General features: G+C 45.1%; 61 protein-coding genes. 44 read left to right on the plus strand and 17 right to left on the minus strand.

Annotated features, from left to right (window positions below; all coding sequences use genetic code 11):
• The first annotated feature begins 563 nt into the window (after positions 1-563).
• Entirely contained in the window at positions 564-2,777 is a 2,214-nt protein-coding gene (locus DXT99_RS23350) for an AAA family ATPase (RefSeq protein ID WP_115568015.1), read from the plus strand.
• Positions 2,778-2,866: 89 nt separating this feature from the next.
• Here the strand turns inward: DXT99_RS23350 and DXT99_RS23355 are convergent, their stop codons facing one another.
• Positions 2,867-3,982, minus strand: a complete 1,116-nt coding sequence (locus DXT99_RS23355; RefSeq protein WP_115568016.1) for a Fic family protein — start codon at positions 3,980-3,982, stop codon at positions 2,867-2,869.
• A 371-nt stretch (positions 3,983-4,353) separates the two neighbouring features.
• Between DXT99_RS23355 and DXT99_RS23360 the strand changes: the two genes are divergently transcribed.
• The 3 genes from DXT99_RS23360 to DXT99_RS26890 are packed head-to-tail and all read left to right on the plus strand — an operon-like array spanning position 4,354 to position 6,488.
• Complete coding sequence (locus tag DXT99_RS23360) at positions 4,354-5,553, plus strand: ImmA/IrrE family metallo-endopeptidase (protein WP_115568017.1); 1,200 nt, start codon at positions 4,354-4,356, stop codon at positions 5,551-5,553.
• Between the two features lie 5 nt (positions 5,554-5,558).
• Positions 5,559-6,191, plus strand: a complete 633-nt coding sequence (locus DXT99_RS23365; RefSeq protein ID WP_115568018.1) for a P63C domain-containing protein — start codon at positions 5,559-5,561, stop codon at positions 6,189-6,191.
• 51 nt (positions 6,192-6,242) lie between these two features.
• A complete protein-coding gene (locus DXT99_RS26890; RefSeq protein ID WP_147294290.1) occupies positions 6,243-6,488 on the plus strand; it encodes a hypothetical protein in 246 nt (81 codons plus the stop codon).
• Here the strand turns inward: DXT99_RS26890 and DXT99_RS23370 are convergent.
• Entirely contained in the window at positions 6,485-6,676 is a 192-nt protein-coding gene (locus tag DXT99_RS23370; RefSeq protein ID WP_115568019.1) for a hypothetical protein, read from the minus strand. The genes DXT99_RS26890 and DXT99_RS23370 overlap by 4 nt on opposite strands.
• 189 nt (positions 6,677-6,865) lie before the next feature.
• On the opposite strand from DXT99_RS23370, the gene DXT99_RS27190 reads away from it, so the two are divergent.
• Entirely contained in the window at positions 6,866-7,036 is a 171-nt protein-coding gene (locus DXT99_RS27190) for a hypothetical protein (protein WP_181885235.1), read from the plus strand.
• A gap of 359 nt (positions 7,037-7,395) precedes the next feature.
• Here the strand turns inward: DXT99_RS27190 and DXT99_RS23380 are convergent, their stop codons facing one another.
• Positions 7,396-10,632, minus strand: a complete 3,237-nt coding sequence (locus DXT99_RS23380; RefSeq protein WP_115568021.1) for an Eco57I restriction-modification methylase domain-containing protein — start codon at positions 10,630-10,632, stop codon at positions 7,396-7,398.
• Between the two features lie 1,537 nt (positions 10,633-12,169).
• Here DXT99_RS23380 and DXT99_RS23385 point away from each other — a divergent pair.
• From DXT99_RS23385 to DXT99_RS23415, 7 genes are all read left to right on the plus strand, one after another.
• Entirely contained in the window at positions 12,170-12,739 is a 570-nt protein-coding gene (locus tag DXT99_RS23385; protein WP_115568022.1) for a recombinase family protein, read from the plus strand.
• Entirely contained in the window at positions 12,726-12,977 is a 252-nt protein-coding gene (locus tag DXT99_RS23390; RefSeq protein ID WP_115568023.1) for a WGR domain-containing protein, read from the plus strand. The genes DXT99_RS23385 and DXT99_RS23390 overlap by 14 nt, the downstream gene beginning before the upstream one ends.
• Positions 12,978-13,782: 805 nt before the next feature.
• Complete coding sequence (locus DXT99_RS23395; RefSeq protein WP_115568024.1) at positions 13,783-14,238, plus strand: hypothetical protein; 456 nt, start codon at positions 13,783-13,785, stop codon at positions 14,236-14,238.
• Between the two features lie 81 nt (positions 14,239-14,319).
• Entirely contained in the window at positions 14,320-15,048 is a 729-nt protein-coding gene (locus DXT99_RS23400; protein WP_115568025.1) for a hypothetical protein, read from the plus strand.
• 101 nt (positions 15,049-15,149) lie between these two features.
• Complete coding sequence (locus DXT99_RS23405) at positions 15,150-15,728, plus strand: Crp/Fnr family transcriptional regulator (RefSeq protein ID WP_115568026.1); 579 nt, start codon at positions 15,150-15,152, stop codon at positions 15,726-15,728.
• Between the two features lie 65 nt (positions 15,729-15,793).
• The gene (locus DXT99_RS23410; RefSeq protein ID WP_115568077.1) at positions 15,794-16,228 is read left to right on the plus strand and encodes an SRPBCC family protein; all 435 of its coding nucleotides are present in this window, start codon (positions 15,794-15,796) and stop codon (positions 16,226-16,228) included.
• Positions 16,229-16,411: 183 nt separating this feature from the next.
• Positions 16,412-17,128: a CTP synthase C-terminal region-related (seleno)protein gene (locus DXT99_RS23415; RefSeq protein ID WP_115568027.1), complete on the plus strand. Its 717-nt coding sequence runs from the start codon at positions 16,412-16,414 to the stop codon at positions 17,126-17,128.
• Positions 17,129-17,420: 292 nt separating this feature from the next.
• On the opposite strand, the gene DXT99_RS23420 is transcribed toward DXT99_RS23415, so the two are convergent.
• The 3 genes from DXT99_RS23420 to DXT99_RS23430 form a co-directional block, all read right to left on the minus strand.
• Positions 17,421-18,155, minus strand: a complete 735-nt coding sequence (locus tag DXT99_RS23420; protein ID WP_115568028.1) for a CPBP family glutamic-type intramembrane protease — start codon at positions 18,153-18,155, stop codon at positions 17,421-17,423.
• Between the two features lie 292 nt (positions 18,156-18,447).
• A complete protein-coding gene (locus DXT99_RS23425) occupies positions 18,448-20,442 on the minus strand; it encodes an ATP-binding protein (RefSeq protein ID WP_115568029.1) in 1,995 nt (664 codons plus the stop codon).
• A 509-nt stretch (positions 20,443-20,951) separates the two neighbouring features.
• Positions 20,952-21,806: a DNA/RNA non-specific endonuclease gene (locus DXT99_RS23430; RefSeq protein ID WP_115568030.1), complete on the minus strand. Its 855-nt coding sequence runs from the start codon at positions 21,804-21,806 to the stop codon at positions 20,952-20,954.
• Between the two features lie 891 nt (positions 21,807-22,697).
• On the opposite strand from DXT99_RS23430, the gene DXT99_RS23435 reads away from it, so the two are divergent.
• On the plus strand, positions 22,698-22,889 hold the full coding sequence (locus DXT99_RS23435; protein ID WP_147294291.1) for a hypothetical protein: 192 nt from the start codon (positions 22,698-22,700) through the stop codon (positions 22,887-22,889).
• A gap of 29 nt (positions 22,890-22,918) precedes the next feature.
• Here the strand turns inward: DXT99_RS23435 and DXT99_RS23440 are convergent, their stop codons facing one another.
• The gene (locus DXT99_RS23440) at positions 22,919-23,173 is read right to left on the minus strand and encodes a hypothetical protein (RefSeq protein ID WP_115568032.1); all 255 of its coding nucleotides are present in this window, start codon (positions 23,171-23,173) and stop codon (positions 22,919-22,921) included.
• A 419-nt stretch (positions 23,174-23,592) separates the two neighbouring features.
• On the opposite strand from DXT99_RS23440, the gene DXT99_RS23445 reads away from it, so the two are divergent.
• Positions 23,593-24,066, plus strand: coding sequence for a hypothetical protein (locus DXT99_RS23445; RefSeq protein ID WP_115568033.1), 474 nt, complete (start codon positions 23,593-23,595; stop codon positions 24,064-24,066).
• A 375-nt stretch (positions 24,067-24,441) separates the two neighbouring features.
• Here the strand turns inward: DXT99_RS23445 and DXT99_RS23450 are convergent, their stop codons facing one another.
• From DXT99_RS23450 to DXT99_RS23475, 6 genes are all read right to left on the minus strand, one after another.
• A complete protein-coding gene (locus tag DXT99_RS23450) occupies positions 24,442-24,738 on the minus strand; it encodes a hypothetical protein (protein ID WP_115568034.1) in 297 nt (98 codons plus the stop codon).
• Between the two features lie 10 nt (positions 24,739-24,748).
• The gene (locus DXT99_RS23455) at positions 24,749-25,078 is read right to left on the minus strand and encodes a hypothetical protein (protein ID WP_115568035.1); all 330 of its coding nucleotides are present in this window, start codon (positions 25,076-25,078) and stop codon (positions 24,749-24,751) included.
• Complete coding sequence (locus DXT99_RS23460) at positions 25,078-25,839, minus strand: ParA family protein (RefSeq protein WP_115568036.1); 762 nt, start codon at positions 25,837-25,839, stop codon at positions 25,078-25,080. Before DXT99_RS23460 ends, DXT99_RS23455 begins: the two co-directional genes overlap by 1 nt.
• A gap of 174 nt (positions 25,840-26,013) precedes the next feature.
• Positions 26,014-26,304, minus strand: coding sequence for a HigA family addiction module antitoxin (locus tag DXT99_RS23465; RefSeq protein WP_115568037.1), 291 nt, complete (start codon positions 26,302-26,304; stop codon positions 26,014-26,016).
• Between the two features lie 68 nt (positions 26,305-26,372).
• On the minus strand, positions 26,373-26,657 hold the full coding sequence (locus tag DXT99_RS23470) for a type II toxin-antitoxin system RelE/ParE family toxin (protein WP_115568038.1): 285 nt from the start codon (positions 26,655-26,657) through the stop codon (positions 26,373-26,375).
• A gap of 299 nt (positions 26,658-26,956) precedes the next feature.
• Entirely contained in the window at positions 26,957-27,877 is a 921-nt protein-coding gene (locus DXT99_RS23475) for a replication initiation protein (RefSeq protein ID WP_115568039.1), read from the minus strand.
• Positions 27,878-29,251: 1,374 nt separating this feature from the next.
• On the opposite strand from DXT99_RS23475, the gene DXT99_RS23480 reads away from it, so the two are divergent.
• From DXT99_RS23480 to DXT99_RS23625, 30 genes are all read left to right on the plus strand, one after another.
• On the plus strand, positions 29,252-29,704 hold the full coding sequence (locus DXT99_RS23480; protein ID WP_115568040.1) for a hypothetical protein: 453 nt from the start codon (positions 29,252-29,254) through the stop codon (positions 29,702-29,704).
• An 87-nt stretch (positions 29,705-29,791) separates the two neighbouring features.
• On the plus strand, positions 29,792-30,475 hold the full coding sequence (locus DXT99_RS23485; protein ID WP_181885236.1) for an energy transducer TonB: 684 nt from the start codon (positions 29,792-29,794) through the stop codon (positions 30,473-30,475).
• 76 nt (positions 30,476-30,551) lie between these two features.
• On the plus strand, positions 30,552-30,977 hold the full coding sequence (locus DXT99_RS23490; protein WP_147294292.1) for a hypothetical protein: 426 nt from the start codon (positions 30,552-30,554) through the stop codon (positions 30,975-30,977).
• A 109-nt stretch (positions 30,978-31,086) separates the two neighbouring features.
• Positions 31,087-31,698 carry a DUF4304 domain-containing protein gene (locus tag DXT99_RS23495; RefSeq protein ID WP_115568043.1) on the plus strand — a complete coding sequence of 204 codons (612 nt, stop codon included), beginning with the start codon at positions 31,087-31,089 and terminating at the stop codon, positions 31,696-31,698.
• A 90-nt stretch (positions 31,699-31,788) separates the two neighbouring features.
• Complete coding sequence (locus DXT99_RS23500) at positions 31,789-32,439, plus strand: alpha/beta hydrolase (RefSeq protein WP_115568044.1); 651 nt, start codon at positions 31,789-31,791, stop codon at positions 32,437-32,439.
• 149 nt (positions 32,440-32,588) lie between these two features.
• On the plus strand, positions 32,589-33,386 hold the full coding sequence (locus tag DXT99_RS23505) for a class D beta-lactamase (protein WP_115568045.1): 798 nt from the start codon (positions 32,589-32,591) through the stop codon (positions 33,384-33,386).
• 675 nt (positions 33,387-34,061) lie between these two features.
• On the plus strand, positions 34,062-34,493 hold the full coding sequence (locus DXT99_RS23510; RefSeq protein ID WP_115568046.1) for a plasmid mobilization protein: 432 nt from the start codon (positions 34,062-34,064) through the stop codon (positions 34,491-34,493).
• A gap of 71 nt (positions 34,494-34,564) precedes the next feature.
• Positions 34,565-35,956 carry a relaxase/mobilization nuclease domain-containing protein gene (locus DXT99_RS23515; protein WP_115568047.1) on the plus strand — a complete coding sequence of 464 codons (1,392 nt, stop codon included), beginning with the start codon at positions 34,565-34,567 and terminating at the stop codon, positions 35,954-35,956.
• A 10-nt stretch (positions 35,957-35,966) separates the two neighbouring features.
• Entirely contained in the window at positions 35,967-36,593 is a 627-nt protein-coding gene (locus DXT99_RS23520; RefSeq protein ID WP_115568048.1) for a ParA family protein, read from the plus strand.
• Positions 36,594-36,728: 135 nt separating this feature from the next.
• Positions 36,729-37,157, plus strand: coding sequence for a hypothetical protein (locus DXT99_RS23525; protein WP_115568049.1), 429 nt, complete (start codon positions 36,729-36,731; stop codon positions 37,155-37,157).
• 70 nt (positions 37,158-37,227) lie between these two features.
• Positions 37,228-37,545: a hypothetical protein gene (locus DXT99_RS23530; RefSeq protein WP_115568050.1), complete on the plus strand. Its 318-nt coding sequence runs from the start codon at positions 37,228-37,230 to the stop codon at positions 37,543-37,545.
• A gap of 21 nt (positions 37,546-37,566) precedes the next feature.
• Positions 37,567-37,923, plus strand: coding sequence for a DUF4134 family protein (locus DXT99_RS23535; RefSeq protein ID WP_246000983.1), 357 nt, complete (start codon positions 37,567-37,569; stop codon positions 37,921-37,923).
• Positions 37,924-37,926: 3 nt separating this feature from the next.
• On the plus strand, positions 37,927-38,223 hold the full coding sequence (locus tag DXT99_RS23540) for a DUF4133 domain-containing protein (RefSeq protein ID WP_115568051.1): 297 nt from the start codon (positions 37,927-37,929) through the stop codon (positions 38,221-38,223).
• A 30-nt stretch (positions 38,224-38,253) separates the two neighbouring features.
• Positions 38,254-40,698 (plus strand): TraG family conjugative transposon ATPase, encoded by a 2,445-nt coding sequence (locus DXT99_RS23545; RefSeq protein WP_115568052.1) that lies wholly within the window; start codon positions 38,254-38,256, stop codon positions 40,696-40,698.
• Positions 40,673-41,344 (plus strand): plasmid transfer protein, encoded by a 672-nt coding sequence (locus DXT99_RS23550; protein WP_115568053.1) that lies wholly within the window; start codon positions 40,673-40,675, stop codon positions 41,342-41,344. Before DXT99_RS23545 ends, DXT99_RS23550 begins: the two co-directional genes overlap by 26 nt.
• 4 nt (positions 41,345-41,348) lie before the next feature.
• A complete protein-coding gene (locus DXT99_RS23555; RefSeq protein ID WP_115568054.1) occupies positions 41,349-41,972 on the plus strand; it encodes a hypothetical protein in 624 nt (207 codons plus the stop codon).
• Complete coding sequence (locus tag DXT99_RS23560; protein WP_115568055.1) at positions 41,973-42,968, plus strand: plasmid transfer protein; 996 nt, start codon at positions 41,973-41,975, stop codon at positions 42,966-42,968.
• A gap of 62 nt (positions 42,969-43,030) precedes the next feature.
• Positions 43,031-43,639, plus strand: coding sequence for a conjugative transposon protein TraK (traK, locus tag DXT99_RS23565; RefSeq protein WP_115568056.1), 609 nt, complete (start codon positions 43,031-43,033; stop codon positions 43,637-43,639).
• A complete protein-coding gene (locus tag DXT99_RS23570) occupies positions 43,617-43,937 on the plus strand; it encodes a hypothetical protein (protein ID WP_115568057.1) in 321 nt (106 codons plus the stop codon). Before traK ends, DXT99_RS23570 begins: the two co-directional genes overlap by 23 nt.
• Positions 43,930-45,096: a conjugative transposon protein TraM gene (locus DXT99_RS23575; RefSeq protein WP_115568058.1), complete on the plus strand. Its 1,167-nt coding sequence runs from the start codon at positions 43,930-43,932 to the stop codon at positions 45,094-45,096. Before DXT99_RS23570 ends, DXT99_RS23575 begins: the two co-directional genes overlap by 8 nt.
• Position 45,097: 1 nt before the next feature.
• The gene (gene traN / locus DXT99_RS23580) at positions 45,098-45,892 is read left to right on the plus strand and encodes a conjugative transposon protein TraN (RefSeq protein ID WP_115568059.1); all 795 of its coding nucleotides are present in this window, start codon (positions 45,098-45,100) and stop codon (positions 45,890-45,892) included.
• Positions 45,893-45,959: 67 nt separating this feature from the next.
• Positions 45,960-47,927: a type IV secretory system conjugative DNA transfer family protein gene (locus DXT99_RS23585; RefSeq protein WP_115568060.1), complete on the plus strand. Its 1,968-nt coding sequence runs from the start codon at positions 45,960-45,962 to the stop codon at positions 47,925-47,927.
• A complete protein-coding gene (locus DXT99_RS23590; protein WP_115568061.1) occupies positions 47,924-48,280 on the plus strand; it encodes a helix-turn-helix domain-containing protein in 357 nt (118 codons plus the stop codon). Before DXT99_RS23585 ends, DXT99_RS23590 begins: the two co-directional genes overlap by 4 nt.
• 50 nt (positions 48,281-48,330) lie before the next feature.
• The gene (locus tag DXT99_RS23595; RefSeq protein WP_115568062.1) at positions 48,331-48,966 is read left to right on the plus strand and encodes a DUF4099 domain-containing protein; all 636 of its coding nucleotides are present in this window, start codon (positions 48,331-48,333) and stop codon (positions 48,964-48,966) included.
• Positions 48,967-48,979: 13 nt separating this feature from the next.
• Positions 48,980-50,077, plus strand: coding sequence for a DUF3991 domain-containing protein (locus DXT99_RS23600; RefSeq protein WP_115568063.1), 1,098 nt, complete (start codon positions 48,980-48,982; stop codon positions 50,075-50,077).
• 27 nt (positions 50,078-50,104) lie between these two features.
• Entirely contained in the window at positions 50,105-50,548 is a 444-nt protein-coding gene (locus tag DXT99_RS23605) for a beta-barrel fold lipoprotein (RefSeq protein WP_115568064.1), read from the plus strand.
• Between the two features lie 7 nt (positions 50,549-50,555).
• Positions 50,556-50,885 (plus strand): hypothetical protein, encoded by a 330-nt coding sequence (locus DXT99_RS23610; protein WP_115568065.1) that lies wholly within the window; start codon positions 50,556-50,558, stop codon positions 50,883-50,885.
• Between the two features lie 219 nt (positions 50,886-51,104).
• Positions 51,105-51,413, plus strand: coding sequence for a hypothetical protein (locus DXT99_RS23615; protein WP_115568066.1), 309 nt, complete (start codon positions 51,105-51,107; stop codon positions 51,411-51,413).
• A 405-nt stretch (positions 51,414-51,818) separates the two neighbouring features.
• Positions 51,819-53,087, plus strand: a complete 1,269-nt coding sequence (locus tag DXT99_RS23620; protein WP_115568067.1) for a Y-family DNA polymerase — start codon at positions 51,819-51,821, stop codon at positions 53,085-53,087.
• Between the two features lie 98 nt (positions 53,088-53,185).
• A complete protein-coding gene (locus DXT99_RS23625; RefSeq protein WP_115568068.1) occupies positions 53,186-53,845 on the plus strand; it encodes an SOS response-associated peptidase in 660 nt (219 codons plus the stop codon).
• Between the two features lie 55 nt (positions 53,846-53,900).
• On the opposite strand, the gene DXT99_RS23630 is transcribed toward DXT99_RS23625, so the two are convergent.
• From DXT99_RS23630 to DXT99_RS23640, 4 genes are all read right to left on the minus strand, one after another.
• Positions 53,901-54,449 (minus strand): heme NO-binding domain-containing protein, encoded by a 549-nt coding sequence (locus tag DXT99_RS23630; RefSeq protein ID WP_181885237.1) that lies wholly within the window; start codon positions 54,447-54,449, stop codon positions 53,901-53,903.
• A 91-nt stretch (positions 54,450-54,540) separates the two neighbouring features.
• Complete coding sequence (locus DXT99_RS23635; protein WP_115568070.1) at positions 54,541-54,951, minus strand: hypothetical protein; 411 nt, start codon at positions 54,949-54,951, stop codon at positions 54,541-54,543.
• Positions 54,952-55,076: 125 nt separating this feature from the next.
• Positions 55,077-55,232 (minus strand): hypothetical protein, encoded by a 156-nt coding sequence (locus DXT99_RS27195; protein WP_181885238.1) that lies wholly within the window; start codon positions 55,230-55,232, stop codon positions 55,077-55,079.
• Between the two features lie 49 nt (positions 55,233-55,281).
• Entirely contained in the window at positions 55,282-55,653 is a 372-nt protein-coding gene (locus DXT99_RS23640) for a hypothetical protein (protein WP_115568071.1), read from the minus strand.
• Between the last annotated feature and the right edge of the window lie 15 nt (positions 55,654-55,668).

Genomic DNA, 55,668 nt, shown 5'->3' on the forward strand with positions numbered 1-55,668 from the left:
CCTTACCCAGTTTTCTTGTCTACAGCTTAGGTACTTGCTTTATCTGTTTTAGATATTATTTTCTCTGATCAACAAAAGGGAAAAAAGAGTAGCTAAAACACTGAGAACAAACATAGGATGTAAAGTAAGGGGTACTTTACAATTGCACAAAGGAAGGCGCTATCCTTAAGCTTAGCAAGCAGCCACTTGCTCTGTGGTTGTATGTGCACCGGTGAAGAGAGCTCTTGCTACCCCAATTAAGATCCTTCGTTTCGCTGTCCTATAATGCCATTAAGAGATAGCTCCAGTTGTGGTTTGGAATAGCCGTTTTAAAGAACTTCTGAGCCTTACCAGTTTAAACCACACTGTTAAGTATGCAAAAAAAATATATTTTAATTGCTAAAGTCTGCTTAACCACCTGTGATATATTTCTATATTAGCCATTAAATATATCATTAGATTGTTTAGACGAAGAGAAATGCTTTGGAAAAGGGGGATTTAAGATATGGTTATAGTTAGCAAGATAAACTTTGATTCATTTCCTCTATAGCAATAGGCTTAATATCACCACATATGCGTAGAATATGATTGAACACATTTCTATTAAGGAAGTTGCAACCTGTGATGAATATGGCATTCAAATCACAGGATTAAAGAAAGTGAACTTTATATACGGTGCTAACGGTAGCGGCAAGACAACTATCACTAAGTACCTCTACAACCCTAATGATGCTATATTCCAAAAATGCGCCTTAGGCTGGTTAGATGGCATGCCTATAAAAGCATTAGTCTACAACAAGGATTTTAAAGACAGGAACTTCGGCAAGGGGAATATTGATGGAGTTTTCACCCTTGGGCAAGCCACAAAAGAGCAAACAGAAGCAATTGAAAAAAAGAGCAAGCAGCGCCAGGAAATCAAAGAGGAGGGAAGGAAACAAAAAAAGTCTCTTGAATACTTAAATAATAAGCTTCTGGAACTTGAAAATGACTTTAAGGAGGAGGCATGGACTGAGATTTATAAGAAGTACGAGACTGACTATAAAGAGGCTTTCCGAGGAGTAATGCAAAAAGAGCTGTTTAAAAACAAGCTCCTTGATGAATTCGAAACTAATACTTCTGTACTCTTATCCCACGATGAGTTAAGAGAAAAGGCCAATACTGTCTTTGGGGAAGCACCTGCACCAATGCCTCCAATTAAGAGCATTGATTTTGTCCGAGTTGTAGAAATTGGCGAAGACAGTATCTGGAAAAAGAAACTTGTAGGGAAAGCTGATGTTGAGATTGGCAGCTTGATACAAAGGTTGAACTTAAATGACTGGGTAAACGAAGGTCGAGAGCATTTGCAAGGAGATGCAACTTGTCCCTTTTGCCAACAAAAGACGATAACGGAAAACTTCCGGAAACAACTTGAAGGCTATTTTGACGAAACTTTCTTAAAAGATACAAGACTTATCAAGTCTTATTCTGAGGAGCTTAGTGTCTGTACAGAAAACGTTCTAAATGTTCTGCAACAAATCGAGTCGGCAGAAAGAGCGAATAAAAATACAAAGCTCGACATAGAGACTTTTTCTGCTTACTTAAAAACTTTATCAAGTCAGTTCGTCTCTAATAAGGAGTTGTCTCACAGCAAAGTAAAGGAGCCGAGCAGAAGCATAGAATTGGTGTCAGTAAACGAGCAGCTGGTCAACATTAGGGAATTAATACTTATAGCTAATTCAGAAATTGGAAAGCACAATGCTATTGTAGCAAACTATACTGTTGAAAGAGCTGAGTTAATTAAGTCAATTTGGAAGTGTATAGTAGAAGAAAGCAGGTTGCGCATCCAGCACTTCTTAAAGCATCAAACGGGGCAACAAAAAGGCATTGCTGCGCTTACAAAGCGTATTGACGATCGACGATTAAAGTTTAAGGCGCTTGATGATGAGATTAGAATGCTTAATAAAAATGTAACAAGCATCCAGCCTTCAGTAGATGAAATAAACAAATTACTTAGTTCGTACGGCTTTCAGAATTTCCGCATCGTCCCTTGCAAAACGATGAAGAACCAATACCAAGTTCAGAGAGAGGATGGAACTTTGGCAGAGTCCACCTTAAGTGAGGGCGAAGTCACATTTATTACTTTCCTCTACTTTTTACAGTTGGCGAAGGGAAGTACTTCGGAGGAGAGCATTACCGAGGAAAGAATATTAGTTATAGATGATCCGATCTGCAGTTTAGACAGCAATATTCTGTTTGTAGTGAGCTCCTTACTAAAGGAAATCATAAAGAAGATTAAGAGGTGTGAAGGCAATATAAAACAACTCATCCTGTTGACTCACAATGTATACTTTCATAAGGAGGTGTCTTTTATTGACGGGCGCACGAAGGAATGCAACGAAACAGCCTTTTGGATACTTAGAAAAATTAACAATGTTTCCTCTATCCAAAGTTTTGAAATGAAGAACCCGATTCAGAACTCTTATGAACTCCTTTGGATGGAATTAAAGAATAAAAATCATAATTCGGGTCTTACCATTCAAAACACAATGCGCAGGATTATAGAGAACTACTTTAAGATTCTCGGCAAGTACGGGGATGATGAATTAATTCAAAAGTTCACTAACCACCAAGAGCAAGAAATATGCAGATCAATGATAAGCTGGATAAATGATGGCTCTCATAGTATACCTGACGATCTGTTCATTGAGCGCCAATCAGCAACTGTAGATAAATATTTTGAAGTCTTCAAGAATATCTTTGTTCACACCAAGCACGTTGAGCATTATAATATGATGATGGGAGCACAAAGTCTTAATTAAAGCATAGGATGTTGTGAAGGATGTTTCTGTAGGTCGTATACGCTAGAATTGGAGAGATTTCTGGAGCGGTTCAATACCATCAGGGCTTTCTATGTTGATGCGCTCTCGACCAGCACATAGCTGGTGCTCCTGCCTCCGGCCGCTTCTTTTTCCAAGATTCCCTTCCGAATCAGGTCCTGTATGTCCCGCCCGGCCGTATCCTGTGAGCACTTAGCGACCTTGGCCCACTTGGAGGAGGTAAGCTTGCCCAAAAACCCGTCTTGGAGCCTGGTGATGAGCAGCCGCTGCCGCTCGTTGAGCGGCGTTGCAGCGTGCCGGTCCCAGAAACGCGCCCTCTGCAGCACGGCCTCCAGCTTCTCGTCCGCCAGGCTTAGGGAACCGTGCAGGCAGGAGAGGAACCACTCCAGCCACGGCGTGATGTCCAGCGTGCCTTTCTGGGTTTTCTCCAGGATGGCGTAGTAGGCGCTCCGCTCCTGTCTTATCTGGGCTGACATGCTGTAGTAGCGCTGCCCGCCCCTGTCGGCGCGCGCCAGTTGCATGTCGGCTATCGCCCGGGCCACGCGCCCGTTCCCGTCGTCAAAGGGGTGTATGGTGACAAACCAGAGGTGGGCGACACCGGCCTTCAGCACCGGGTCCAGCTCCGCCTTATTGTTAAACCAATCCAGGAATCTGTTCATCTCGCTCTCTATCTGGGAGGCGGCAGGTGCCTGGAAATGCACCTTCTCCCGGCCCAACGGCCCGGACACCACCTGCATGGGCTCCTCGTCACCGGCTCTCCAGGCACCGGTGATGACCTTGTACATGCCGCTCCTGCCTGTCGGGAAAAGGGAGGCCTGCCAGCCAAACAGGCGCTCTTCAGTGAGGGGCTCTCGGTAGTTCTGGGTAGCGTCCAGCATCATCTCCACCACCCCCTCCACATGACGGTCTGAGGGAATAAGGCCGGCTATGTCCAAGCCCAAACGCCTGGCTATGGAGGACCGCACCTGCTCCGGGTTCAGCAGCTCCCCCTCTATCTCAGTGGACTTGAGCACGTCCTGCGTCAGGGTCTGCAGCATGGCCTCGGACCTGATGGAGAGGCCCAGCGCCTCCATGCGCCCCACCACACGCCCCTGCACGTACCGTACCTCCCCCAGCAGCTTGGAGAGGCTTCCTTCATCCCAGGTAAAGCGGGGCCAGTTTGGGTGCTGATGGATATAGAAGCTCATGATCGTTGGCTTGTGCGGTAAATATATGCCTTAATCTCCGCAAAAATACTGAAATTATATATAATATTCTCCGCAAAGCCTGATGCAAGGGAATACTGTGATGATTTTCCACGCGTATCTCCATAACTTATCTTAAAAAGAGTCTTCATGATCTTTTATAAGTGGCGGTTTGTGTGCGTTTCAGTAACTGCACCCCTTATTGGAACTTAGGATGCGCAATTAATCCATTACTGGAGAGCTCTATAACAGAATGAGTATGGCTAAAATAAATTGATGTAACCATGCAATTTTTTTGTTATTTCGCGAGGTTATTTAATATAAAGCTATATATTTGTTGATGTAACAATACATTTTTTTTGTTATAGCAAATCATGGACGATAAATTTAAAGATATAGATGCCCTTTTGAATGGTATCGTAGCGCCTGATAAGCTGACCCTTAAGGATCTCTTTGAAAGGAAAGTGGATGAGCTGAAGCTTGCTCCTACTGTCGCTTATAAAATTATTGGTATACAATCCCGCACCATAAAAGGAATACTTAATGGCTCACAGAAGGTAGTAGACATAACTAACCTTACTAAGATTGCCAACTTTATTCAACTCCCTAAGGAAAAGGTAGTTGCTTTGTTTCTAGAGGCTGTAGAGGAGAACTTCCCAACTTACAATATTTCGCCCGAGAAAATAGAATTTATTAAATCAAACTTTGACTTAGCTGTCTTAAGAAAGTCAGGCTTAATCAATAATATAACTGACTTTGAGCATATAGAGAAGAGAATTATCTCCCGGTTGGGCCTAAGGTCCCTTTTCGAATACAGGAAGCCTCCAATCGATGTAGCCTTTAGCTCGGGCCTGTTCAAGCCTGAGAACGACTTGACCAGAAGCTTTTGGATCCAATCCGCTTTGGCATGCTTCAATGAGATAGACAATCCCTATCCATATGACCGGGAGGAACTAATTAAGGTGTTCCCGAGAATCCGTTGGCACACAATGAATGTTGAACGTGGGCTATTAGAAATTATCAAAGTTCTTTATAGAATCGGTATTACCGTGATTTATCAACCACCTCTGCAAAAGCTGCAGCTCCGAGGTGCAACATTTAGCCACAACAACAAGCCTTGTATTGTTCTGACGAACTACGTAGGCTTCTATGCCACGTTATGGTTTGCGTTGATCCATGAGCTCTACCACGTGCTTTTCGACTGGGAAGAGATCAAGGCAAATAAATACCATCTGACCGACGATTCTAACGAACAGCTCTCAGTTCGTGAGAGGGAGGAAGATGCGGATGACTTTGCCCGCGAATACTTGTTTTCAAAACAGAAAGCCGCAACTATAAGGCCTTATATCCATGACTCTGCCTATGTCGCGGAATTTGCGACTAATAACCATATCCATTCAAGCCTGATATATGTGTTCAATGCTTTTGATGCGCCTAAGAGTAACCGAATGGCCTGGGCGATAGCCAGGAAGAATTCCCCAGATATTGAGGAGTGCATTAAGTCTTTAGACATACCTTGGCAAAGGCCTGTTGAGGAAGCAGTACAAAATCTTAAACCAGAAGTTTACTTTTAGATTCGATGAAAGAACAAGAGGAAAAACAGGTTGCTTCGGCTCAGAATCCCACCCCTTCCGTTCCCTACAAGGAAAGAGTAGAGATAAGTGAAGAGGCAAAACAAGAAAGGCTGCTCCTTAGAGGCATGCTTCTTCAGCAACCTGATGATTTAGTCAAGGAGAGCCTACTAAGGAAGCAAAAGAGGGAAGAGGAGGTAATTGAGCTGCTGGGAGGCCATAAAATTTCCATCAGCGAGATAAATGCTGCCATTACCGCCACTTTGCAGCCATATGTCCCTATGTTTCCTAATAGCGTTCCTTTCTTTAGCGAGATCTACAGATTGAATGGCTGGAAGGGAAAAAATCCTAACGACTATATGAAGCCAACAGTGGTGGCCTCCTGGATAAACGAAGTTATTTACGGCAGATTCACTAAGGATGTATTACCGGCTCTTAGGATTCTTAACCCAGCCTCTCCGTTCGGCATCAGAGTGCATAAACATTTCCAGTATCTAACTGAAGAAGGGCAAGAGAAATTAATCCAATATAGAGACGAAGCAATAGCAGTGATGCAGACCTGTTCCACATGGTACGAATTTCGAAAGAAGCTTTTCTCAGTACACGGGGTACCTTATCAGATTAGTCTATTTGAGAAATAACTAATATAAAAATACCCGCATATGCTTGAGCCTCTTTAAATAAGAGGCAATATGGATAGCCATTTGAGCAGAATACCTGAAAACTTTGTTCGCAGTTCTTCACAAAATTTCTCACTCTTTACTTTATCGAGTTCATTAATTCTAAAAAAAAGCATTATGGAAGAAATTCAAGCTATTAAGCCAGGCCCAAAACCAAGAAAAGATGATGGGTCATTAGATAAAAGAAGACGTGTTACGCCAGAAAAAAAGGAAAAGTATCCTCCTCTTAAACCTCACAAGCATAAGCCCAACGATTAGCGATTTTTGATGCCCTTGTCTTGTGCTGAAATCAGCCGTCCCTTAAAACGGCGGAATTTCAATACAGAATCAAGCACCGAATGAGGCAGTTTGCAAACGCCGGTTTTCTGCCGGTTTTCTGCCGGTTTTCTGCCGGTTTTCTGCCGGTTTTCTGCCGGTTTTCTGCCGGTTTTCTGCCGGTTTTCCAACTGCCCAGGTGCAGTTGGAAAACATCACTACAACGTCACAGTGGCGGGGTGTGCTGCGTGAAAATGCATGGTGCCGAGCGTGGTTTGTGCCTACCTTTAGTTTGCAGCAGGTTTGCAGACTAAGGGCTATGTCGGTTGCTGTCCCAGAAAACGTGGGAACTCTAATACAGCAGGAGCAGCTTTACTGGCATGTTGGGAAGTATTGCTTTCTGTTGCCATCAGATGTTGCCGGAGCTGTTGATTGCCGTTGCCAGGTCCTACTCAGAACTTAAAAGCACAGCAGCTACCATGGGTGGCTTTTGCCATTCCCTGGACAGCTTCTTGCCGGTTTTTGGCCGGCTGGGGCTGGTTGTCGGTTAGCTGCCGGTCCGGATAGAACGCTTGACGATCTGCGACAGGACTGAAACGCTGCATGATCAGTAGCGTGCCTAATTGCGTGGTCCTGCATGATTTATGTTTGGTTTCGGTTTGCAAACCAGGTGCAACCGCGGGGTACGTCTCAGTGTTCCTCGGTTGCATGGGCAATAGCAACGCATCCAGCAATCAAAAACAACAGCTGTTGCCAAAGGAGTGGCAACAAATAGCAACGGGCCCTGTCGACCCATAAGCCACCTTATGATAAACAGGGAATCAAATTTAAAGAGGAGAATAGAAAGGCGGCCCCTGTCAGTTAGCACTGGCAAAGGCCGCCTTTAGATTGTAATACGAAGTTTTATTTTTTACATGTTACTGCATAAAGCCAAGTAATTCGTTTCCAGATTAGAAAGTATTTCATTGGTAGGACCTGATTTGGTAGCTACTTTAGCCAACTCCATGATGTTCTTTTGATATTCATTATTACCATCATATAGAGGCATTTTAATATTAAAGTTTATACTGAAAGACCTCGTGCTATACGTAAACTTAAAGTACTGTTGTACAATAGGGGTATTTAATATGCCACACAAATAGTAAGCTTCATCTTCGGTTATGTCTCTTCCATCAACGTCCTTACTTATATAAGGGCAGTGCTTTGCACATATTGGCATAACTTCTACACCCCATGGTGTTTTCACTCTTTCTACGACAGCAGCACTTAGTTTCGTATTATCTCTAAAAGTAACCTGGTAAGGAGAGTATGTGTAACCACCCACTTTAGACAACGAATAAAATGCAGAACCTCTAGAGATCGTTAAACTTCTCTTTGACTGTTTTCCAATGATACTTTTGTTATTAGAGAAGTACTTTAACAAATTAGGGCTCTTTTTGGAAAGAGTGGCTGGGTTTACAGAAGTAGAAATTCCATTCTCGTAAGGGAAAATACAGTAGTTAAAATTAGGTTTAAATCCAAAAGGAATGATTTCAGGAGCTTTTATTACAGGCCTAATAAATTCAGTTTCTAACTGTACAGGTAGTTTAGTTAGTGATTTGTGCGTTGAATTTGTAAACTCTTCAGGTTTGAATAAATAGGCATCTTTTGAGGAAACGGATTTAACCGGTTTTATGAAGTAGACCTCTGCTGGAGTAAATTCAACGCCACTTCTAGCTTTGTATTTACACTCACCAATGATGAGATTAAACAGGTCTTTTTTAGCAATAAACTCCTCATCGAAAGTCGTGTATCCTGTTCTTTCAAGATCCATTTGGAAGGCTCTAGGATACGATTTATCGAAATAATCCTGAACTTCCCTAAATGATTGTTTTTCATTAATCGTTAAGATGTTTGTACCTTTCTTCTTTGTGAATGCTTTGATCGGTATGCCATTTTTAAAATAATCTACTTTGTTATATCTATAGTAATAAGTCATAAACTTCTCCTGAGTGTCAATGAAGGGGTTTCCAGACTTAGTCCAGTCATCTAGCTTTTGGAGATACATTCGTTTACCACTCTTCACATCTGTATAAAAATTTCTAAAGCCTGCATATGAGTCCTGAGTTAACAGGGTTTGAGGCATTAAAAAGGCAAGAACTCCATCTTTATTTAACCAAGTTGAAGCCGTAACATTTGCGATTAATGCACAAATGTTCAAACTAATTGCTCCCATGTAGGTCTGTCCTGAAAAAAGATGTCTATCTAAACATAATTTCTTTATTTTTTCAGCATAAGCCTGTGGTAAAAACTCCCACTTAATCCAAGGTGGATTCCCAACAACTATATCGATATTCCTAATCCTGGCAACTAGCATAAAGTTAGACACAATTCTAATCCATATTCCATCCCAATTACTTTTGTGTAAACGCACTAGTTGTTCAGATAAAGATCTAATCCTATCTACTATATCTTCATTAAGGTTTTTATTATCAATAGTTTGAATAAAGCTTTGAAAAACTAAGTCGGCATCCTCAGCTTTTACAATTGCTTGAACTTTGCTCATTTGAGAGAAGAATGAGTCACTTTCAACAAAAGAACTAGGCAAAACGACATCTATATTTTCTTGCTTTGTACTTACTGTATACTGATAGCAGCGAATGCCTTGTATTTCAAGGTTTGCAGGTATGTTTGCTGAGTCTCCAAGATATATAGGGATTTCAATATCATCTCCATTGATTAAGGGCTTGATGGATAGATAGAAGCATACTTTTGCAGTTAAAACAGATAAAGGATTAATATCTACCCCTTTAACCCTTTTCAATATTGAGTTTAGCAGCTGTTTTTTCTCTGTGTCTGTTAAACTTACAATATCAGTGTCTCCAATTATGTTCTTTATAATTGACATTACAAACACACCACTACCGCAACAAGGATCGATGGCTTGATAATGTTCTTTATTTACTATGGATACACTTTCTTTAATAACATAGTCAGCTAACCATGCTGGTGTAAAATACTCCCCAAGGCTATGCCTAACTTCTGGAGGCATAATTTCCATGTAGAGGTCTATAAAAATATCTATTGTAGTGTACCCATGTTTATAGAAGCTTATCGTGTACCCCTCTAAAACATGAACAATATCAAGGATTAATGAAGACAGCTTATCAGTCCATATCTCTTCACTGCAATACCATGAAAAGAAATCTCCCTCTAGTAAATTCCGCACTCCTCCAGTTTGAAAAACATAACCATCTTCTATGTATTCAATAAATCGTCGAAGAGTTGGCGAATCAATTTTTGACAAATCCGAAAAGTACTCTATGTCTTCATTGAATTCAATTTTGGTAACTACTTTACAAGCAATCAATTTTACTATGACTGCATATGTTGTTTGGAGTGCGAATAATGCTTTGTAATCTGTTTCACTATCTGTTATTTTTATTCCAAACAAATTGCTTAATGCAAGTCTTCTCTTTTTGATATCTTCATTTTGCCCTTTATCTGTCTCTGAGAGATGAAACAGAACTTCCCATTCTTGGAACAACATTAGAGCTTTTCCTGAAGGGGTATTTAATAGGCTATCAAAAAGGCACCTAGCAAGATTTAAAGTAGTTTGATTCCTCGTATTGATTTTAAAATCATTGACGATATTTAGAGGTACAAATTTCTTGTTTTTTACGTCAATCAGGGATAGTATAAGCTTTTCAAGGTCACTCTTATCAATGGTTTTATATGCTGTAGAATGTAGATGACCATCTTGATAGTAGATATATTTTATCTTAACACCATCTGTTAAAACGCCATGGTATTGGTTTCTTTCTGCCTCAAGAAGCTGGTCTAGATAATCTGATAATTGTTTTTCAGCTTTTTCTTTGTCTTTATCACTATCTAGCTTCCCTTTATTTTTGTATTCTATCACAAGGTTATTACAAACAGCATCCATTCTTCCGCTAAAAGTGTGTCTCAATGTAGACTGAGATACCTCTTTTTGGAAATTCAGATCGATGCCGAATACTCTCCTCACGAATATGTAAATCTCTGACTCAAAGGCAAAAGCGACATCAGCCTCTGTACTAGCAGATTTGGTTCTTCTTAGTAATTGTGTTAGATGTTCACTGAGCTTACATTCGTATTCTCTGCTGTTAAGTATGCTATCTATTTTCATTTAAAGTATTTAGCTCTTATAAGTTTTATGATGGCTATGCAAGGCACGCCTTAGTACTGGTGTGGTGATATAAATGTAGTTTGATTAACAAATATACTATATATAACGGTCAATATAAGGTAGCCTTCCGGCAGTCTCTGTTTCCCTAAAGTACCAAAACCCCTGCCCCTAATTCCAGGCTCTGGGGGCGGTTTGCTTTATAACCGATGTTATGTTAAGGGAATATTCCGGGAGGTAGAGCCTGCAGGGCCCTGACGTGATTTCATGTGGCTCCGGCTGCTGTGTCTCATGTAAGAAAAATACGAATTATGGACTGCAAAAGAACTGCTTTTTCTTTCGGGCTATGGATGTTCGCTGCCTTCTATCTTGCTGGCAAGGCTACCATGGATTGCCATAGCGTTTTCTTCCTATAAACTGCTTCACTTTAATTAGAAGGCTGGAATAATGGCACTATTGCCGGTAACAGCCAAGCAATTTCCCACCCTGTGAAGTAGTTTAGAACGAATGTTATAATCAAAACTGCTATCAAACAAAGCACCCTCTGCACTATAGGGTTCTTTGAAAACCTTTTGAAAAAGCTACTTCCTTCGTTACCGCTGTGCTTTTCTTTGTTGTATCGTTTACGAGACATCTGGCTACTATTATAAACATGTTGAACAGTTATTGATAGTTGACAGCGCCTTAAAAGAAGAAGGCACTGCCTCAGCTCGTTAGCTATGGCAGTGCCTTTTATGTCGCTTTAGAAATAACCCCAAAACATAACAATAGGACAACTGTCAAGCTTTTTGAGCTTGGTTTTACAGTCATCTCCAGTCCAATTAATTATGCTCTTCGGTTCGGTAACTTTTTATGCTCTTTCAAACGGTGATTCTACAACCTGGAGATTGCATTAATATACGGTACTCTGATCAAAGTGATTCAATTTAGTAATATTTTGTGTCTTACATTTCATCCCATAAAACGGCCGAATCCTGGGACTCGGTAAACATCCGTCGTAACCACATGATGGGACCTTCTTTGCGTCCCGCTTTGACGTCTCAGAAATGAAACCAGTGTTGCAGTAAATGAGACGGGTTGAGGAGACAGTGATGTTTCCGAACTGATTTGAGGAAAGCCCAGGGGTGTAGGCTTTCCAGAGGCCCCTGGATACGAAAGGGAGAAGAAAACACTGCAAAGTTCTCACGCCAGCCCAGCACCACCTTCCGCATTTTTTCTCCCTTCTGTCAACGGATCTTACCCGCCGCCTTTGGTCGGTCATTCCTGACCAAGCAGGATGCGCCTGCTTCGGTCAACTTAAATAAGGATCAGCAACAAATCGGCTGCCGTTTTTCAGGACGGGTCAACGCGTCGAGAGAGTCCAATAAACGTTCGTTTTCTGGACTCCTCCGGCCTCCCCCGCCGACCCTACCCTTTTCTGGCAATAATCAGTCTAAAAACCCGGTCTACTAATTAACGCCTAAATACTCCCGCTTATTTATGTTTTTTGACTATCTTGAGCGGATAATACGACTATTCACTTTTTTACCTTCTCCCGCCCATGCTTATCGGCTACGCCCGCGTCTCGACAGTAGAACAAAACCTCGCCCTTCAGCAGGACGCCTTGCAGCAGGCCGGGTGCCAGAAAATCATTAGCGACACCATCAGCGGTACCCGCTCCGAGCGCCCCGGCCTGACCAGGCTCAAAGAGCAGTTGCGTGAAGGCGACACCCTGGTGATCTGGCGGCTCGACCGGCTGGGCCGCTCCCTACAGGACCTAATCAACTGGGCGCAGTATCTGGAGGCGAACGGCATCGCCCTGAAGAGTCTGCAGGAGGCCATCGACACCTCCACCCCTGCAGGTAAGCTGGTGTTCCATATGTTCGGGGCCCTGGCCGAGTTCGAGCGGAACCTGATCAAGGAGCGGACGGAAGCCGGGCTGGCGGCGGCGCGTGCGCGTGGGCGCAAAGGGGGACGGCCGCGCAGTCTGGGAAAGGACAAGCGCAAGCTGGTGGTGCAGCTCTACAACAGCAAGGCGCATACGCTCAAACAGATTCAGGACCTGATGAATATCAGCAAGCAGACCATCTATAATATAGTAGAGGAGGAAACGGGCCGTGCCGCCGGATAGCACCACCGCCTACCTGGAGCGCCACCAGCCGGAAAAGAACATGCGCCGCTATTACCGGCTGTATGTCACCCCTACCCTCTTCGGCGAATTCGCGCTGGTGCGGGAGTGGGGCCGGATCGGCAAGAGCGGACAGCGCAAGGAAGAATGGTACGACACGTTTGAGCAGGCCTGCGTGGAACTGGAACGCCTGGCCAGCAAGAAGCGGCGGAAGGGTTACTGCGATGTGTGCGGTATATGATTAATTCAGTGAATACTGTCAACCCCATGAAGTATGATCAGCGCCCCAGCTACGATTTTTGGGTATTTGGTAAATGCTATGGCCAATAGAGGGTCCTATCTTCATCAGCGTCTCACTTACCCGTCTCAAATACAGAAAATCCCTTTTGATTTTCGAGACGGCAAAGCGAGAGACAATGCAGGCCACAGGGGCAGGTATTGATGGATAGCCCCACTGACCCATTATTCGGCCGTTTTCTGATACAAGGTAGAGCAGTAAACTACAGCTTTCGCCTGCTTCCGCAACCACAGCCTTAAGCTGTAGCAATTGCACTGAACGCGCCGACTGTTGACCTCGTGGAAGACACATCTGATCATGCTCCCTCTGCCTGGAGCTATAGGAATGAGCATTTTCTTGGCTGTAGCCGTGTATATCCGTGTACAAGCGTATCATTCGGATATACACGTTTAGATCAATTGCACCAAGCAGCTATGCTTTTAGCGTTACAGCTATTCTGTATCTGTTGGTTTCTCCTCTTAAGAAGCGAGCTAACGCCTGCTTTGGCGTGCAGCAGGAGCCTTTAGCCGAAATCACACCACCCTCTGTAGAACTTTTGGGCCATCCACGCTTAAAACAGGATTAAGGAAGCGGGTATCTTCACAAAGTTTCTTATATTGAAGAAGCAAGATATGAGGACGGAAACAAGCAAATTAGCCGCCAAAAGGCCGAATTCCACCACAGGAATGGAGAAGACCACCTTCGTACATAGTGCAGATAACCGTATGTTTACGCATATCCCCTAGTTGGTGGTAATAACAATTATGAATTGGAAAAAGAATTTCTAATAGGTGGTTTAAGGGCGGCAGCATATTATGCAATTGGATTCGCAATAGCATGGGCAGCTTATTTGATATTTGGCTGGGAATATGTACATGCACCTGGGATTCACCACTTGATTGGGTTTCTTGTATTAGTAGTGGGGACGATTCTCCTGATTCGCAGATTGATTAGACTCTTTAATGACTCTTCTGATAATTCAAATAAAGGTTCGCTACTAACACACCTTTTAGTTGTTGGCGGCTTTGTTATCTACTTTGGTGTTATCTTAAAAGAAGTAAATGAGCCTGTTGAAACTGACTTAGAAACACTTGCCGAATCCGAAACCCTAACTCTTGATAAAAACACAAAAACCATAATTATAGAGAATGGATTAGGTGACACAGTGTTTCTTCAAGTTGCTGACTCAGTGTTGATTGATAAGAAGAACTATAATAAAGAATAACTTCCACCAACAAAGTATAGCAGTCATGCTTCGGCTGACGCCTCGCTATCTGCTATACCAGCACGTTAGCGGTAAATTAAGATGAATAGTAAGAGAAGAAAATTTACATTCGGGATTTACATCTTCTTAGGGTTAGTAGTTGAAGAAATTATCTTCTGGCTCTTTCCATATACAGGACTTGGTGGTTTGATATGTTTTCCGACAGCTATATTTTTCTCATTAGTATTCGGGTTTGTTATCTATAAGTTAACCAAAACGAGTATTAAAAAGTGGATGTTAGTGAGTCTTGCAGTTACGTTCCTTTTAATTCAGTTCTATTTGCAGCTTAGGATTCATCCGCAGGATTTCGGAGGAAGCGTTTTTGAAAAAATTTCAATTTATGGAGAGGCTTACAGAGATTATGGGACTATTCAGTATGAAATGTTTACTGAATTAAACAATGCGGAAAAAGTAGCCTTTTACCATAAGTTTAGAGTTATGCTTCCCACAAGCTTAACTACATTAGGAATAGATACAGATGGAAATAGTCTCGAATATAATCCAAGGCTTTATTTAATAGAAAACAAGGGGAATCAAAGGTTTTATGATACCACTAAACTGCAAATTGTGGAGCTCGATACAGCCACTATTATCATTGAGAACCCTAACAGTATGTTGGCAAAAAGCTATCGAGCAAGCCGAAACTTTATGGATAATGATGGAGCAGGTTATGGTGATGAAACTTATAGCTTAAATGTGCAAAAAGACTACTTGGAGCTTGATACAGGAATAGAAAAAGTCTTTTATTTTTTACTTAACCTGACCAAGTAAATCTTCCGCTAACCACGTGTATACTTCATGCTTCGGCCGACGGCCTCACACGTCGTCTACACAAGTACGTTATAGGGAATTTTAAAATGACCGTGTAAAAAATGACAGAACTTGAAAAATACATACAAACTTACTTTGGAGTTGGCAAGGACGACCTAATCAAAATAAGTGCATTTTTCAAGCCTCTAACTTTAAACAAAGGTGATTTCTTTCTTAAAACAGGCAGATATTCCGACCGACTTGGTTTTGTGCAGTCGGGTATCATCAGAGAGTTTGTGCATATTGACAACAAAGAAGTAACCAAATGGATTTCCACGAAAGGATATTTTGCCGTTGACTTATCGAGTTTTTATTTTCATCAACCTGCACGTTGGAACATACAGGCATTGACCGACTGCGAACTTTACGTCATTGACAGCAACGACTATCAAAAAATCGGACAGGTAATTCCTCTCTGGAGGGAATTGGAAAAACTCTTCATTGCTAAATGCTTTACTGTTTTGGAAGACAGAATTGTGCAACATCTTTCAATGTCGGCAGAAGAACGTTATTCACAGCTTTTCAATTTCAACAAAGAGTTATTTAATCAAGTGCCGTTGAAGTATTTGGCTTCTATGCTTGGAATAACACCAGAAACATTGAGCCGCCTGAGAAAAAATACGACTAACAAAACTTCTTGATTTTTATCAAGAGCAAACGTGGATTTTGTAATGACCTTTGCATTGTTCAACTAAAGAATAATACAATGAAAGGGATTAACAACAGTGCACCTGCAAAGTGCAGTAAGGAAATCATTATCAACGCAAGCAGCGAAAAAGTTTGGGCAGTATTGACCGATATTGACAAATGGACAACTTGGAACACAGAAGTCAGCAACGTAAAATTAAATGGCAAACTACAACCCGAATCAACATTTGATTGGAAAGCAGGCGGAGCAAAAATTCATTCCACGTTGCATACCATTGAGCCGGTTAAAAGATTCGGTTGGACAGGGAAAGCATTAGGAACTTTTGCTATTCATAATTGGATATTAAGCGAAACTAACGGGCAAACGAAAGTTCTTGTTGAAGAAAGTATAGAAGGATTTTTAGTAAGGCTTTTTAAAAAAGCATTCAATAGAACCCTTGGAAGCGGAATGAAAAAGTGGCTTGACTTGCTGAAACAGGAGTGTGAAAAGTAACTCGATAGAAATGAAAAGCCCTATAACAGCACATTGCTGTAGTGCTTCGGTTGATAGTTTTCGTATGATTGAAGGGTAGTTCTCTAAATGAACAGTCGTCCTAAAATGCCCCGCCTTCGGCAATCAGCAAACCGTTAGGCAAAATACCAGCAACTAATAATATGTATAAGTAAATATAGAAACATGAAAACAAAGCTTGCAATTATTGGAGACTACAATGATACTTTTAGACCACATAAAGCGACAAATGAAGGAATCGAACATTCTATTAAAAAGTTTGATATCCAACTTCAGTATGATTGGATTGCAACGGATACAATTGAAACAGATTTTAACAAAATTATTTCCACTTACAATGGCTTTTGGATAGCACCAGGAAGTCCGTATAAAAGTATGGCAGGAGCATTACGAATTATCAAGTATGCAAGAGAAAACAGTATACCAACGCTTGGTACTTGTGGAGGATTTCAACACATGGTAATTGAGTTTGCCAGAAACGTATTAGGAATTTCAGACGCAGAACACGCAGAATACGACCCTTACTCATCCAAACTTGTTGTTAATCCATTAAGTTGTTCACTGGCAGGACAAATTCTTGAAATTGAACTAACTGACAAAACTTCCAAAATATTTGAAATTTTCGGAACGAAGAGAATAAACGAAAGATATCACTGCAATTTTGGGCTTAATCCAGAGTATCAAAACCAACTTGACGGAAAGGGATTTAAAATTGTTGGCACAGACATACATAAGGAAGCAAGAATTTTAGAATTGGAGAATCATCCTTTTTTTATTGCTACACTTTTTGTTCCACAGGACAACTCATCCGTTGAAACACCCCATAAATTAGTGACAGAGTTTTTAAGAACAGTAACAAAAAATAAAAGCACTTATGCCTAACCCCGTATATAACCCAAGCTACGCCTCGCTCGCCTTATGTACTAGTCGTTAGCTCACTCTACAGTCGGTCCTGGTGAACATAACTTTCGTTATAGGCTCGTTCTCACAACTGGGCCTAAAGGCAAGCTTCTGCCGTACTTGCGTCTCATTTCATTACTCCCACAGCCGCCTGATGGCAAAAAGGGTCTTCCTAACTTGACATCATGTTAAGCCGTCAAGACTCAACAGTGCGCAACAACAACCTTAGTCTCTGGGGCAGGGACTGCTAATCGACTCCCGAACAGGATCTAAATTAAACAGTCTGGATTATTCTAACGAAGAAATTTAACATCACGTGAAGTAACACAGCCCAAAGTAGGCCTAGCTTAATTCGCACAAAACCTAACGCAATAGCATATATAAAGAACGGAAGCACTATGATAGGGCTGAACAAAACCTTTTCAAGTTTTACTGTACCAAAGTTAAATAAATGTAGATAGGCGAATATAGCTGCTGAAGTGTAAAACACTACAGGAAAGAAATTTTCCCAAATAGTTTTTATATTGTTATAGATATTCTCCTTACTGAGAACCTCATTAACTAGAAGTGCCGTAACTATACTTCCTGCTATTTTATAATATGTTGCTGTGTTAAATAAATATCCATTTCCTACAAAAGAAGCGATAAGTATGTAAAACAGAAATCCTGATGAAATGACCAAATTGAACTTCGAAAATATAAGTAATGCTCTGAATGCCAACTCTTCTATAATAGGAGCTATAACTACGATGATAGTATATACAATGAAAATATTATAGCTTTTTAGAAGGGAGGGCACAGCTAAATTTCGAAAGTTTGGCATAATGCCACTAACTTTTAAGATCTGAGACAATAAAGCAGAAAAAAAAGCTCCTGCAAAAATTAGAAGAAAAGAGAAACAGAGATATTTTATTTTTGCAGTTGTGGGTAATTTTTCATAGAAAAAACCATTAGGCTTTTTTATGAAATAAAAAAAATCATATAGATAACTACTTATTGTATATCTCATTGATTCGTTAACTACAGTAATATCAAAGTGAGTTAATAAAAAATTTTATCAATTCACTTTGAGGTAAGTGTTATTGTTATATTCGTTCTGTGGTGGCGGTACTCCTATAACCGTTATAAAGGGCCTCATAAGCTGGATTATGATAAATAGAAAGGTAGCGTCTAGAGCATTTGCGAAAGCATGGAAATAGAATTACTTCATCCTCTCTTTTGCTTTGTTATTGAATATTGTTATGCTGCTGAAAGTTAGCACTTCAGCCATGCTTTCGCAAATGCTCTGTTAGGCGTAGCTCTTAATCAAGCACTTCATCCAATTTGTCATTTAACCAGTCAATTGCAATCATTACAGATTGATATACATCATTGTCAATTTCTTTGGCGTGAGCATCTGCACGATGTCTGTTTATTAGATTTAAGTAAATATCAAAAAGCTGTTTATCGATAAATACCTTTTCAAACAGCTCCCATTTCTTTAAGATGAACTTTCTTAGATCCTCAAAATATAACTCATGTTCGCCGCTAAATATTTCTTCAATGCTAATTGCAGACAACCTTTGGTATCTTGAAGATGATGAATCTATGATTTGTAAAAACTCACTTCGGCCTTTTGTTGCGCCAAATTGTATTTTCAAGTTCAGTTTTACAAGTTCCCTAAGCTTTCTCTCGGCAAAGCCTCTTTTTTCTGCAATTGTCTTCCATTTATCAGCTAATGAAATTTGTGTGGGAATAAGCTTAGTCTTCTGCTTTAGAAATTCTTTGATGACATTAATTTGAATATAGAAGTTGCCGTTATCTTCAACAATTAAATTGTATCCAAGTAGGTGCTGTATCAGTATTTCTTGTTTTGTTGAATACGAATTTGATATTCTTTCGTCTAATGCAACTTTCTCTAACAAGGTATATTCTTCAGGATACCAGTTTCGTAACACTTGGATAATTAAATCTACATAGTCTATTAGTCGCCTATCAAAGTTTTCTTTATTAGATTTATAAAAATATTTTGTCGCTTTTATTGGTCTATCCTTTGAAAGGTCATTGTGTATTAGACTGCAAACTTGTCTAATAAGAAAAGGATGCCCTCCATACTCTTCTGTCAAAAATGTATAGATTTCATCATCGTAATTAATCCCCATGTAGTTTCCGATAGTTTCAACCATTTCTTTTACCTGGTCGTAGGTAAAAAAAGTTAAGTACTTCGGAGTTATCATTCGGTAAATTGGATTGTCAAATCCATTCACAGTTGGCGTTTCAACTATTTTTGGATTTACTCCAGCTATTAAAAATGAAAAGATATTGTTATGAGCTTGATAACATGACCTTATTGCCTGCCAAAAAGAAATATAATCTTCTCCTGATTTCCAATGTTCAGTTGGACTTAAACTAAATGTCAAATTCTCAATCTCATCAAATATTAATAGAATCCTTTTTCGTCCTATTTTATTATAAACTTTTTTTAAATCTGTGGCAAAAGAGATAGACGCATTTTTCTCGCTGTAATCATTCTCAAGTTCAATATCAAAGTTGTTTTTTGCCTTTAGTTTTAAGGATATTGCTTGAATAATAAATTGTAAAGCTTCATTCCATTTCCTTTTATGAAGTGATGGGTCTTGACAATCTATGTATATTGAAAATTCATCCCTTGCTGACAATTGTCTTTCTAAGGCATATAGAACTGATGTTTTCCCGATTTTTCGTAATCCAAAAAGCCCTGAATTTTCTCCTGTGCGGTATTTGTCATAATAAAAGTGAACAAATTCATTTCTTCCAAAGAAATAGGTGTCATTGTGTAAAGGGGACTCAAATGAATAAAGGTCCCTACCATAGAATTGTTCTTTTAAGCGTTTCCATATTACTTCTTGAGAGTCCTCTTTGAAGAATTCATCGTAATGATACGGTATAATAATTCTAGATTCGGGTTCACGTATCGTAATATCTTTTACTTTTTCCTGAATGTTTTTATCATTGCTTATCAATATAAAGCACAATTTATCAAGTCGGTTGTGAAATTCGAACATCAATTTGTCAACGAAATCAAGAGTACGTGAGTCAAAATTGTCGTACCTCGACATGAGAACTAAAATTTCCCTTTCTAACCGAAAAGATTCTTGAACTTTATCCGTTGGCCTTACAAATACAAAAGAATAGTCAGATCCTTTAAAGTTTTGATATTTTGCAAACGTTATAAACCATACATGTTTAAGCTGCCATACTAAATGTTTTTCTGAACGAAAAAAACCAGCGGTTGTAAGGTCAATGTGGGGATGTACTCCTGGGTTAATATTTGCCATGATTTTGTCTTGGTCGCTTTTACGTGTTACACCGAACTAAGGGATAAACGGAAGTCGGTTCCGGTTATCGGTAAATTTCGACAAATAACCGTAACCGGACTACCGAATATACAATATAACCAAAGCAATATAAACCTGCCTGCAGACGATTCCCAAACCCCAACAGAGTACCAGAACCCTTACCCCCTTCAGTTGGCTGGAAAGGTGTGTCGCTCATAACAGGAGTTATGTTAAATGGAAGCACTACTGGGGAAATGGAACTGGGTGCTGAAAGGTCTAATTAGAAAGTGAGCTGCTATCCCGAGGCCTTTGTATCAGTTTAGGCGCTGCCAAAGTATAATCCATTAGAAAGGCAATCCTCCCCGGCAGGCTTTGCTCCCACGTCCAGTACTCCGCCACTTAGCCTGCTTTTGAGATGGCTAAATGAGGCGATAGGATGTTGTCAGCTATATTCCTGCTTTTTTCTTTGTTCCTGTTCCACATTCCCTTTTTCCGACTTTAGCTTCCCCCTACCGCGTAGGCCCTATGTCCACCTGGCTCTCCAGCGCCTGCTGCACCTGTGTCGGCAAGGCAGTAAGCAGGTCATACCCGGTGGCCTGTTCAATGGCATCCACGCTAGTGCGGTAGGTGCCCCAGTCCGAGCGGACTGTGTTGCTGTTGGGCGTGTCCACGGCTATTACGCGCGTGCCGGTGTTTATCCGCTGCAGGTCGTTTTCCCCTTCCGGCAGCACCACCAGCACCTTCCAGATTCTACTAGGCACCGTCACGTTCCCGTTGTCGATGGTCCTGGCAGTGCCGCTGTCGCTTGTCCCGCCCACGCCGTAGCTGCCCATCACCACATACACCTCCATGCCGTCCCGCACCAAGTCCCGGGTGTAGTCCTCCAGGTTCGCCCACGTCTCCTGGTTGTTGTTGGGAGCCTGCGGGATGATGTTTGTCATCAGGAAAGTAGCGGAGTTGTCCTCCTCGGATTTCGTTCTGTCTGCCGAGGGTATGTTGTGTCCCCTATCAAAACCACTGCCGGTGTAGCTGGAAGTGGTGACGCGGTACCACCCCTGAGGTAGCACCGGGTCTGCCCTGAAATTGTTCTGCCGCGGTGCATTCCCAAGCCAGTTTTGGCTCACGTGCCAGCTCACCCAGTTGGGTGTGCCCCGCTCCCGGCTGTAGGAGAGCGCGAACTGGGGCTTTGTGATAAGGTAGTTGTTGAAGCTGCTCTCTTCTGCTGTGGCTCCGCTGGGGTTGCCCAGCAGCAGTTGCTCCTCTTCCAGCGTGAGCGTCTGCTGCGGTGCTACCTCGGAATCCTGACAGCCCGAGAGTAGAATAAAAACAAGCAGGAAGTATCTGTAGGTTTTTTTAAGCATCATCTTCAGGTTAAACTGAGCTCCCCTGCCGCTGCCATATGCAGTGGCATTTGCGGCGGGAGCTGCAAGTTAGAGAGTTTGATATTCTTTGAGCTGCATCCGCGCTAATGAAGTACGGGGAAGCTTCCGGATTGGCTTCACTTTACAAGGGCGCAGGTTGAGCTTCTATAGGATTCATCCTTCATCACCAGGTCCGGCACCTCTGCTACTCCTGCCCTTCTTTCTTCCCTTTTGTAACAACAAGTAGTCTTCAGGAATGGAAGGCAGATGATTTAAGAGTTACTTTTTGATGAGAAGTAAAGGCTGTTTTCAATAACAAGCAAAGCGCTAGAGCGGGCCAGTTGCAGCTGCTGGTCAGTCCGCACCCGCTAAGCAACCCCTCCCCTGCAAGCTTTGCACCCACTGTCCAGCATTCCGCCAAATTATACTAGTTTGTCAGAGAGAGGTGCGCTGGACAGTGTTTTTCCCTCCCGCACAAAGCGTTCCCCACCTCCTTGAGGAGGTGGGGAACGCGGTTTCTCCATAACTGGTGCTATGTAAAGTTGAAGAGATAGGAGCGTTATAGTCCCGTATCAATGGGAGGCTGCCGAAAATTTAGTAATTCTGGACTCACAGCATGGCAAATCAAGGTGCGCAGCTTCTGTTTTACAAGGGTTTCTTCTATTCTGTTACAATAATTTATTTAAATAAATCAACTAATATAATAATATACTGTTATATATAAATATACAAATAACATTTAAAACCTTATCATCATAAAATTTTGAAAAGAGTGATTTCTTAACCTTGTAACATCAGAAGCTAGCCCCTTAGGCTAGTGTAGAGAGGGGTGTTGTGGAAATTTGGAAAAGACAGAACATGACAAAGGCAGAAGAGATAATTACCAAACAACTTATGAATAGAGTCAGCTCTTGTGGCAGTTGCCTTGGCGAGGTTAAGGTTGACGAGGTAGTCCAGGTAATGGAGAAATACTCTCTTGCGCAGATGCAGGAGTATAAAAAAACACTACAGGGCAAGCTGGAGAAGCAGCATGTTTACTGCGCCTGGGACATTGTGCAGTATACCCCCTTTCCGGAAATGAAATAATTGAAGCTTGCCCTCTTTGGAAGGGCTTTTTACTTCTCCCCCATCAACTCCTCCAGGCTTACCATCTGCAGGTAAGGCTCCAGGCACGTTTTGCTTTTAAAGCCGCGCACGGTCTTCACCTGGTTATCTTCCGGCGAGTACCACACCTCGGCAAAGAATTCACCCATGTGGTAGAGTACCACGCTGTGGCCACCATCATGACGGACTGCTAAATAGCTGCCATACTGCCAAACCATCTCGGCTCGTTGGTCCAACGCATAGTAGTTGAATTGATAGATGTTCATATAGCTGCAACAGTTTGTACTGCAAGGTACGGGATTGAACATTGAGGGGATGTCTGCAGAGGAACGGCTCTGCCACAACTTGAAAGCAGTATTCCGCCGTTTTGAGGGATAAGGCATAGCAATAAGCCGCAGCTCAGCTATCTTCCACTAACGTTGTTATGGTAAATTGATTCGTTCTTTAAGAAAACAGTTTAATCTTGATTTCTTTACCAAGTTTTTTGCCTGATATTACAGCTGTTTCGAAAGCTTAGGTGCATCGTCTTAAAATGGAAAGGAAACAAGCGATTTATTTACAATGCTATACCTATATAGTATATTCGTTAGTCCAGTTCGGCTTATCTGTCGATTTCTACATATAAGCCGTATAGAGTTCCGTTTATACCATAGTTAGTGGGTATATTAATTTATAAAAAGAAAAAATGGTAAAGCTTCTGACCTTGTTACTTCTGATACCATTCCTCACAGTGGGGCAGAGCATTAATTCAACAGAAGTAAAAGGGCACAGCAACATCTACAATAATGCATTAATTCAATATATCAAGCATCTTGAAAAGAGTACTGTAAAGTATGATACACTTTACTTGAGCAATCAACCCGAAGTAGTTACTGATAATCTAATGACAAAAGTTGGTAATACGGTTATCAAAGTAGTCAAAGAAAGCGAAGGTGGGCTTAGCGAAATTCTCAATAGAAAAGAAGGAATTATTTACCATTACCTTTTCCCTCTAAGATTTCATAACGGTCAGTTTGATGTATCAATCTTGCCTTTAGGTGCTAAAAAAGTGGAAGGAGAAATACGGCTGTTAAATTCTGGTGGTGGTCGAGCAGTCTATTCTTTTGACGAGCAGAAAAAGCAGTTTAAGTTTATCAAGTACGAAAGCTGGGGTATCTAAGAATAACATCCACTAACCCCGCACATAAGCCAAGCTTGGCTGCGCCTCGCTCGCTTTATGTACCAACCGTTGGCAAAACTATCGACGACTGTTTATCCCCTTCCTCTCGGTAAGATAAACGGTCCTTTTCTTTACTTTTGACAGTATTCAGAAATTTGCTCAACATAGAGTCTTTCATTAAGATAACTGTCGTTATAGAAGAAGGCAAAGCTTTCCGTGATGAGGACCCTTCTCTGATATAACTCATAAGCCGCTTTATGTTAGGTAACAGTATTGTACAGACCATGGGTGAGGCTTCAGCCGGAGCTTTGCTCATGCGCTTGGTCAGCGGACGTAGTTCTTTACTGTCTAACTATTCTAACATAAATAACATTTCTAACGATAATAACTGTAATCTCCCATCTTTAGCCACAACTGATACTCTTTCGAGGAAAGATGCTGTTTCATGTAGTTGGCCATGCCTGCAGTATCAGTTTGCTCTCTGTGCGTTCTGTAGAAGTCTATCAAGGTATCTTCTACATTTTGTGCTGATGCATTGGCCCTCTCCTGTCGCTCGATTACTGCAGACATGCTCCAGAGCAGCACAACTGCAAAGCTGCCGTAGATAATGAACCGGACAATATTCTGGCGCCAGAACTGCTGCCGTGGCGTAAGCTGGTCAAACGGTTTCATTCCGGAGTATCTATTTCTTCTTGCGGCCCCTGGAAGCTTTCTTCAGCACCTCCGGAGGCAGTGGCTTGTCACTCCCCTCCTGTTTGTCCAGGTACTCTACCACGGCATTGGTAACGGTTTCCATAATCCCCTCCCGGTCCCAGTACGAATGCTGCCGGATCCGCATCACAAGCGAGGCAGGGAGCCTCGTGGCAAAAGGCATCAATTCCTCTTCTCCGGCCTCCTCAGGGGCAGGCTCCGGCGCTTTCGCCTGCTCTGGCTTGTCTTCATACATCTGGCGGTCGAAGCTTGTCATGCCACGGCTTATGGACTTGAAATCTGGTTTTGCTTGCTTGGCCATTATAGTCTTGTCTTTATTTCTTCTAGAAGGTTGGCGTAATCTGTCGCACCATTGGAGTCAGGTGCATAATTGTACACCGGCTGGCGCATCATCTGCGCCTCTTCAAGCGAGGCGTTTATCCGGATGGTGGATGAGAGCACCAGGTCCCCGAACGTTTCTCTTGCGGCCTCCACCACATCGTTTGCTACCTTCTTGCGGTAAGAGGTGTGGTACTTGGTAAAGAAGATGCCCAGCACTTGCAGCTGCCGGTTATAGCGCTTCTTCACATTGGCCACTGACTGCATGATATTGTCGATACCGGCGAAGGAGAAGTATTCAGGAGCTGAGGGGATGAGTACATGTGTTGCTGCCACCAGCGAGCAATAAGCCAGCGTGGTAAGGGAAGGTGCGTTGTCTATTAAGATGTAGTCGTACTGCTCTGTTAGCCTGTCAGAGTCTATCCGGTCCTTGAGCTTAAACTGATAATCCTCCTCCGAGCCTATAAACTTCGAGTATATGTCCAGCGCTTTAGATGAGGGTATAATACTCAGGTTCGGTACATATGGCTGCACCACCTCTGACAGCGGCTTTTCACCGCTCAGCCAGTGGCCCACATGCGCATCGTTCTCCTGCCCTATTGTTGATATGGTCAGGTTAGCCTGCGAGTCCAGGTCGATGAGCAGCACCCGGTTGCCCTCTGCCGCAAGCCCTGAAGCTATGTTGATGGCCGTTGTCGTCTTGGCTACACCGCCTTTGTTATTTAGAACTGTTAGAATTGGCATTCTCTCTATCTCTACTTATAAGGTTAGTACAGTTATAATTACTATACATGTAATCATTTCTATAGCTTATATATATGTTATATTCTCTATTAAATCTAACAATGTTAGAAACAATTTAAATGCTAGAATATCTAGCTTAAGAAGAACTTCTAATTTTAAAGTTGTAAGAGCACATCAGGCTGCGGGGTTTAGCAGGTGCTCGATTTTAGACAGGTCTACCCGCTGGCTTGCCTGCCACAGGTCGTACTGCTTCTGGTGGTTGATCCAGACATCGGGCGTAGTGCCGAAGGCCACCGATAGCTTCCATGCCATCTCTGCGCTGATGCCGGCGTGGCAGTTGAGAATTTGTGAAAGAACCTTCCGGCTCATGTGCAGCTTCTCTGCAATCTGCGTGATGGACAGCCCTGTCGCGTCAGTGTACTCTCTTAAGATTTCGCCAGGATGCGGCGGGTTAAACATTAACATAGCTGAAAATTTATGTAGCTAAGAAATATGGTTTCAAGTTGCTCCCCACTTTTAGAGAACGGTTATGATCAATGGTAATCCAGGTAGTTTACATCCAGCACCTCTACCCGTTCCCCCACAAAGATGAAGGTAACCCGGTAGTTGCCGTTGACCTTCACTGACCAATGGTCTTTCAAGTTGCCTTTCAGCGGGTGCAGGTCCCAGCCCGGGACATTCACGTCCTGCACGTTCTGCGCTGTATGCAGGCGGATAAGTATCTTCCGGATCTTGTCAAGGTGCATCGGGTTGAGCTTGGAAGCATCCCCTTTCAGGAAGAACCGCTCCAGGCCCTTGTGTTTAAAACTCACAATCATGCTGCAAGTATAACTTGTAACGTTTCAAGTAACAACAAAGATGCCATATAAAAATCAGGGTGCTGCCCTATAGTGCCTGCACAGCCTGGCAAGGCCGCTGATTATCTATATGGGTTATATGCTCTAACTATGTTAGAAATGTTAGATAATAAAGTATTGTTACAAATGAATGCAGGGTTAATAAATAAAGAGCAGCAAGCATTGCTAGTACAGAAATCATGGTTAGCACATCTAGTGGGAGTAGACGGGATAGAAGCTCTTGCTTTTCTTTCCCCTTTTGTCTTTATTTCTTTGCGCAGCTACCGCAGGCCCAGCACTTTCAGCAGCAGGCCGCCTGGGTTCTTGTCTGCTTTCTTCCTGCCGGTCTTCATTTCGTAGTTGAACTTGAAGAGGTTGTCGGTCAGTTTCTCGTCTGATAGTATCTGCTGAGTAAGCTTAGGGTCCTGGATGCCGTATCCCTCGAGCACCTGTCGGGCGTTGTGCTGGCGCGTCTCCTCAACCGGCCTGTCAAACTGTATGGGGAGCTGCTGCGGCTTTTGGGTGGTGATGTAGAAGCGGACAGCCTGAAAGGACCGGCCCTCCTTTACCAGGTGGTAGCTTACAGTAAGGTCGGTGTGCTCGTTTATCTGGCGCACCGCCACATCCAGCACCTTCTTTTTTAAATCGCTTATCCGCTCGAACTGCTCTGCCTTCTTGCCGCTCGGATCCTTGAGGCCGAACATTGTCTTGAGCTCGTCCAGAGGATAGACACACGTCTCGCCGATGTCCTTCCACTGGCTGGCCAGCTGGTAGATGCGCTTGGCGTACTTGCTGGTGAGCTTCAGGGCAGAGTGCAGCTGGTAGGAGGTGAAGTTGTTCTTCAGCTCAAACAGGTAGGGCTGTATGGACTTGGAGAGTATAATATCAAAGCACCCCTTTCCCTTCATGTACTTTACCTCCTGAAACATCCACATCTGCCGGTACTCTTTGTTATCCTCCACAGAGAACATGCGCGAGCCCATGTCTTCTGTAGCCTCCCTGAGCTGCTGGTAATTCCACTGGCGCCCGGTCATGGCCTCAATGTCCCTGTTATAGAAGCGGTACGTCTGGTCCGGGGCATCTTCCTTCTTGAGCTTGGAGAGCAGGTAAAAGAGAATATCCAACTGGCAGGCTGAATAGTCATAACGCGCAGTGGTGATGGCGTTATGCTGACGTATTTCGATTTCTTTAGGACTAGGCATCGCAGAGGTTTTATGCGAATATAGGAAAGAGAAACAAATAAAACGACTATTAAAATGAAAGGCCGTTTTTCGCTTATAAAAGGTCGTCGATAGACTTATAAAAGGTCGTCTTTCCGCTTATAAAAAGTCGTTTCTCACTTATAAAAAGCCGTTTTCCGCTTATAAAAGGTCGTTGTATGTCGTTGTATACTACTGTATATCTGATACTTACACGCCCTGCAAATAGAACAAATACTTACAAATACACAAAATTGTGTTGGGCGCTCTCGCGCCATAGTCTTTAGGGAACTCAATAAACCGGTAGGTGAGATATGATCACATGGAGGCAAAAAAGCAAAAAAAGACAAAAGGGGAAAAAGAGCACCAGGGTGCGTGAACTAAATTTTTAGTTCATAGGAGAGACCAAAGTTTCAGCGGCTGGAGGGGATTCGGTGGGATCTCCTATGAATTTTGGCCATAGAAAAGCCACAGTTTAACGCTATTGGACGCCTAAGGAAAAAATAGGGGTTTACCTTACCTGAAAGTTGGCGCGCTCAGAGGGGCTTAAAATCGGTTTTCCGCTAGACCTCGAAACAGAGCAGGAACCTCTGACCTCAGTGACAGGAGTAAAAAGGCACATACCTAAAAACGACTTTTTATAAGTAATGCGGATTGCGGAATACGGAAAACGCAATGCGGATTACGCATAATGTAATACAGGTTGTTGGTCAAGGCGGGTGTTTTACCCGAAAATGTGTAGCCAGGTCCAACCGTTTCCCTAAACGCCTTTTAAAAGAAACAGGAGTGTTACGCATTGTGCATTCAGGAACGCGACTTACGCACTGTGCAAGGAGGATTAGGCAATACGTGGTTTGTAAACGAATCAAAATTTGTCGATAAGCCTAGTATCCCTCCAGGTGAGTGGAAAGGCAGTTTTTACTATAACCAAAGTAATGGTAAGTACAAAGAGTATCAAATGAGCTGTTTTCGAGCTGTAGCCGTGTATAGCCGCTTATAAGCGTTTAAACGCGGATAGCTGGTTTGGAAGAATTGCACTGAATAGCTGTGCTTTTATCGTTACAGCTACCTTTTATCGGCTAGTTTCGCTTTCTAAACAAGAAGTAAGCACCTCTTTTATTGTCCAAAAGGAGCCTAAAGCCAAAATCATACTACCCTTTTTTAAATTTTGGGTCAGTCTTGCCTAAAATAAAGTATGGAAAGCGGGTATTCTCGCAAAAGTTCTTATATTGAATAAGCAAGATATGGTGACGGAAACAAGTATAATAGCCCTTAAAAGGTCAAATTTCACCGCAGGAATGCAACAGACCACCTTCGCACATAGTGCATATAAGCGTATGTTGTCGTATATCCGCTAGTTAGCTCCAATAGAATAGGATGAAAAAATACCTTCTAATATTCCTTTTAGCCTCTTCCTGTGATTTTGCTACACATGAGTCACGTCTATCATTAGATGAATCTCAAGCTGTCTCATATGAGCTTGTTAATTATATGGAAAGCGGCTATTACGAAATGAGCATTGGCGAAGGTAAAACTTATACTATTGAGTACTATTGTAGCGATAGCGTGAAAAATGTAAAAGGTTTTCTTGATTCATCAGAAAGCCAGATGTTAACAAGGATGGTCAGTAGCATCGCCTTTGATACTACTGTTAAACTTGTAAAATTACACCACAGTCATGAGGAGTTTAGTGAGTTCGACCTGCAGTTAAAGGATGGGAGAATCATTAGTGATGCGTACATCAATGAGGGGAGAGAAAACTTAAAAAAGCTTTTGCATAATATTTCTATGAAGAGAATTGAGTGCGAAAAACTAAAAGAACTAAAGTAGCTAACACTGCACATGAGCAAAGCTTCGGCTGAGAAAGCCTCGCTCACCTCATGTACGAGTACCGTTGGCAGTAAGGTAAATTCGATTATGAATGAGAGAACACCTATAGAAAACATTAAGCTTTCTTTTTTCTGTGACAGGGATTGGAATAAGATGATGCCTTGCAGCAGCGGCAGGCACTGTTCAGACTGTGACAAAACAGTAGTAGACTTCACAAACAAAGGCATGGAGGAACTGCATGCAGTGCTGGAACAAGAGGGGCAGGTATGTGGGCGCTTTCATAAATCACAGCTACTCCAGATTCCGAGTAAAAAGCCGTTCCACCTTAAACGAGTGTTTGCCAGCGTTCTGCTGGCACTCGGGTTTAGTGCCTTCAGCCGAGGTTTACAAGCCCAGACAGTCAGTTGCACTAACAGCAACCATAACCACGATAAAGCGCAGTCAGAGCAGGCTTATGGGGTGTTTATGGAGGCAATGCCCGTCTATAAGCATGGAGGTGAAAAGGGTATGCTGGATTTCATCCAGAAGAACTTGCAGTACCCTTCTGATGAAAGCTTTAAGGGAGTGGTGGTCACTTCTTTTGTCATTGACACAACTGGGAGAGTAACCGAACCTATGACAATAAAAAGTCTTTCAGATGAGGCAGACAAGGAAGCGCTGAGGGTGACTGAACTTCTGGAATTCTACCCAGGTATGCAGTCAGGCAAGAAAGTGCCAGTGCGATACACTTTGCCTATCAGGTTTGGCGAAGACAAAAGAAAGAAAAAATAGAAGCCCTGCTGCCAACCAAACCTTTACGGTAGCTACGCCACCGCAAAGCTGAATCCGTTATGCTTAACTTAAATTGATGAAAATGCTGACTTACATTTCAATAATGATTCTCTCTGTTACTTCTTGCTCATCTGTGGGCAATGAAAAGAATCCTTCTGCATATTCAGCCATTTATCAAAGCCAGCAAGAGCAAAAGTATCCATGGGATAAAGATGTAACACAAGCGGCAATTGAAGCTATCCATCGTTCAGTTAGGAACATTAAGAAGCCCAAGAAAGAAAGAGAAAAGAATTTCCCAGCAGACCCATATAGCTTCCCGTTCAATCAGACAGAAATAAAGGAATATGAAATAGTGGGCTACAGTAATTCTTCTGTAGAGCCAGGAATTTATCAAATTGATTTCCGCCCTACTGGGGAAAGTCGTTTCGGACCAAGAATTACAGTCGAAATGAATATTAAGACCAAAAAAGCATCAAGGGTGTACATACAGGCGGATGCTTAAGAAGAAAAGCTTAGCACAACACAGTTTATACCCTATGCTTCGGCTGATAGCCTCGCACATGGTCTACACCAACACGCTGTGATTTTAAGAATAAAAAATCAAGTAAAGAATGAAGACACCTACAGAAGTTAAATATGACAAAATAGTTAAAGTAGGGTTTCATGAAGTTTTAAAACCACTTGGGTTCAACAAGAAGGGCAACAACTTCTATTTACAACTGGAAAATTTAGGACAGATAATAAATATCCAAAAAAGCTCTTATTACTCGAAGGACCATATCAACTTCACCATTAACACAGGAATATTCTTGCCAGAGTATTGGAAAGGCTTGTTCTACAACCAAGACAAACAAATTCCAATTTTCCCGACTGAACCTGAGTGTTTGATTAGAAAAAGGATTGGAGAATTAAGAAGCCAAAATGATACTTGGTACGACATTGACGAGAATACAGAAGAAAGTCAGCTGATTTCGGAAATGCATGCGAACCTTGAAAACTTTATTCTTCCATATTTCAGGAAGCTAAATACTAAAGAAGCTCTTCTGGACTTTCTCGATTCTGAAAAACTCATTGCTGCTCCATTGGTTAAGTTGATAGTATATGGGGAAACAAAGCAATTCGACAGAGCTAAGGCAGAATACACAGCAACTCTGAGTGAAATAAAGAATCCCCATTTTTTAGAGACAGTTAGAGAATACGGTCAAAAGTACGGGCTTGGGTAAAGAAAAAACCTCAGCTAACACTGTTGAAAAATCATGCTACGGCCGACGGCCTCGCCCGTCGTTTAGCCCAGACGTTACCTCTCATTTAAGATGAAAAAGATATTCTGCGTTTTTTTACTCTTTGCAGGCTTCTTTGCTTGTACTCAAAGCAATTCTCAAATCCCATCTGGAATTGATAACACACAATATTACCTCTTCTATCTACATGGGAAAATAGTTGAAGATCAGGGGATCCATGCTTCCAGCGAAAGATTTGGAAAATATGAATACGAGAAAATTCTTAATCGGCTTGAAAAAAATAATATAAAAGTAATTAGCGAACCTAGACCCAAAGGCACTGATGTTGAATCATACTCCACCAAGGTTGCCAATCAGATTAATGATTTGATTTATTCTGGCGTAAATCCTGAAAACATAACAGTCGTCGGAGCCTCCAAAGGATCTGTTATCGCAATGTTAATTTCAACAAAGCTCGCTAATCCTAAACTTAATTTTGTATTGTTGGCGAATTGTAATAATTGGGTTTTAGAGAACCTTACCATCGATCTTCATGGAGACATCTTGTCAATTTATGAGAAGTCCGATAATATTGGTAGAAGCTGTTTATCGATCAAAACAAGCTCTTCTGGAGTCAGAAAGTACAATGAGGTGGAATTAACTACTGGACTAGGACACGGATTTATATTTCAGCCAATAGATGAATGGGTGTTGCCGACAATTGAGTGGGCAACCAAACAATAAACGAGAGGTAACACTGCAAACAGGTTATTGGGCATATACTAGATATTCAGGCATCACAATCATTTAAAAAATTAAACGGCAACAGGAAATTGAGGTGCTATCAAATGCCCAACACCCAGTTTACAAACCGTTATCCACACAATTTAAAAATGAGGTTAGCAATACCATTTCTTTTATTTTTCATTGCCTCACGGGTATATGGGCAGATTGATCTAAATACACCTTTCCAAGATTGTCATATCAAGGGAAGCATCACCATATATGACTACCAAGCGAAGAAGTGGACATGCAGTAATGTCAATGACAGCCATGTGGCTACACTGCCAGCGTCCACCTTTAAAATAATCAACACTTTGATTGCTCTAGAGACGGGTGTCATTGCTGATGAGAATGAAATTATTAGTTGGCCGGGGGAGACTGATACAGTTAAATACGGCTACCGCCCTAATATTTACCACAATATGAGTCTAAAGGAGGCTTTCAAATTGTCAGCGGGTTGGGTATATGTTGAATTAGCGAAAAAGATTGGAAAGACCAGGTATAAGGATATTCTAACAAAGTCAAACTATGGCAATGCGGATGTGTCTATCAATGATTCAGACTTCTGGAACTTTGGAAATTTTGCCATATCACCCGCTAACCAAATCGAGGTCTTGATTGGTGTTTATGAGGAAACCCTGCCCTTCTCCAAAAGAAGTTTCAAAATCCTGAAGGAAATCATGAAAGAAGAGCAAAACGATAGCTATACCCTAAGAGCAAAAACCGGGTGGACAAGAGACGGTGGGAAAGATACTGGCTGGTGGGTAGGCTATATTGAAAAAGAAGACAACGTGTACTTCTTCGCTACCAGACTTATAAAGGATCGAAACTCGCCTAATCCTAATTTTGGCCCCTGTAGAAAAGAGATAACAAAATCAGTATTAAGGCAACTAAACGTGCTCCACTAAGAACGAGCGTACAACAAGACCTATAGTGCATAAACTATTCATAGCCGAGACGTTGCTCTACAGTCGGTCCTGGTGAATATACCAACTCTTATGCGCAATGCGGATTACGCATTGCATTTTCCGTAATGTAGCTTGGTCTATTATCAAAGCACAACTGGTTTACAAGCCGGGCATCCATAAGCACCGGCTCTTCGTGACCGAGGATTCAAAGTCTGGGTCTTGCCAAAATCTAGAAAGTCTGGGGACCTGCCCTCGGTCATTCCGACACCAGCTGCAAACCTGCTATATGTAAAGTATACACCAGGTGTCGGGCTATCAATCTTTGACTATCTGTGTCAGGATTTGACAGGCTGCAGCGCAAACGAACTACCTACCTCCCGAACCAGCTGCAACAGGCTTCAAAAGCTACCGGAATCAGATGGCGCATTTTCAGCCCTTTTAAGCGCACCACCTGGAAACACGGCCCATATTATGTCCAAATTCCAAAGTCCTCACAGCGGCTACGGCTATCCCGTCAGCGGCCAGAGTTCGGGAGCGTATGCGGTGCGATTTACCTCTCCGGTGATTTCTTTGCAAGATGTGTTTCTGTAGCAACAGAAACCTCTTGCCCCACTTTCCACGTAGTGGAAGCGGGGTACAGATTATTCGCGACTCATAATCTTAAATTTGTGCAAAATGGAAAACGAAGAGCAGCTGTCAGAATGGAAGTCGAAAGGCGGTAGACCGAAGCTGTCGGCAGGGGAGAGGAGGGACTTCATGCTAAGGATCCGCCTCACTGAGCAGGAGCGCAAAGACCTGGCAGAGCTGGCCAGCGAGGCAGGCTATAACGATGTGAGCGTCTATGCCCGCAATAAACTGTTTGCCCCTGCCCATACCCCCATCCATAACCCGAAGCAGCTGTTCCGGGCCATTGATAAAACAGGCGCGGCGCTCAAGAGGGTAGGCACCAACATCAACCAAATTGCCCGCTACGTGCACTACCTTGAGAAAAATAACATGGTGGAGGGAAAAGTGATAGCCGAGTACAACCAGCACTTTCAGGAGTTCCTGCAGGTGGAGGAGGAATATGTGAAGGCTATCCGCACCTACCTGCGCACGGTCCGCTAAATCTGTAATGCGTTTTCCGTATTCCGTAATGCGGATTCGCTTTTGTGATTATCCCATACATTTACCGAGCTATGATAGTCAAGATACTTTCCTCTTCCGCCACCTTTTCAGGGGTCCATTACAATGAAAACAAGATAGCCAAAGGTACGGCCCAGCTGCTGGCTTCTGAGAATTTCGGCATGCTCCACACTGGCGCCTCCGGCATCGCAGACATGGACTATAAAGGCTACCTGCTTTCCTGGTCCCGGTCTGATGACAACAGGCAGACAGTGAAGCAACCGCAGTTCCATGCTGTCATCTCCTGTGAGGGCAGGGAGAAAAGCGCCGAGGAGTTGCAGCATATTGCTGTTGAGTACCTCAAGAAGATGGGCTACGGCAGTAACCCGTACCTGATCTACTTCCACTCAGACACGGACAATAACCATGTTCACATCGTCTCCTCGCGCGTGAATGAGGAGGGCAAAAAGATTGACGATTCCTTTGAGCGTACCAGGAGCCAGAAAGCGATAAAGGAAATCCTGCTGCAGGATATAGGCGAGGAGGTGAAGGCGCACGTGCGCAAAGCTTTGGGCTATAATTTCTCCACCTCTGCACAGTTCAAGCTGCTGCTGGAGTCTGGAGGCGTGAAGGTGGGGGAGCGGGATAACGTGTATGACTTCATCAAGTACGGAAGCCGGGTAAGCGAAATGGACAAGGCCGTTCTGTCTGCTAAGCTGGAAGCCTACACCCAACCTGAGGAGCGCATCCGGCAGTTGCGGGCGCTCATCACCAAGTACAAGCCGGGGCTTGATGAAAAGGAGCTGAGGGCTTTGCTGCAAACTAAGTTCGGGGTGGAGCTGGTGTTTCACCAGGCCAAAGGCAGGGATACCCCATACGGCTACTCCATAATCGACCATGCCAAAAAGCAGGTGCTTAAGGGTTCGCAGGTTATGAAGCTAAGCGAGCTGCTGAGTACTGCCGGCCAGGTATCGGCTGAGCAGCGCCACACCCAGCGTACGGAGCAGGCCAGCTGGTGGGCTATCACCAGTGAGGCGGAAGCGCGGATCCTGCAGCGGGTGTTCCACCTTGATGCCGGTAGCCTGAAGGCAAACAGGCCCAAAGACGAGGAGGCGCGGGAGTATGCCTCTGACAGATTAAACAGCATGCTGGCCAATGGCAAAACGTTGCCCGATATTCTGCAAAGCACCGGGTGGAGCATTGCCAGGCTGGAAGGGCAGCATTACCTGTTAGACAAAAGGGAGAAAGCCATCCACCCGGTGAGCGAGCTGACCAGCCGCCGCCTTGATTTCGGCTTAGTGGATGTACTGGATCTGGACAGGGGGCTGAGCGAGCTGACCAGCCGCCAGCTGGAGCACTCTTCCGGCTCTATCACGGAATTACTCCAGCTCATGGCCGAGGGCCTTCAGGAAGGCAGCCGAACAACTGAGCAGGAAAGGAAAAATAAACGGAGGTTAAAACGCTAATTAACAGGATATGAAAATTGTAATAGCAAACCAGAAAGGCGGAGTCGGAAAATCAACCACCTGTGTGCTGCTGGCTAATTATCTGGCACTGGATAAAAATGAAGAGGTAGTCATCTTTGACCTGGACTCACAGGAAACCGTCTACTCCAAGTGGGAGCGCGACCGGGAGCTGTACTCCAACGATCCGCTGTATGAGGTGCTCAAGCTTGACCTGGAGGACTACCCTAAGTATGCCGCCGATATCGAAGCGCTGAAACAAGGTACCCAGGTTATCATTGATATGCCGGGCCGGCTGGATGATGATTCTATCCTGGCCGTGATAAAAGACGCAGACCTTATCATCTGCCCCATCGCCTACGAGCGCAGCGTGTTCGAATCCTCCCATGTATTTGCAAGGGTGGCCAGGCACCTGAATGCAGAAAACAAGATTGTCTTTCTTCCTACCAGGCTTAACAAAGCCATCAAGTACGAGACAAAAGAAAAAGTGAGGGAAGCAATGGCCGCCTTCGGTGAGATAGCTCCGGAGATAGCAGAGCGTGTGGCCCTGCAGCGCATCGACACGGTGTCTATCAGTTCAGAAGCCAGGGGAGTGGTGCAGGAATCATTCGACTTTATATACGACAATTATATTAGGTAATTACTATATAGTTAATATTTAAACCCCTCAGGATTAGTTTCTGAGGGGTTTTTCTTTTTATGCTTAAAATGTTTTTAATCTTTTAAGGAATATATTTTTAAATTTAATCATATAACGTATACATTGCGTATGTCAATGAGTAAAAATAATTCACTATTAGATAGCATAAAAGCTAAAATAGGTGCTGAAAATTCACCTGTAGGAGCTGCCCCTGCAGTTACCCTGAAGGTCGTGCCCGAGAGAGAGCAGCCCACCCCTGCTGCTACCCCAGACAAGAAGGAACTATCTGCTGCCCAGCAGGCGCAGGACATTGATATGATTCTTTCTGAGGGAGGATTTATGCAGTTGTTCAAGGTGTTAGAGGCTGCTCGGAAGGATATGGAAATTGAAAGGAAGGCGGTCTATGTGGACGAGGAGAGCGCCGAAGTGCTTGATTTGCTCAAGAAAAAGGCAAAGATAAAATCCAATGTGCTGGTGAGTTACCTGCTACAAGAATTCTTCAGCAAGCACAAGGAGCTTATTCAGGAGTTGGTTGAGAAAAGAAGCAACAAGCTTTTAGATTAGGAATAAATATTCTTTTTAAGAATTTATTCAATGAGTAGAAAGCAGCATGTTCATTTTTAAATATTGAGTTATGGCATGGAGTACATTTTTAGGAGTTGTGGTCGGAGCGTACGCCGTCTACTACGCGCTCAATCTCCTCTACGATTTATTCTTCTCACGAAAACAGAAGGCGGCAGCCGATTCAGGTGTGCACTATAACCTGAATGAGTTGATGGGCGAAGAGGAGCAACCCGTGGAGGTTGGGGGAGAACCGGAAGAAGCGCCGGCAGTAGCCTTCCTGGCAGAAAGGAAGCTGGCAACGGAGCCTGCTTTAAGAGTGGAGGGGCAGGGAATCCCCCTAGATGAATTCCTGAAGGACGCTAAATCATATTCAAGTTCAATATTTTAAAACCAATTCAATCACATCTTTATGAAAAAGGGAGTTTTAATCATTCGCTCTGCCATGCACCGCGCCATGGCATCTAAAAGAGTTAGGGCCACCGTGCTATTCACTGCAGTAACCATGCTTGCTTTCGCTCAGGCTGCTTTCGCCCAGGGAGAGGAAGGCATTAACGCAGGGACTAGTGAGATTAAGAAGTATGTCACTCCGGTTACAAATTTAATTATTGCCTTGGGAGGAGTTGTTGCACTTGTTGGGGGGGTGTCGGTGTTTATCGCGTGGCAAAACGGCTCTCAGGACGTGGGGAAAAAGCTTATGGCGTGGGCAGGTTCCTGTATATTCCTGATGCTGGTGGGTGCCGTGGTAAAAGCCTTCTTCGGCGTGTAACCCATGAGCAGCGGGAGGCACAAAGGATACAATGTTTACAAGGGGTTACAGAAGCCCCTTGTATTCAAAAACTTCAAAGGACGCTTTATATACTGGGCGATGGGCAGTGCGATGGGCGGTTTTGCTTCAGCTTTACTAGTGTCTGTTGTCTTTAATTTCATGGCCGGATTCATAACACTTATCGCCGTGTCAATGAGTGGCCTGCTTTACACCAACTTCCGGCAGAAGAAAGGCCTGCATGCAAAGACCAAATCAGTCGGGGTTTACATCATACCCTCCCGGCTTAGCCGCCGTCAGTAGCCCTGTTGCCTATATTATCTACCCTAGCTTATGAAGAACAAGAAATTCAACCTGCCCTACATTGGCATTAACCGCCATGTGCATGATATCCTCTATCATGAGGCAGGCGATCATTCCGTTATCGTCCGCATTACAAACACTGTGCTTCAGTATGCTGCAGACGAAGAGGCCTATGCAGCGTTTCACAGCATCTTCTCCAACATAGTGAAAATACTGGGCTCTGGTTATACCCTGCAGAAACTGGATATTTTTGCGCTAAAGAAGTTTAAGAGCAGAAGCTCATCCGATTTCCTCAGCCAAAAATACAACGAAGCATTTGAGGGGAGGGAGTACCGTGACATTACCACCTATCTGGTTATAACACGGGACGTAAAGCGATCGGCTTTCTTTACTTATGACGAGAAGGACTTCAAAGCCTTTCAGCGCAACGTCACCAAAGTAGTGGACCTGCTGGAGTCGAAGGGCTTCCTTCCTCATGTGCTCATAGAAAAGGAAATCAAGTCGCTTATAAGCCGCATGCTGGCTTTCAACTTCTCAGATGAAGTGTATGGCCTCAACAACTTCAGCGCATCAGAGGAGGGGATCCGGGTGGGTAGCAAGACCATTAAAAGTATCTCCCTGGTGGACGTTGACGAAATAAACTTCCCTGCCGCTATCGCCCCTTATACAGATGTAAAGCTTGGTTTTCCACTTCCGGTAGACTTGCTGCACTTCCTGAATCGAGTCCCCGGCACGGACTGCGTGGTTTACCATCAGGTGATTCAGATACCAGACCAAAGGGGCGAACTGGGTAGGCTTACAGCCAAACGCAAACGCCACACTTCCATGCCGGACCCTGCCAATGATCTGGCCGTGGAGGATATTGACCGCGTGATGGCTGACATCGCAAAGGACAATCAGCTGCTCGTACAGGGACACTACAACATACTGGTTTCTGCCAGGGAGCAACACATTGACAGGGCCGTGAATTACATTGAGAGCGCACTGTTCTCAATAGGCATCATCCCCTCACATAACGCCCATAACCAGATGGAGCTTTTCCGCTGCGCACTGCCCGGCAATGCCTCGGAACTGAAGGCATATGATAAGTTTCAAACTACCTCTGATGCGGCACTGTGCCTGCTGTTTAAGGAAGGTTTGTTGAAGGACGAGAAGTCAGGCTTTCAAATCTTCTTCTCAGACCGGCAGGGTATACCGGTGGCCATTGACACAAGCGATATGCCTATCGACACCAACCGCATGAACAACCGCAACAAGTTTGTGCTGGGACCCTCGGGCGCTGGCAAGTCTTTCTTTATGAATCACCTCATCCGCCAATATGCCCTGCAGGACACGGATGTGATTTTAGTGGACACTGGGCACTCCTACAGTGGCCTGTGCGCTTACTATGGCGGCAAGTACATTACTTACTCAGAAGAGAAGCCAATCACGATGAACCCATTCCGCATAGCGAGAGAAGAATTCAACGAAGAGAAGCGGGAGTTTTTAAAGTCGCTTGTATCGCTGCTCTGGAAAGGGGCTGATGGTACTGTCAACCAGATAGAGGACAGTGTCCTCTCATCAGTTGTCTCGGCCTACTATGAAGATTATTACGAGAAGGGAAAAGACAGCAGCTACCTAAGCTTTCATAGTTTCTATGATTTCTCCATTGAAAAGATAGGCGCCATTACCAAAGCCGAAGCCATCCCATTCGATATCACCAGCTACCGCTTCATCCTTAAAAAATTCTACCGCGGGGGCGAGTATGGCACCATCCTAAACAATGAGATGGACGCTGCGCTCTTTGATGAGAAGTTTATCGTCTTTGAAATTGACGCCATCAAGGAGCATAAGATACTCTTCCCTATCACGACTATTATTATCATGGACGTGTTTCTTCAGAAAATGCGCCTGAAAAAGAACAGAAAGGTACTCATAATTGAAGAGGCATGGAAAGCTATTGCATCACCGCTGATGGCTGAATATATACAATACGTGTTCAAGACAGTACGCAAGTTCTGGGGAGAGGCAATTGTTGTGACACAGGAGCTGGATGATATTATAGGCAATCCGGTTGTTAAGGATACCATTATAGGCAATTCAGACACAATCTGCCTTTTAGACCAGACCAAGTTCAAAGATAACTTCGCTGCGATAGCCAGCCTGCTCTCACTCAATGAGGTGGAGCAAAAGAAAATCTTCACCATCAACAACCTCGACAACAAAGAAGGGCGGGGCCGATTCAAAGAAGTCTATATCAAACGTGGTAGCACCGGCGAGGTGTACGGCGTGGAGGTGTCGCTCTATGAGTACTTCACCTTCACCACGGAGCGCAGGGAAAAAGAGGCCCTGCAGGTGTACGTGGACCGCTACCCCACCTACCGGCAGGCACTGGAGGTGTTTGTGAGGGACCTCCGAGAGTCGGGAATGAAGACAATTGAATTCATTAATCTAATTAACACAAAGAGCCATGAGAAAATACCTGTACTTGATTAGCGCGTTAACCTTCGGCTGGACCGCCTCGCAGGCGCAGCAGCTTGTCTTTGACCCCGCCGTGGTGTCTACGCTCGTTGTGAACCACACCGCACAGCAGGAAGCTTTGAAGGATATTAAAGACAGCGAGGGTAAAATTTTTGCTGCACAGCAGGCCATCACCGTGAAGATGGCGCAGATAAAGGAGCTGGAGGAGAAAATGTACAACTCCCTTAAGTCGGTCCAGTCAATTGTTGGCCAGAGCAAGAATATCGTCTACGCCTCCAGCATTGCGCAGGACATTGGCAAGTACCAGGCGCAGATGATGGATATTGCCCAGGGGGATCCGGAGTTACTCCTTATCGCTGCCAAGACAGAGCTGGCGCTTGTGAACCGCTCAGCGGACCTGTTTGCCTATATCTACCAGGTGGCCGTGATTGGTACCGATGTAAACCTGATGAGCAATGCAGACCGCCTCAACCTTATACGCCACGTGGTGGATGAGCTTCGCGTCATGCGGGGGCTTTCCTATTCCATCACACAGAAAATGCGGGTGGCCAAGCACGCGGGCCTCATAAGGACAATGAACCCGCTAGGGCTTAAGTATCCTGACAACAGCCAGGCTATTATTCAATCTCTGATGGAAGAATACAAGACAATCAAAAAGTAAGGCAATGAATCGTCATATTTTCTTTTTAGGTGTGCTTTCGCTGTCTATCACTGTGCAGGAGAGCCAGGCGCAGGCTCCTGTCAGCATTGTTAACGGGAAGCATGTGCGCCAACAGATGGAGCGTGAAGTCGCGACACGGTGGAATAACTTCGATCCAAAATGGTACTATGTTTTATTCCACAACAAATACCGCAAGGGAGAAGACAGACGCAACATGCTTCAGCTCCTTCCTGCCATGGCCGCGGTTCGGGGCACCGTGGAGGCAGTGGAGCAGGAAGAGGAAGAGGTTAATACCATTTGGGAGCAGGAAATGTTCAAAGGCGCTGACCGTAGCCTGAACAAGAGTTTTCACCTGCTTTACGGCAGGAAAATAGAGACCTTGAACACGGAGCTGGAGGCACTACAAGCGGAAGCCATTGCCGCAGGAGTGGATATAGATATTCTGCTCAAGCTCCGGGCAGAGAATGAACGGATAAATACAGATATCAAGCTCACGAAAGATGCCTACGAGGATGACGCATTGAAAGCTGAATCCTTCCGCGGACAGCTGGCAGACCTGGTTACACTTAGAGGCTACTACCGCCGGATTATTTCCCTGTATCATACCACCAATAACTTAGCAAAATAGATGCGCGAGCTCATCGACCAATCCATATTTACCTTATTTGATGCACTGTTCCTCAACATGCAGGACCTGGCAGGTAGTTTTTTGGCAGACGCTCAGGCCGTGGCGGCCATTGGCATGCTACTTTACTTTGCTGTGGAGGCTTACAAGATGATGGTGGGAGATGAGCAGTTGCGCTATATGGCCCTGTTCAGGCCCTTTGCCCTCTCGATGGTCATCATCTTCTGGGGTGGCTTTATAGAGGTGCTGAATTTCCCGCTCACAGTTGTCAGAGACAGCGCTAAAATTATGTATGCTGGCCAGATAGACCAGGTAGAGGACCTGCACTTTCAAAGGGTGGCGCTTATCGACAGTGTGGCCATCAGGCTTTCAGATTCAAGTGCAGACTTTGAGCAGGTGCAGTCCCAGACGCAGGATAAGGACTGGATGGAGAAAATGGGTATTGACCTTGATCCGATTTTCGATAAAATGAAAGGCTATTACGTCATGCTCATGGCCAAAATGCACTTTACGATGATGCGGGTAGTGGAGTACATTGTGATACTTCTGTATCAGGTGTGCATCTACATTGTCTTCTTCCTGCAAATCATCTTTGCCGGTATTCTGGTGATACTGGGCCCCTTCGCCTTTGCGCTCAGCATTATGCCCGGCTTCCGCGATTCATACCTCACCTGGATAGGCCGCTACATCTCGGTGGGGCTGTACTCCACCATCGCCTACATCGTTTTATCAATCTCCTTTGTACTGGTGAAGTATGGGCTGATGAAGGAGATTGAGATTCTTAAGGCTGTAATGGACAATGAGGAGATGTTCATAGCCTACGTTTCGTTTTCCTCAGGGAGCATCAGCTTTTATATCGTCAGCCTCATCATCTCGGGCCTTACCATGCTCACTATTCCGGTAATCTCCACCTGGATAATTAACACTTCAGGAGTAGGTCAGGCCATTGGCTCTATCGCCGGGGGAGCCGGCAAGGCCATGCGCAATCTCTCAAGATAATCTTATAACGAGATTCAGGATAAATCTCGCAATCATAACTAAAGGCATACTCTGTAAGCACCATGATTCAAAACATCGAAAAGAAAATAAAGCTCGCGCTGGCTATCAGCGTGGGCAGCTTTGTCACCAGCCTTATCATCGTCGGCTTAACCTTTGTCTTTGCCTATAGCCTAGTAAACGAGCAACGCAAAAACATCTACGTGCTCGACCACAACGTGCCGGTGCTGGTGCGTCAGACGGAGCACGGCACCAATAGGGAGGTAGAATATGAGTCGCACGTGAATATGTTCCACCTGCTTTTCTTTACGCTCCCTCCCGATGATGAGTACATCAAGAACAATCTGAACAAAGCCATGTACCTGGTGGATGATACAGGCCTGGCACAATACAACAACCTCAGGGAGAAAGGCTACTACAATTCTATCCTGGCCAGCTCCGCGCTGCTCACTATCCAGACCGACAGTATCACCGTGGATGAGAACGGACACTTTACCTATTACGCCAAACAGCGCATCGAGAGGCCCACCTCTATCGCCACAAGAGCACTGATTACAGAGGGGGATCTACAGGATGTTTCCAGAACTGATAATAATCCCCATGGGCTCATCATCAAAAACTGGAAAACAGTGCTTAACAAAGACCTGAAGTATGTGGAGAAGAAGAATTTTTAACTGGGCTAATGCTCACCAGAAGGCGGTGGTGATAGGCATGTTCTGCTTAATGGTCACCGGTATCGTCTGGCTTGTAGCCAGGCCCAGAGAGGAGCAGGGAGGCTTTGATGCTACAACTAAGCTTCTCTACTCCGGCTTCAACAAAGAGTACCAGGCGCGGCCTGTGACTGCAAATGTAATGGAGATGATGCGTCTCTATGGAGAAGTGCAAGCTATCAATCCCGATAGCCTCACGGCCCGCGACAGCGCTTTTCTAAAGGGTATAGACCAACAGCTAAACAATATCATCCATGAATAAGATAGATTTCAAAAACGGCCGCTATATTTTGCCCCTCATCGTACTGCCGGTACTTTTTATATTTAATTACCTCTACCTCGACACCTTCGGATCTGGTAATGAAACCTCCTCAGAGCTTATCGAGGCGGCGCCGGTGGAAGCAACAACTTTCAACACAGCGCTTCCGGACGCTAATTTGAAAACCCGCGAGACAAAAGATAAATTTTCAGCCTCTAGGGAAGAGCACAAAAACAGAATAGACTATTCTGCTATACGTGAGCTGGAGGGGGAACAGAATGCGAACCAGGTGTATGGTAGTGTGTACTCAGCGAAGGAGCAGGCTCTGCTTGACAGCCTCAATAACCAGATACTGGCTGGCCAGCAGCCTGCCCCATTCATGGAGCGGGTGAACCAACGGCAGGAGAGCGCACGCTACGCTTCGGCCGCTGCTCCGGCAAGGAGAGCGCCCCGAAAGGCAGAGTCTGATTATGAAAAGGAAATGCGTCTGTTCCGTGAGCAGATGGCTTACGTGGATAGTCTGTCCAGGGCAGGAGAGGGGGCGGTAGCACCCCAGAAGCCAGCCCGCGTTTTAAACGCGGCCTTACCCGCAGAGCCGGAACCGGAGGCACTGGCTGTAAGCAAGACGGCAAATGCTAACAGTGCCTACTTCAACACGGTTTCAGGTGCTCCTGCTGAGCAGTTCATCAAAGCTATTCTGGATGAGGGACTGAAGGTCGGGGAAGGGGGCAGAATTCGCGTTAGGCTACTCGACGACATTTATGTCGCCGACATGGAAATAGAAAAAGGCAGCTACCTCTACGGCCTTGTCTCAGGCTTCAGCGCGCAAAGAGTAGATATCACCATTACTTCTATCCTGCAGGGGGAGGAGGTGCTGCCTGTCAGCCTGAGCGTGTATGATAACGACGGATTGAAGGGACTGTATGTGCCGGACTCGCAGTTCCGGGAGTTCACCAAAGAGCTGGCCAGCCGTGCCACGCAGGGGCAGTCTGTGAACTTTGGCTCTGATGCCTCTTCTTCAGCTGAAATGCTCTACTCCATGGCAGACCGCATGGCTCAGACTGCGACACGGGCAGCAGGCAGCGCCATTAAACGCAACAAAGCAAAGCTCAAATACAACACGATTGTCTACCTGATTGATAACAAAGCCAAAAAAAGATAAAATGAAGAAGCTCACTTTCATGCTCTCTCTCCTGCTGCTTTCTGTGCTCGCCTTCGGGCAGAAGAAGGATCCGCAAACCATCTACATACACCAGGACATCTCCACTCATTTTGTCAGCCCGGAGCCTATCCAGTATGTTGACATCTCTACTGACGATGTAGCCGGTGATATACCGGTAGCCAATATATTGCGGGTAAAGCCCAAGAACGGAAAACCAGCACTGGGCGTGGTGACTATTGTAGGCGAGCGGTTCATGGTCCAGTACAAGCTAAGCTATGCCCAAACCTCAGGCGGGGCGCAGTCAGAGGTAAGAATAGACCCCGCGCAGGTAGATGAATTCATCAACCCGGCCGTGGCCATGAGCACCGAGGAGATGCAGCGCTTTGCACTGGCGGCCGTGCAGGGAAAGCCGAAGGTATTGCACGTATCGAACCGCAAGCAGAAGGTTGAAATCCGTCTCAATAACATCTACACCGTGGGCGACTACTTCTTTATGGATGTGTCGATGAAGAACCGCACCAACATTGCCTACGACATTGACCAGATCCGCTTCCTGATTGAGGATAAGAAAGTAGTGAAGGCCACTAACTTCCAGCAGCTGGAGGTAGAACCAGTGTTCACGCTCTACGACACGGACCACTTCAAGCGCAAATACCGCAACGTGTTTGTGTTCCGCAAATTCACCTTCCCTGATGAGAAGGTGCTCAACATGGAAGTGGCAGAAGAGCAGGTGTCAGGACGTACTATATCGCTTAAAGTCAATTATAGGGACGTGCTGAACGCAGATACGCTATAGGTTCATTAGCATCATGGTGTTAATGAACCTCATTACTTTCATTTCCCTTTTGTAAGTCTTTACTGCTATGGAAGAATCAAGCGAGATTAAAAAGCTATACTCGTTTCTGCAGGGCTTTGTCTACCTTACCCTGATAGTGGAGTTTGCCGTGCTCCTGTATGCGGATGCGGCTTTTCTGGCCAGCGTGAAGCCGGTAGTGGATAGGCTCTCACGTCTCCCCATCTACGAGAACATCTATTTCTCCAAGGCTTTCACTTTCGGGATGATCATGATAGTGGCCCTGGGCACCAAGGCGCAGAAGAACCTAAATTTCGACCCGATAAAGCATGTCTTCCTGCCGCTTTTTATGGGAGTGGTGTTATTCCTAGGTTCGGGATTCTTCTATTTCTACGTGAGTGAGACGATGCTTCTTTACGGCATCACGCTTTTTGAAGTACTCTATATTGTCTTTTCCCTAATGGGTGCTATCATGATAAACGTGGCGCTCAACAATATATCAAAGTCTATCCAGAGCGGTTTGATGAAGGACAGGTTTAACGTGGAGAATGAGTCTTTCGAGCAGTCGCGGGAACTGATGGACACGCTTTACTCGGTAAACATCCCCATGCTCTACTATCACAAGCGGAAAATTAATAAGGGCTGGCTCAACATCGTCAATCCCTTCCGGGCTACGCTCCTGATAGGCACACCCGGCTCCGGAAAGTCTTTCTCAATAGTGAACCCGTTTATCAAGCAAATGCTGGCCAAGGGCTTCTCTATGGCACTGTATGATTTTAAGTTTCCCGATTTAGGGAAACTCGCTTACTATCACTACCTGGTGAACAAGAAGAAAGGCCCCCTCAAAAACCACAAATTTCATGTTATCAACTTCAACAGCGTGGAGCATAGCCGCAGGTTCAACCCGCTCAAGCCCGAGTACCTGCCTACGCTGGCCGATGCGATTGAGACCGCCGAGGCGCTCCTGCAGTCGCTCAACAAAAACGATAAGGAGTCAGGGGCTGCGCAGTTCTTCACCCAGTCGGCCGTAAACTTTCTGGCCAGCTGTATCTTTTTCATGAGCCGGTACCAGGGAGGGAGGTTCTCGACCTTTCCGCATGTGCTGTCCCTGCTCAACCTGAGCTATGATGAAATCTTTGACCTGCTTTTCTCTGAACCACAACTGGGGAGCCTGCTCTCTCCCTTCCGCACGGCTTATATGAACAAAGCGTTCGACCAGCTGGAAGGGCAGATAGGCACGCTTAAAATCAACATCGGCCGTCTGGCCACAAAGGAAACCTTCTGGGTGCTCTCCGGCGATGACTTTGATTTGAAGATCACCAACCCAGAGGCTCCGTCTGTGCTTGTGATTGCCAACGATCCCTCCACGCAGAGCATCAACAGCGCCTGCAATGCCCTTATCCTGAATCGCATGACCAAGCTCATTAACTCAAAAGGAAACCTGCCCTGTGGTCTGATAGTGGATGAGTCCCCGACGCTTTACGTGCACAAGGTAGAGAACCTGATAGCCACAGCGAGAAGCAACAAAATAGCCGTGCTGCTGGGCCTGCAGGAACTACCGCAGCTTCGCCAGCAGTACGGCAGGGAAACAGCCGATACTATCTGCGCGGTGGCTGCCAACGTACTCTCAGGCTCTGTCAGGAACAAAGAAACGCTGGACTGGCTGGAGAAGATATTCGGAAAGGTAAGGCAGCAGAAGCAGGGGGTGAGCATCGACCGGAACAGAACCTCCGTGAGCATGAATGAGGAGATGGGCCCGCTCATACCCGCCTCCAAAATAGCTAACCTGAGGGCTGGGGAAATGGTGGGGCAGGTTGCCTTTGACAACGCGGTATATGATGGAAGGCACGTAAGCAGCACGTACAACTGCAAAGTCAATCTTAACCTTAAGGAGGTTACAAAAGAGGAGGCTCAGTATGTTGATATGCCAATATTTTATAAATTTGGTTCTAGTGCCGCCCGTATAACCAAACTTGAAGCAAACTTCATTAAGATTAACAAGGACATTGAATCACTTATAGCCGCGTTTCAAGTATGAATATTACACTATCAGACATAGGGGGAAAGCTTAATACATTCCGCAAAACACTGGGCCTTTCACAGAAGGAGGTATCTGTGGCCATGGGTGTCCACCAGACACAAATCTCCAAGCTGGAGAAAGGAGAGGGCAGCAGCATTGAGCTGCTGCTGCAGATATTAAACTACTACAGCAGCAACTATCAGGTCAAGTACATTCTGGCAGATACATTTGAAATTGTCATGGGCGCAGCCGGGGAATCTCTCACAAGCCCTTACAACAGCATTGCCGTGGAGCGGCTCTCCCTGCTGGGGGAGGAAGTAAACGCCCAGCTGGTGGAAGTAAAAAAGCTACTCAGCAGCTCTCCTTCTTAGGTTACTGCTTCTTTATATTATGAAACAATTTATACGCTTAAAGTATAAGTATGAACTTTGACATCAAGGATCTCCCGTATGCGCAGTTTGAGAAGTTAGGTTTGAACAGGAAAGATGTCCTGAACATGAACGAGGACCTTGCTGCTCTGCTGTCAGGTAACCGCACCAGCCTTCGGACCTTCTCTGTGGAGCTGACCGGCGGGCAACGGTTTGAGACGGATGCCAAGCTCTCGCTCTTCCGCAACCCCGATAACTCGCTTTCGATTAACGTGCACCCTATCCGTGCCCAAATAAATAACGACATCGGCGCCACGGCCGAGGAACTGGAAAGGCTAAAGGCGGGAGGCCTGCTGGTCCGGGAGCATGTTGCCCTGAATGGGGAAAGGGAGCCGCATTACTTCCAGCTCGACCGGGAAACCAATGAGATACTTAAAGCCAGGGTGCGCGACTTCATCGTGCCCAGCGCCATAAAGGACGCTGTGCTTAGTTCAGATCAGAAAGAGCAGCTCCGCCAGGGCAATATAATAGAACTCAGATCAAAGGGAGGAGATGAAATTATACGTGCCCGGGTGGACTTAAACGAGCCCCGAGGATTCACCACAAAGCCTGAGGTGCTCGGGCAATCGGAAAGCAGGGGAGTGGGAGGCAATGCTGGAGAGATAAAGCCCTCCGGACCGAAGCGCTAAAGAGATGTAGGTTATGATGAGTTTCAAGGAATACCGGGAAAGAGTCGCCATCACACAGGCAGCTGAGTCACTGGGCTACGTGGTGGACCTGAGCAAGGGGCGCAGAAGCCTGGAGTACAAGCATCCGGATGGGGATACGGTTGTCATCAATAACCCGCGTGAGCCGGGCAGGCAGATGTATTTTAACCGGGACGGCAGCACCGACCGGGGATCTGTTATTGACTTCGTGGCCAGCAGGCTCCACCGGTTCAAAGAGACTTTCCCCTCGCAGACAGAAGGCGTCAATAAAGTGCTTTCCCGGCTAGCCAGTGAGCCGCAGACCTTCAAGCCTGCCTTTACCCCTCCGCCGCCTAAAGCCTTCGATGCGAGCCGCTATGAACTTCAGCCGCTGTCAGTGAGTAGGCTCCACTACCTCACCCGGGAGCGCGGCCTTGAAAGGGAGACAGTAGAGAAGTTCCTCCCCTTCATTGGCCTGGTAAAAGACACAGCCAAAGACCCGGATAAGGCATATGCCAACATTGCCTTTCCACTCACAAAGCCGGGCTCTGATGCTGTTGTCGGGCATGACCTTCGCAACTATGGCTTCAAGGCCGTGGCCACCGGCTCAGACAGGCAAAGCGGCATGTGGATAGCGGACTTCGCCGGCAGCCCGGCGCGCACCCAGAACGTGTTCTTCGCAGAAAACCCCATTGATGCCATGAGCTTTTACCAGCTTAGGCGCAGGGAAATGGATATGGAGACCGCGGTTTTCATATCCTTTGGCGGTGGCATTGCCCGGAACCAGATTCGCCTGGCACTCGAGCACTGGCCACAGGCAGCAAAGAGAACCCTGTTTGACAATGATTACCAGGGCAGGGTATATGATATCGTGCTGGCCACGGCCATCGCCGGAAAAGAGTCCTCTTTCCGGAAGGAATCCGACAGCCTGCACTTTACGGTAAGCGATAAAAAATTTGAAATACCTGTATCAACGCTCAGCCTGCGTGCTTTTGAACGGGAGTCGGGTATCCGCTCCGGCCTGCACGTGCACAAGGCCAGTGGCGCAAAAGACTTTAATGATCTGATTCACCCTTCTGCCGCGCAAAAAAAAAGACTAGCGGTGAAAATATAATTTAATCCAACTCCAAAAAACAAGCTTATGAAAACACTGTCAAAATTAACTGCACTCCTGTTTTTTATTTTATTGCTGGCTGGTTGCGACGATTCCGGGGGCGATGACCCTACGCCTGATGCTGCTACCTTTCGGGTGGATATTCAGCAAACAGGGGAGCACGAGAAGTTTATTAAGGTTATCTCAATCAGTGGCGGGAAATTTTACAAAACCAGCACCCAGGAGGAAATGCCAACCCTGCTCCTAGACGAAGACCTTACTGGAACAACTTACTCCTATGAGGCAGAGGGCGTAAGAGAACTCCGTTTCATGGCCACTATTGGCTTTAACCCAACGGAAGATGTCCCAGCGGAAATGGGGCTGAAGATAACTGTCTACCGGAACGATAAGCTCCTGGATGAGACAACCTACACTTTCACAGAAGACTCCGACACCGTGCAAAAAGAACTTACCTACAAGGCCAATCAATAGCTGTAACATGATAGAAGTCTACCACCGGGTTAACTACGAACCTAACATTGTGCTTGAAGCCGATGTCCAGATAAACCAAGAGGATTACGAAGCCGTGGCCGAAATAGACTCTGACGCAGTCGGTGATGCATGGAACCTGACACAGAACGGGTACAGCAGTTGGGTAAAGGGAAGGCATGTGAAAGCGCTGCTACCTGGTGACTCTCGCAGATCCTCCAGCATTGGGGATGTTTTCTCTGTTAACGGCCAGCTTCAGGTAATTCTTTTTGAGGGCTACGCACCGATAGAGTGGGGTGCTAAGGTAGATTTTAGACCTTCCTTCATGGCCAACCAATAGCAACCCTGGTCAAGCTTTCTCCTTCAGATGTTACAAACCTCCTTCAGAATGCAGAATTTTTCACTTATAAAATAAAATTTAAGCTGATTTTATATGTAATCTGGCTGAAAAAGAATAGGATAGCTATGTTACAACATCGGTATTTTTTGCATTGTGTTACGGTGAATATAATCAGATATTCATACTGCAGGTGATTTGCAAAACTAACGGCAGTGTGTGATGGCAGAAAACGAAGGAGGAGAAACAAAAGAAGAGTCCACAGCACCAAGCGGGGAGCGCCCTTTTATTCCGTTCCCGCGGGGGTGTGCGCTCAACCGACCTTTTGACACAGTCCCATTGCTCGATGTGTTAATGGAGAACGACGGCCCTATGGGCATGGCGCAGTCGCTGGATCATGCTTATGCAACACTGGCGGAGTACCTGGCTAATGACCCTAACACATCCGGCCAACAATATGGCCACATTCTTTATGACCTTCGCAGGCTAAGGAATGCGTTGCTGCAGGGAGGTGGCTGGCACCAGCTGTAGGCCCTCCCCGGCAAGCTTTGCACCCACCGTCCAGCACTCCGCCAAATTATGCTAATTTGTCAGAGAGCTTCCCGTGCGCTGGCCACAGTTCAGCCAGCCTTATCATTGCGCTGCTCTCCATTCTTCAGCTGTCAGAACAGTGGCTTTCCCTCCCCTCGCAAAGCAAGCGCCACCGCCTCTCTAGTAGACTGGCTATCAGTCTAACTAAAGCTTACCAATAACATAATTTTACAAAAGGGAAATGAAAGTAATATGGTTCATTAACCTCATTAAGATAATGTAATTAATGGACTTCATGATGTTAATGAGCAATACTACAAGCCCATAAATATTGCTAATTATTTTAGCTTAATATATAGATTTTGCTAATATTATTCGTATTTATGCCATATAACCGAACAACACATGACCTCACTCTTCGCTATTGTAGACGGAAATAACTTCTATGCCTCCTGTGAGCGCGTCTTTAACCCGGACCTGGAGGGCAAACCGGTGGTGGTGCTCTCCAACAATGACGGTGCTGTGATTGCCCGCAGCAATGAAGCAAAGGCGCTGGGCATCAGGATGGGCGTTCCCGCCTTCGAAATAAAGGAGCTCGTAAAGAAGCACGATATTAGGGTGCTCAGCAGCAACTATGAACTGTATGGGGATATGTCAAGGAGAGTCGTAGATACGCTTCTGTGCTTCACGCCGCACCTGGAGGTGTATTCCATAGACGAATCGTTCCTGGACCTGGGCAACTTCTACAACGTGAACATTAAGGACTACGCGCGCACCATGAAGGACACGGTCAGGCTGTGGACAGGTATTCCCGTGGCCGTTGGCGTGGCTCCCACCAAGACACTGGCAAAAGTAGCCAACCGCATCTCCAAGAAGTCAGCGAAGGCCAATGGCGTGCTGGTGCTCACAGACGAAAGGCACATAGAGGAGGCGCTGAAGCGCACGGAAGTGGGAGATGTGTGGGGTATCGGCTCAAGGTATGCCAAGAAGCTGGCGACCTTCGGCGTCACCACCGCCTGGCAGCTTCGCAACGTGTCGGACGCCTTTGCCAAGAAGCACCTAACTGTTATGGGGCTTAGAACTGTTAAGGAGTTGAGGGGCATGGCATGCATTGACCTGGAGATGATACCGGCATCGAAGCAGAACATCTGCACCTCCCGAAGCTTCGGTACCCCCCTCACCGAGCTGGAGGAGATAAAAGGGGCGCTGGCCACGCACACTGTGCGCTGCGCCACTAAGCTCCGCGCACAGAGTAGCTGTGCCGGCGTGCTTACTGTCTTTCTGGAAACGAGCCGCTTCAACGATCCGAACCAAATCTACTTCAACAGCCGCACCGTCAAACTCGACTGCCCGACCGCCAGTGAGGTGGAGCTGCTGCGCTGTGCCATGGACGCTTTGCGGAACATCTACCGGGAAGGCTACCGCTATAAGAAGACCGGCATCATCCTGCAGGACATTGTGCCGGACAACCAGGTGCAGCTGAACCTGCTCAGCAGCCCTAACATTGACCGTGACATGAAGCTGATGAATACACTGGACAGCCTGAGAGACAGGTTTGGGCATAAGAGCGTGCGCTATGGCGTACAGGGCTTCAAAGACGAGTGGGCCCTGAAGCAGGAGAACGTTTCGCCTTGCTATACTACAAGAATAGGGGAAATCATAAAGGTAAAGTAAGTGGTTTAATATGAAAAGGTTTATGTAATAGAAGGCGGGCTCTGCCACCCACAGGTGATGCTCATCGTAGAGTAAGGAAATTCTAAACTAAACTTCCTATGTGCGGCAGATATACAGTTGTCCCGAAAGCCAAAGGTGATTCACGGGTTGCAAAGCTGATTGAGAAGCAGCTGAAAGAGGGGCATTACAATGCGGCTCCTTCACAGGCCCTGCCTGTGGTGACCAACCAGCAACCAAACGAGCTTCAGTTCTTTTCCTGGGGCCTGCAGCCCTTCTGGGCAAAGGATGTGAAGTCAGTGAAGCGTTCTATTAATGCTCGGTCTGAAACGCTGGCAGAAAAGCCTTCCTTCCGGAACTTGCTGAAATCAAAGCGCTGCCTAATACCAGCAGACGGTTTCTTTGAGTGGCAGAAAACAGAACACGGGAAGGTGCCTCACCGCATCCAGCTCAGGAGCGAGGATATGTTTTCCTTTGCCGGGCTGTGGGATGAGTGGATTGATAAAAGCACCGGTGAGATACTGCACACCTACGCCATCATCACCACGGAGGCTAATGACCTGGTAAAGCCCATCCATGACCGCATGCCTGTTATACTATCGCCTGAGGCAGAAGAACTATGGCTCGATGAGCATGAGTCGCAGGAGGATTTGCTTTCGCTCCTAAAGCCATATGCTGCAGATGAGATGAAAGCTTATGCCGTGTCCGGGCTTGTAAACTCCCCGCATAACAATGTACCGGAGGTAATCAATTCACTATAGTAACTATTGTAAACTAAGCCACCTACTACCAGGTGGCTTTTGCTTTTAATATAGACTATAAAAAGTTTACTCTTATCTGCACCCGCTCGGCACTAGGTTCTGTAGTAGAGGCTACGTTGACTCTGTCACTCTCGTCAAAGTAACCAGCCAGTCCTTTGATGATGCCGATGGCAAAGCCGGACATCCTGCGTTTGGATTGGTAATCAATGATGAGGAGGTTCTTTCCGACTGTGGTCACGTGCAGCGGCGGCGGGTTAATATTGTCGTTCTCCTTCCTGATGCCCCCGTGCATGTGCGAGCCGATGTGCAGTAGCATATCATAAGTTCTCCAGGTGGGATTTACAAATCTTTTGAAGACCAGCAGTAGGTCAGGCACCAGGAACTCGCCGAACCTTTCCTGAAACGCCTGATATGGGATGCTCTCTTGGCGGGCAGCAGCGGCCATGATGGTAACCAACTCTGATATAGGGTAAACCTCGTCCATCTGGTAAGGCGAGGCCTTGCGGTTCTGAAGTCCTTTTTCCTCTAAAATGTCAATCCAGGTGTTGTAATTATGCTTGTACTCCACGAATCGCTTCAGAAATACGAAGATAGACCCGTGCATGTGATCTTTGAAAATGGTATGCATTTAAACTTCTCACTAATTAACCGTGCTACAACACGGGTAAAGGTAAATATATTGGTTGCGTTGATAATTAAACTTTCTCTAACAGCCAATCCATGGCTTCTGTTTTGTCGATGAAGTTCTTGAACTCTATTGGGAGATTTAGTTCCTGCCTGATCTCCCCTGAAAGTTTAGCCGAACTTTCCTCACGAGTCGCATTAGTGGTTGCGACACGGGCAATTCTCTTCAGGCGGGTTTTCATTAAGTCCATGCCAAACTGTAAGACAATGGCCTTATAGGCTTCGTTCTCAACTTCAATCATTGATTCGCTTGAATCCAACAGGAGCTTTTTGATGTCATAGTTTCTGATGTTGTCAACGATAAGCCCTAAGCAGAAGCTTACTTCTGACATCCCAAACTGCCTTACGTCCGGCATGCTTGTGACCAGGACATCCGATACAGGATCGTAGTTGAGGTTGATTATCCCGCTGTAGATGAGCATTTTTTTAGCTTTTAGATGAAAAAGGAAAGTAAAGATACACTTTTTCGTTTCTATGCTTTTTAACGGATCTCATGATCAGTATTGAGGTTAATTAACCTAATGACGATAATGGAAGACATTAATCCTTAAAAATTAATGTCCATTATTACATACTCGGCAACAGCCACCCACGCAGTGCTTTCCGCTTCAGAGAGTTCTTCCCAAGAGGGCATTACCTGCGACTCCTCTAGGCTGTCGCTATACTTGGAATACATCTGCTTTGCTAAATCTTCTTTATTCATAACATTAGGTTAATTAACCTCATTATCCGCATTACCTTAATGAGGAGCATTACTTGTCAGATTCTTCTATCATAGCCTTATACTCCTCGTACTCCTCATCCCCCATCAGTCCGCGCACGTACTTCTCCTGCCCCACATCGTTTTTTTCCTGAACGTACCTGGTGAAGGAGAGCACTGTCCGGCACCATTCGAATCCTTTGGCGGCCATGTCCCTAGAAATATTCTCCGGCAGGCCCTCCAACCACTCTTCGTAATCCTGGTGCGTAGGCTCGTGCTCTGCCGCCGCCTGGTGATAGCGGTAGACAGCGTTGGCGTAGCTGTATAAAAGCTCTTGAGAGCGCCGCTGGTCCTCAGGTAGCTTCGTAATTGTTGCCTCCTGTGTCCGGTTACAATGCTCCAGCGGGTGTTTGACTTCAATCATGCCTTGAAATTATAA

It is taken from the genome of Pontibacter diazotrophicus, from assembly GCF_003367245.1.
Taxonomy (GTDB): domain Bacteria; phylum Bacteroidota; class Bacteroidia; order Cytophagales; family Hymenobacteraceae; genus Pontibacter; species Pontibacter diazotrophicus.

What these genes read in the sequence shown, in the direction of transcription:
- DXT99_RS23350 (WP_115568015.1), top strand. Translation starts at nt 564, where the DNA reads ATGATTGAACACATTTCTATTAAGGAAGTTGCAACCTGTGATGAATAT.
- DXT99_RS23355 (WP_115568016.1), bottom strand. Translation starts at nt 3,982, where the DNA reads ATGAGCTTCTATATCCATCAGCACCCAAACTGGCCCCGCTTTACCTGG.
- DXT99_RS23360 (WP_115568017.1), top strand. Translation starts at nt 4,354, where the DNA reads ATGGACGATAAATTTAAAGATATAGATGCCCTTTTGAATGGTATCGTA.
- DXT99_RS23365 (WP_115568018.1), top strand. Translation starts at nt 5,559, where the DNA reads ATGAAAGAACAAGAGGAAAAACAGGTTGCTTCGGCTCAGAATCCCACC.
- DXT99_RS26890 (WP_147294290.1), top strand. Translation starts at nt 6,243, where the DNA reads ATGGATAGCCATTTGAGCAGAATACCTGAAAACTTTGTTCGCAGTTCT.
- DXT99_RS27190 (WP_181885235.1), top strand. Translation starts at nt 6,866, where the DNA reads ATGTTGGGAAGTATTGCTTTCTGTTGCCATCAGATGTTGCCGGAGCTG.
- DXT99_RS23380 (WP_115568021.1), bottom strand. Translation starts at nt 10,632, where the DNA reads ATGAAAATAGATAGCATACTTAACAGCAGAGAATACGAATGTAAGCTC.
- DXT99_RS23385 (WP_115568022.1), top strand. Translation starts at nt 12,170, where the DNA reads ATGCTTATCGGCTACGCCCGCGTCTCGACAGTAGAACAAAACCTCGCC.
- DXT99_RS23400 (WP_115568025.1), top strand. Translation starts at nt 14,320, where the DNA reads ATGAATAGTAAGAGAAGAAAATTTACATTCGGGATTTACATCTTCTTA.
- DXT99_RS23405 (WP_115568026.1), top strand. Translation starts at nt 15,150, where the DNA reads ATGACAGAACTTGAAAAATACATACAAACTTACTTTGGAGTTGGCAAG.
- DXT99_RS23410 (WP_115568077.1), top strand. Translation starts at nt 15,794, where the DNA reads ATGAAAGGGATTAACAACAGTGCACCTGCAAAGTGCAGTAAGGAAATC.
- DXT99_RS23415 (WP_115568027.1), top strand. Translation starts at nt 16,412, where the DNA reads ATGAAAACAAAGCTTGCAATTATTGGAGACTACAATGATACTTTTAGA.
- DXT99_RS23420 (WP_115568028.1), bottom strand. Translation starts at nt 18,155, where the DNA reads ATGAGATATACAATAAGTAGTTATCTATATGATTTTTTTTATTTCATA.
- DXT99_RS23425 (WP_115568029.1), bottom strand. Translation starts at nt 20,442, where the DNA reads ATGGCAAATATTAACCCAGGAGTACATCCCCACATTGACCTTACAACC.
- DXT99_RS23430 (WP_115568030.1), bottom strand. Translation starts at nt 21,806, where the DNA reads ATGATGCTTAAAAAAACCTACAGATACTTCCTGCTTGTTTTTATTCTA.
- DXT99_RS23435 (WP_147294291.1), top strand. Translation starts at nt 22,698, where the DNA reads ATGAATAGAGTCAGCTCTTGTGGCAGTTGCCTTGGCGAGGTTAAGGTT.
- DXT99_RS23440 (WP_115568032.1), bottom strand. Translation starts at nt 23,173, where the DNA reads ATGAACATCTATCAATTCAACTACTATGCGTTGGACCAACGAGCCGAG.
- DXT99_RS23445 (WP_115568033.1), top strand. Translation starts at nt 23,593, where the DNA reads ATGGTAAAGCTTCTGACCTTGTTACTTCTGATACCATTCCTCACAGTG.
- DXT99_RS23450 (WP_115568034.1), bottom strand. Translation starts at nt 24,738, where the DNA reads ATGAAACCGTTTGACCAGCTTACGCCACGGCAGCAGTTCTGGCGCCAG.
- DXT99_RS23455 (WP_115568035.1), bottom strand. Translation starts at nt 25,078, where the DNA reads ATGGCCAAGCAAGCAAAACCAGATTTCAAGTCCATAAGCCGTGGCATG.
- DXT99_RS23460 (WP_115568036.1), bottom strand. Translation starts at nt 25,839, where the DNA reads ATGCCAATTCTAACAGTTCTAAATAACAAAGGCGGTGTAGCCAAGACG.
- DXT99_RS23465 (WP_115568037.1), bottom strand. Translation starts at nt 26,304, where the DNA reads ATGTTAATGTTTAACCCGCCGCATCCTGGCGAAATCTTAAGAGAGTAC.
- DXT99_RS23470 (WP_115568038.1), bottom strand. Translation starts at nt 26,657, where the DNA reads ATGATTGTGAGTTTTAAACACAAGGGCCTGGAGCGGTTCTTCCTGAAA.
- DXT99_RS23475 (WP_115568039.1), bottom strand. Translation starts at nt 27,877, where the DNA reads ATGCCTAGTCCTAAAGAAATCGAAATACGTCAGCATAACGCCATCACC.
- DXT99_RS23480 (WP_115568040.1), top strand. Translation starts at nt 29,252, where the DNA reads ATGAAAAAATACCTTCTAATATTCCTTTTAGCCTCTTCCTGTGATTTT.
- DXT99_RS23485 (WP_181885236.1), top strand. Translation starts at nt 29,792, where the DNA reads ATGAATGAGAGAACACCTATAGAAAACATTAAGCTTTCTTTTTTCTGT.
- DXT99_RS23490 (WP_147294292.1), top strand. Translation starts at nt 30,552, where the DNA reads ATGAAAATGCTGACTTACATTTCAATAATGATTCTCTCTGTTACTTCT.
- DXT99_RS23495 (WP_115568043.1), top strand. Translation starts at nt 31,087, where the DNA reads ATGAAGACACCTACAGAAGTTAAATATGACAAAATAGTTAAAGTAGGG.
- DXT99_RS23500 (WP_115568044.1), top strand. Translation starts at nt 31,789, where the DNA reads ATGAAAAAGATATTCTGCGTTTTTTTACTCTTTGCAGGCTTCTTTGCT.
- DXT99_RS23505 (WP_115568045.1), top strand. Translation starts at nt 32,589, where the DNA reads ATGAGGTTAGCAATACCATTTCTTTTATTTTTCATTGCCTCACGGGTA.
- DXT99_RS23510 (WP_115568046.1), top strand. Translation starts at nt 34,062, where the DNA reads ATGGAAAACGAAGAGCAGCTGTCAGAATGGAAGTCGAAAGGCGGTAGA.
- DXT99_RS23515 (WP_115568047.1), top strand. Translation starts at nt 34,565, where the DNA reads ATGATAGTCAAGATACTTTCCTCTTCCGCCACCTTTTCAGGGGTCCAT.
- DXT99_RS23520 (WP_115568048.1), top strand. Translation starts at nt 35,967, where the DNA reads ATGAAAATTGTAATAGCAAACCAGAAAGGCGGAGTCGGAAAATCAACC.
- DXT99_RS23525 (WP_115568049.1), top strand. Translation starts at nt 36,729, where the DNA reads ATGAGTAAAAATAATTCACTATTAGATAGCATAAAAGCTAAAATAGGT.
- DXT99_RS23530 (WP_115568050.1), top strand. Translation starts at nt 37,228, where the DNA reads ATGGCATGGAGTACATTTTTAGGAGTTGTGGTCGGAGCGTACGCCGTC.
- DXT99_RS23535 (WP_246000983.1), top strand. Translation starts at nt 37,567, where the DNA reads ATGAAAAAGGGAGTTTTAATCATTCGCTCTGCCATGCACCGCGCCATG.
- DXT99_RS23540 (WP_115568051.1), top strand. Translation starts at nt 37,927, where the DNA reads ATGAGCAGCGGGAGGCACAAAGGATACAATGTTTACAAGGGGTTACAG.
- DXT99_RS23545 (WP_115568052.1), top strand. Translation starts at nt 38,254, where the DNA reads ATGAAGAACAAGAAATTCAACCTGCCCTACATTGGCATTAACCGCCAT.
- DXT99_RS23550 (WP_115568053.1), top strand. Translation starts at nt 40,673, where the DNA reads ATGAGAAAATACCTGTACTTGATTAGCGCGTTAACCTTCGGCTGGACC.
- DXT99_RS23555 (WP_115568054.1), top strand. Translation starts at nt 41,349, where the DNA reads ATGAATCGTCATATTTTCTTTTTAGGTGTGCTTTCGCTGTCTATCACT.
- DXT99_RS23560 (WP_115568055.1), top strand. Translation starts at nt 41,973, where the DNA reads ATGCGCGAGCTCATCGACCAATCCATATTTACCTTATTTGATGCACTG.
- traK (WP_115568056.1), top strand. Translation starts at nt 43,031, where the DNA reads ATGATTCAAAACATCGAAAAGAAAATAAAGCTCGCGCTGGCTATCAGC.
- DXT99_RS23570 (WP_115568057.1), top strand. Translation starts at nt 43,617, where the DNA reads ATGTGGAGAAGAAGAATTTTTAACTGGGCTAATGCTCACCAGAAGGCG.
- DXT99_RS23575 (WP_115568058.1), top strand. Translation starts at nt 43,930, where the DNA reads ATGAATAAGATAGATTTCAAAAACGGCCGCTATATTTTGCCCCTCATC.
- traN (WP_115568059.1), top strand. Translation starts at nt 45,098, where the DNA reads ATGAAGAAGCTCACTTTCATGCTCTCTCTCCTGCTGCTTTCTGTGCTC.
- DXT99_RS23585 (WP_115568060.1), top strand. Translation starts at nt 45,960, where the DNA reads ATGGAAGAATCAAGCGAGATTAAAAAGCTATACTCGTTTCTGCAGGGC.
- DXT99_RS23590 (WP_115568061.1), top strand. Translation starts at nt 47,924, where the DNA reads ATGAATATTACACTATCAGACATAGGGGGAAAGCTTAATACATTCCGC.
- DXT99_RS23595 (WP_115568062.1), top strand. Translation starts at nt 48,331, where the DNA reads ATGAACTTTGACATCAAGGATCTCCCGTATGCGCAGTTTGAGAAGTTA.
- DXT99_RS23600 (WP_115568063.1), top strand. Translation starts at nt 48,980, where the DNA reads ATGATGAGTTTCAAGGAATACCGGGAAAGAGTCGCCATCACACAGGCA.
- DXT99_RS23605 (WP_115568064.1), top strand. Translation starts at nt 50,105, where the DNA reads ATGAAAACACTGTCAAAATTAACTGCACTCCTGTTTTTTATTTTATTG.
- DXT99_RS23610 (WP_115568065.1), top strand. Translation starts at nt 50,556, where the DNA reads ATGATAGAAGTCTACCACCGGGTTAACTACGAACCTAACATTGTGCTT.
- DXT99_RS23615 (WP_115568066.1), top strand. Translation starts at nt 51,105, where the DNA reads ATGGCAGAAAACGAAGGAGGAGAAACAAAAGAAGAGTCCACAGCACCA.
- DXT99_RS23620 (WP_115568067.1), top strand. Translation starts at nt 51,819, where the DNA reads ATGACCTCACTCTTCGCTATTGTAGACGGAAATAACTTCTATGCCTCC.
- DXT99_RS23625 (WP_115568068.1), top strand. Translation starts at nt 53,186, where the DNA reads ATGTGCGGCAGATATACAGTTGTCCCGAAAGCCAAAGGTGATTCACGG.
- DXT99_RS23630 (WP_181885237.1), bottom strand. Translation starts at nt 54,449, where the DNA reads ATGCACGGGTCTATCTTCGTATTTCTGAAGCGATTCGTGGAGTACAAG.
- DXT99_RS23635 (WP_115568070.1), bottom strand. Translation starts at nt 54,951, where the DNA reads ATGCTCATCTACAGCGGGATAATCAACCTCAACTACGATCCTGTATCG.
- DXT99_RS27195 (WP_181885238.1), bottom strand. Translation starts at nt 55,232, where the DNA reads ATGAATAAAGAAGATTTAGCAAAGCAGATGTATTCCAAGTATAGCGAC.
- DXT99_RS23640 (WP_115568071.1), bottom strand. Translation starts at nt 55,653, where the DNA reads ATGATTGAAGTCAAACACCCGCTGGAGCATTGTAACCGGACACAGGAG.